This is a genomic window from Geodermatophilus sp. SYSU D01036 (genome assembly GCF_054050435.1).
The window spans coordinates 56,558-111,948 of the sequence record NZ_JBJGZJ010000015.1; the positions used below are offsets into that span (position 1 = coordinate 56,558).

The window sequence follows — 55,391 nt, forward strand, 5'->3', positions numbered from 1 at the left end:
CCCCGGCCGCGCGCTGCCCGCCCTCCCGCCGGTCGACCTCGCGCTGCGCCCGGGCGAGCTGGTCGTGCTCCGCGGCCCCAGCGGCTCGGGCAAGTCCACGCTGCTGGCCGCGCTCACCGGCGCGCTCGACCCGGCCGCGGACGTCGCCGGCACAGTCACCGGCGTCCCCGCCGGCGCAGTCGCGCTGGTGCCGCAGCACCCCCGGACGACGGCGCGCACGGTGGCCGACGAGCTCCGCCGGCACGCCGCCGCCTCGCCGGGCGTGGACGCGGTGGCGGCCGAGGCGTTCGTCGTCGAGGCGCTGCAGCGGGTCGGCGCCGAGGCGCTCGCGGGGCGGGACTGCACCACCCTCTCCCCCGGCGAGCTGCAGCGGGTGGCGGTCGCGCGGGCGCTGGTCCGCGTGCGCCGCGGTGCCCGGCTGCTGCTGCTGGACGAGCCCACCGCGCACCTCGACGAGGCTGCGGCCGCCCGCGTCGCCGCCGTCCTGGCCGGCCTGCGCGGCACGGTCACGGTCCTGCTGGTCACCCACGACCCGGCGCTGGCGGCGCTCGCCGACCGCACGGTGACGCTGCCGGGCCCCGCGGTCCCGGCGCCCCCCGGCGCGAGATCGGCGGTCTCGTGGCGATCGGCGGCTGATGGCCACGAGACCGCCGATCTCGCGGGACCGGAGCCGGCCGCTCCCGCCACCACCACCCCGACGACGGAGCTCGGCTGGCCGCGGCGGGCGCTGCTGCGGGCGGTCGCGGCCGGCACCGCCTCGGCCGGCGCGGGCGTCGCGCTCACCGCGGTGAGCGGCTGGCTGATCGTCCGGGCCGCGGAGATGCCGCCGATCCTCACGCTGATGGTCGCCATCGTCGGCGTGCGCGCCTTCGGCCTCGGCCGCGCGGCGCTGCGCTGGGTCGAGCGGCTCACCGCGCACGACGCCGCCCTGCGGATGGCCGCCGACCTGCGGGTGCGCGTCTGGCGGGCGCTGGCCGCGCAGGGCGTGGCCGCCGACCGGACGCCAGGCAGCGCGCTGGCCCGCGTGGTCGGCGACGTCGGCCTGGTGCAGGACCTGTCGGTGCGGGTGGTGCCGCCCGCGGCGGTCGCCGGCGCCGTCCCGGTGCTCACGCTGGCCGCGCTGGCGCTGCTCTCGCCGGCCGCCGCGGGCGCCGCGGCGCTCGTCCTCGCGCTCACCGCCGCGGGCGTGCTGCTGGTGCACCGGCGGGTCGACGCCGGCGCCGCCCGCACCGAGGGCGCGCTGCGGGTGGCCGCGCTGCGCGACGTCACCACCGCCCTCGACGGCGCGGCCGACCTGCGCGCGCACGGCCTCGCCGCCGCCACCGCCGCCGACCTCGCCGCGGTGGCGGGCCGCCGCTCCGCCGTCGCCGCGGCCGGCGCGCGGGCCGGCGCGCTGGGCACCGGCCTGGTCGTCCTCGGCACCGGGCTGGCCGCCGTCGCCGCCACCGCGGTCGGGGCGGCGTCGGGCCTCGGCGGCCCGGAGGTCGCGGTCCTCGGCCTGGCCCCGCTGGCGCTGGCCGAGCCGCTGGCCGGGCTGGTGTCCGCGCTGCAGCGGCGCGGCGCGCTCGCCGACGCCCGCGCCCGCCTCGACGCGGTCCTCACCGCCCCGGTGCCCGCCGACCCGGCCGACCCGCTGCCCGCCCCCGCGCCGGTGCGCGACCTCGCCGTCACCGATCTCGTCGCCGGCTGGCCCGGCGGCCCGGACGTGCTGCGCGGCCTCACCGCGCGGGCGGCCGCCGACGGCGGCTGGCTGGTGGTCCGCGGCCCGTCCGGCGCCGGCAAGTCGACGTTCCTCGCCGTGCTGCTCGCGGCGCTGCGCCCGCGGGCGGGGCGCTACGCGCTCGGCGGCGCCGACACCGCCCGGCTGACCGGCGCGGCCGTGCGGGCCCGCACCGCCTGGCTGCCGCAGGACGCGCACGTGTTCGCCTCGACGATCCGCGCCAACCTGGCCCTGGCCGCGCCGCGCGGCGGGCTGGCCGGCCCCGGCGGGGAGGCGCGGATGACCGCCGCGCTCACCGCCGCCGGCCTCGGCCCGCTGCTGGCCGGGCTGCCCGACGGGCTGGACACGCCGGTCGGCGCCGGCGGCACCGCGCTGTCCGGCGGCGAGCGGCGGCGGCTGGCCGCGGCCCGGGCGCTGCTGGCCGACCGCGACGTCGTCCTGCTCGACGAGCCGACCGCCCACCTGGACCCGCCGACGGCGGCCGCCCTGGTGCGGGACCTGCGCGCCGCGCTGGCCGGCCGGGTCGTCGTCTGCGTGACCCACGACGACGGCGTCGAGCAGGCCGGGGACACCGTGCTCGACCTGGGCGACCGGCTGGCGCTCACCGCCTGAGGACCGGACCCGACAGCGCACGTCCCGGCGTCACCGGCCCCTCGCGGGGCCCGCCCCGAGCCCGCGAGGGGTGGGGAGGAGGGGGTCCTCCCCCAGGCGGCCGCGGCGCCGGACCAGCGGGGGACGGCGGGCCGGACCCGGCGCACCTCGAAGCCGGGGCTGGCGGGCAGCCGCGGGTCGACGACGAGGGGCACGCCGGCCGGCTCGCCGAGCGAGCGCGGACCGGTGCCGTGCCAGCCGAGCTGCGCGCACAGGCGCTCGTACAGCTCCGGCCGGACGGCGATCTCGCGGGGCGGCGCCGCGCCGGGCGCCCAGGCGACGGCGAGCAGGTCCCCGGCGGCGTCGGACGGGCCGGGGTGCGTGCTCGCGGGGAGGGGGACGACGGTGAGGGTCGTGGTGGCCATGACGAGCCTCCGTGGGCGGTTCCCGTGCTCCGTACAACGCCGGGGGGAACGAGGTCATGCCTACCGCCGGGGTCTGACAGTTCTCCCGTGCTACCCGGTGGCAGCGCCGGGAACCGCGCCGCCGGGGTCAGTTCCCGGCGGACACGTCGACCGGGACCTCCGGCCCCAGCCCGGTCCCCTGCAGCAGCGGCAGGTCGTCGCCCGACCAGAAGCTGCCCGGGTCGTACCAGTTGCGCGGGCGGTCGGCCGGCAGCAGGCCCATGGCCGCGTAGGTGGCGGCCACCAGTTCGGCGCAGAACACCGTCTCGGCCGCGGTGCCCCGGCGCAGCCGGCCGCTGAGCCAGCCGCGGACCAACCCGCGGGTGGTCGGGAACGGCCGGCCGTCGAGGCGGGCGACCGTGCGCAGGACGGCGTCCTCCATCGCGCGGGTCACCCCGCCGTCGTCGGCCGGGCCGACCAGCTGGCGCAGCCAGGCGCGCTGGCCGTACCGCTGCCGCCAGGTGACGACGGCGTCGCGCAGGTCGTGCAGCTGGACGCCGCGCTGGTGCTGCCCGGTCCAGGCGTCGGGCAGCGAGCGGCCGAGCTCGGCGTGCCACAGCAGCGGCGGGAGGTCCTCGAGGACCACCGCCATCCCGACGTGGTTGACCGGCGCGTTGGTCACCGCTCGGATCACCCGGTCGGCCGGCGAGGCGCCGCGGAACACCCAGACGTCGCCGGTGCGGGTCAGCTCGACCGCGTCGTCGAGCGGGAGCGTGCGCGGGCCGGTCACGCGGCTACGGTAGGCGACCGTGCGGTCACCGACGCGGCTCTGGAAGCTCCTCGGCCTGGCCGGGCTGGCCGGCGTCGCGGCCACCGGCGCGGTGCTCGCCCGCGGCGAGCGGCAGCGCCGGGCGTACACGCCCGAGGACGTCCGCGCCCGGCTGCACGAGCGGCACGCGGCCGCCCTCGCCGCCGCGCCGGAGGCGCAGCCGCACGGGGCGGAGCCGCCCGGCCCCGTCGAGGTGCCGGCACGGCGCCGGTGGCTGCGCCTGCCGCTCCGCCGTCGCCGCTGACCCAGGTCACCCCCGCACGGACGGACGGCGACCGCCACACCGGGCCGCGCAGCACCCCCTCCTCCCTCTCCCGCGCCGGGTCGACACTGCTCGCGCCGTCCACGGGGGACCCGTCCTCGGGAGGGAGAGCACCGTGTCCGACCACGCCAACGCCACCCGCATGCGTGAGGGCTACGACGCGTACGCCAAGGGGGACCTCGCCGCCCTGACCGAGCTGATGCGCGAGGACATCCGCTGGCACGAGCCCGGCGACGGCCCCCTGTCCGGTGACCACGAGGGGCCGCAGGCCGTGTTCGCCATGTTCGCCCGGTCCATGGAGCTGACGGAGAACAGCCTGCGGGTCGAGCCGGTGCAGGTGTGCGCCGACGACGAGCACGGCGTCGCCCTGGTCCGGTTCCTGGCCCACCGCGGCGACCGGCACCTGGACACGCTGGTCGCCCAGGTCTTCCGCTTCGGCGGGGACGGCCGGGTGGCCGAGTTCTGGAACGCGCCCACGCAACCGCAGGTCATGGAGGACTTCCTGCGCTGAGCCCGTCGATCCCGTCGATCCTGGAGGAGGCAGTCGTGACCACCGAGCACCCCAACCTCGCCCGCGTGCGGGAGGCCTACGAGGCGTTCGCCAAGGGTGACCTGGCGACGCTGACCGGGCTGTGGCGGGAGGACATCCACTGGCACGAGCCGGTGATCACCCCGCTGGCCGGCGACTACGAGGGACCGCAGGCCGTCTTCGGCATGTTCGCCCGGCTCATGGAACTGACCGGCAACACCTTCCGCGCCGAGCCGGTGCTCCTGTGTGCCGACGCCGCGCACGGCACCGCGCTGGTGCGGTTCACGGCGTCCCGCGGGACCGCGTACCTGGACACGCTGGCCGCCCACGTCGTCCGCTTCGACGCGGACGGGAAGATCGCCGAGTTCTGGCACGCGCCCACCGAGCCGGGGGTCCTGGCCGCCTTCTTCGACGGGCAGGGGGCGTGACCGAGGTGGCGCACCCGAACACCGCCCGCATGTGGGAGGGCTACGAGGCCTTCGCCAAGGGCGACCTGGGCACGCTGACGGAGCTGTGGCGCGAGGACGTCCACTGGCACGAGCAGGGCAACGACCAGGTGGCCGGCGACTACGAGGGGCCGCAGGCCGTCTTCGGCATGTTCGCCCGGCTCGGGGAGCTGACCGAGAACAGTCTGCGGGTCGAGCCGCTGCTCGTCTGTGCGGACGACGAGTACGGCACCGCCCTGGTGCGGGTCACCGCCCACCGCGGCGACCGGCACATGGACACGCTGGGCGCACACGTCGTCCGCTTCGACGGGGACGGGAAGCTGGCCGAGTTCTGGAACGCCCTCACCGAGCCGGACGTCGTCGACGCCTTCTACGACGGGCAGCAGGCGTGACCGACGTGGCGCACCCGAACGTCGCGCGCCTGCACGAGGCGTTCGAGGCGTTCGGCAAGGGCGACCTCGACCGGCTGCAGGAGCTGTGGCGCCCGGACATCCGCTGGCACGAGCCCGGCCAGAACCGGCTCAGCGGCGACTACACCGGCATCGACGAGGTCTTCGAGCTCTTCGGCCGGGTGTTCGTGCTGAGCGAGGGCACCTTCCGCGTCGAGCTGCAGGCTGCCTTCGCCGACGACACCGACGGCGCGGCGATCGTGCGGATCACCGCCTCCCGCGGCGACCGGGACCTCGACGTGCTCGCCGCCGACCTCGTCCGGTTCCAGGACGGGCTGGTCGCCGAGTTCTGGGAGGCGCACACCGACCAGGCCGCGATGGACGCGTTCTTCAGCTGACCCCGCCCGCGGGGAGCACCGGGCCCTCGTCCTTGAGCGCGACACCCGAGGCGCCCAGCTCGCGGGCGGAGGAGAGGAGGGCGGCCACGGTGTCGGCGGCCTGCGCGTAGGACAGCCCGTGCGGCGGGCGGACGTTGGATACGCAGTTGCGCTCGGAGTCCACCCGCCCCGGCCGCGGGTCCCAGGTGAGGTAGACGCCGAGGGAGTCCGCCGACGACAGCCCCGGCCGCTCGCCGATCAGCACCACGACGGCGCGCACGCCGAGGGCCTCCCCCACCGCGTCGCCCAGCGCCACCCGTGCCTGGGTGGCCACGACGAGCGGCGCGACCGACCAGCCGGGCAGCCGCTCGAGCAGCGCGGCGGCCAGTCCCGGCCCGTGCGCCTGCACCGCGCGGGGGCTCAGCCCGTCGGCCAGCACGAGCGCGAGGTCGGCGCCGGTCCGCGGCAGCGCCGTCCCCTCCGCGAGCTGCCGGCCGAGGTCGGGGCGCTGCAGGTAGGTGGCGCGGTCGGGCGCGGCCGAGGCGACGGTCAGGACCTCACCGCCCAGCGCCGCGCGGACCGCGTCGACGTCGAGCGGCGAGTGGACGGCGTCCCGGGCGGCGGCGTGCGCGGCGCGGAACTCCAGCTCGCGGTGCGTGGGCAGGGCGTCCCCGGCCCGCCCGAGCGCCACCCGCGCCCGGGTCGCGGACCGCAGCACCGCCCACGGGTCGGTGGCGGAAATGGCCATTTCTGCCGCCCTGTCGCTCACGACGACGCCGCCGCGAGGAGCGCCCGCGCCGCCGGGGCGTCGGGGGCGAGCTCGCGCACCCGGCCCGCGTCGTCGAGCAGGTCCATCCGGGCCAGCCACGCCTCGAACTCCGGCGCCGGGCGCAGGCCCAGCACCTGCCGGGTCGTGAGGACGTCGGAGAACGACAGCGACTGGTAGTGCAGCATCACGTCGTCCGAGCCCGGGACGGCGATGACGAACGAGCAGCCGGCCGCGCCGAGCAGCAGCACGAGGGAGTCGGTGTCGTCGCCGTCGACCTCGGCGTGGTTCGTGTAGCAGACGTCGACGCCCATCGGCAGGCCGAGCAGCTTGCCGCAGAAGTGGTCCTCCAGCCCGGCGCGCAGCACCTGCTTGCCGTCGTAGAGGTACTCCGGGCCGATGAACCCGACGACGGTGTTCACCAGCAGCGGGCGGAAGTGCCGGGCGACGCCGTACGCGCGGGCCTCCAGCGTCTGCTGGTCCACCGGCCGGCCGCCGACACCGAGGTGCGCGCCGGCCGACAGCGCCGACCCCTGTCCCGTCTCGAAGTAGGTGACGTCGTCCCCGACGGTGCCGCGGCCCAGCGCGAGCGCCCCGGCGCGGGCCTCGGCGAGCAGGTCGAGGGTGACGCCGAAGCCACGGTTGGCCTCCTGGGTGCCGGCGACCGACTGGAACACCAGGTCCACCGGCGCGCCCTGCTCCAGCGCGCGCAGCGTCGTCGTCACGTGGGCGAGCACGCAGGACTGCGTCGGGATCCCGTAGCGGTCGATCACCGCGTCGACCAGCTCCAGCAGCGCCACCGTGCGGGCCGGGGAGTCGGTGGCCGGGTTGATGCCGATGACCGCGTCGCCCGAGCCGTGCAGCAGCCCGTCGACGATCGAGGCGGTGACGCCCACCGGGTCGTCGGTGGGGTGGTTGGGCTGCAGCCGGGAGGCGAGCGTGCCGGGCAGGCCGATGGTGCTGCGCAGCCCGGTCACCACCCGCGTCCGCCGGCCGACGGCGACCAGGTCCGCGTTGCGCATGAGCTTCGACGTCGCCGCCACCATCTCCGGCGTGAGGCCGGGCGCGAGCGCGCTGATCGACGCCTCGTCCCCGGCCGCCGCCCAGGCCAGCAGCCGGTCGCGGAACTCCCCCACCGTCAGCGAGGCGACCGGCGCGAACGCCGCGGCGTCGTGGGTGTCGAGGACCAGCCGGGTGACGTCGTCCTCGTCGTAGCCGACCACCTGCTCGTCGAGGAAGGTGGCCAGCGGCAGGTCGGCGAGCACGGTCTGGGCGGCCACCCGCTCGGCGGCCGACCCGGCCGCGCACCCGGCGAGCACGTCCCCGGAGCGCAGCGGGGTGGCCTTCGCCAGCAGCTCGACGAGCGTCGGGAACTCGTGGGTGTGGCCGCCGAGGGTCGTGCGGCGGACGGTCACGGCGGCTCCCCGGGTCGGCGGCCCGGTCAGCGTGGCCCGGCGCCGCCCGGCGGGTCAACGGGGTGGGACGGAACGGAACACGCCGTTCACGGGATGCCGCGCCAGCGGCCCTTCCGGGCGTTGCCGGCCGGCCGGGACTCGAAGACGTTGCCCTCCGTCGGCTCCGTCCGGTGGTCGTCGGCGAGCGCGAACACGCGCAGCAGCGGGCCGACGAGGGCGTCGTAGACCGCCGGGAACAGCCGGAAGCCGAGGATGACGACGGGGTTGGCGAAGCCGGACTGGACCAGCCGGCGCGGCCGGTCCAGCCGGGCGACGACCGAGCGGGCGACCCGCTCCGGCGAGTAGACCGGGATCGGCGGGCGGCCCTTGAGGCCGATGTAGCTGCCGGCCTGCGAGTAGATGGGGGTGTTCACCCCGCCGGGCGCCACCGCGGAGACGTGGATGCCGGCGACGTCGCGCGTCTCCTGCTGCAGGACGCGGACCAGCCCGAGCTGGCCCCACTTGGCGGTGATGTAGCTGCCCATGAGCGGGGTGGTCACCGAGGCGAGCAGCGAGCTCACGACGACGAGGTGCCCGGCGCCCTGGCGGCGGAACTGCGGGAGCACGACGCGGGCCAGGTTGGCCGTGCCGTGCAGGGCGGTGTCGACGACCCGCTCGTACACGGCCTTCGGCACCTCCTCGATCCGCCCGTAGGCGACCACCTGCGCGGCGTGGACGACGACGTCGAGGCGGCCGGACCGGAATACGGTGCCCTCGACGACGTCGCGCAGCGCGTCCTCGTCGAGCACGTCGGCCGGGCAGACGACGACGTCGGCCGCGCCCTCCGCGCGGACCTCGGTCGCGGTCTCCTCCAGCGCCGCGCGGCCGCGCGCCAGCAGGACCAACGACGCGCCCCGCTGGGCGAACAGGCGGGCGGTGGCGCGGCCGATGCCGCTCGAGGCACCGGTGATCAGCACGGTCTGGGGCATGCGGGGACGACTCCTCGGCTCGGCGGTCCTCCCCGGCTACCCCGGTCGGTTGCCCGCCATGCGATCGAGCACGCCGAGCAGCCAGCCGGGCCCGCGGACGTCGGTGCCCGCGGGCAGCCGGGCGCGCAGGCCGCGGTCGGCGGTCACCGCGAGCACCGCCCGGCCGGCGTCCGTCAGCGCGGCGGCCTCCGCGGCCAGGGCGTCGTCCCCGCTACCGGCCGCGCGCACCAGGCGGACGCCGTCGGGGGCCGGGACCTCCCGCGCGGCGCCCTCGACGACGACCACCACCTCGTCGACCCCGAGCCCGTCGACGTCCTCCGGGAGGGACGCGCCGGCCAGCCGCCGCAGCAGCCGGGCGGTCGCACCGGCGCGGTCGCGCCACCAGCCGTCGGGACGGGCGCCGACGACGTTGGCGGCGTCGACGAGCAGGACGGTCATGTGTCCTCCCTGCGGGTGACCCCGTTCGCGCAGGTCCGGACGGGGGTACCGGGCGGGCCAGCACTCCCCCACGACGAGGAGGTCCGATGGCGAGCACCGACCGTACCCACCACGACCACGACGCGACGGCGACCACCGACGGCGCGCACGCGACCCGCGGCGCCGCCCGCGACGCGATCGACGCGCAGCGCGACCGCTTCGGCGGCATCAAGTGGGGAGCGGCGTTCTTCGGCTGGCTGTCGGCCAACGGGCTGGCCGTCGTCCTCGTCGCGCTGCTGGCCGCCGCCGGCGTGGGGCTCAGCCTCGCCGAGGTCGACGGCGTCGAGGACGTCCCGTCCGACCCGACCAGCGCCCTCGGCGTCGCCGGCGGCATCGCGCTGCTGGTCGTCCTGTTCCTGGCCTACCTCGCCGGTGGCTACGTGGCCGGGCGGATGGCCCGCTTCGACGGCGCCCGGCAGGGGCTGGCGGTGTGGCTGATCGGGCTGCTCGTCGTCGTGCTGCTGGCCGTGGCCGGGGCGGTGCTGGGCGCGCAGTACAACGTGCTGCAGCAGCTGAACCTGCCGCGCATCCCGATCGACGAGGGCACCGCGACCACCGCCGGGATCGTCACGCTGGCGGCGGTCCTGGTCGCCACGCTGGTCGGCGCCCTGCTCGGCGGCAAGCTCGGGACCCGCTACCACCGCCGGGTCGACCGCGCCGGCTTCGGCGTCTGACCGACCGCGGGGCCCCGTCGTCGGCGGGGCCCCGCGGTCGCACCCCGGTCCTACGCTGCGCCGCATGTGCCGCAACATCCGCCCCCTGTCGAACTTCGAGCCGCCGGCCACCGAGGACGAGGTCCGGGCCGCGGCGCTGCAGTACGTCCGCAAGATCAGCGGGTCCACGCACCCGTCCCGGGCCAACGCCGAGGCCTTCGCGCGCGCCGTCGAGGAGGTGGCCGCCGCGTCCACCCGGTTGCTGGAGTCCCTGGTGACGACGGCGCCGCCGAAGGACCGGGAGGTCGAGGCGGCGAAGGCGCGCGCCCGCGCAGCGGTCCGCTACGGGACCTGACGCCCCAGCGGGTCGTGCACGATCCACTTGCACTCCTCGGGCATGGCCTCCGGCGGAGCGGGTAGGGGGCGGACTCCCGACCCCTTCCCCTCGAGGAGAGTCCCGATGGCCCGCAACACCCTGTCCCGCGCCCTGCACGACCTCGGTCTGTCCGCCTGGTTCGGCGGCACGCTGGCCAACGCCGTGGCCCTCAACGCCGCCGCAGCGGACGCCGGCGGGGACGCCGGCCGGGTCGCCAACACCGGCTGGAACCGGTGGACGCCGGTCAACGCGCTGGCCATCGGCGCGCACCTGGTGGGCAGCGTCGGCCAGCTCATCGGCAACCGCGGCCGGGTGGCCCAGCAGGAGGGCGTGGCGGGCATGTCCGCCGTCAAGACCCTGCTCACCGCCGCCGCGCTGGGCGTCACCGCCTACAGCCGCTCGCTGGGCCAGGTCGTCAACAGCCAGGCCAACCCGTCGGCGAAGTCCGGCACCAAGCCGACCAAGCGCACCAAGGCGGAGATCGCCCACGCGCAGCAGCAGCTGGACTCGCTGCAGTGGGTCGTCCCGGCCCTGACCGGCGCGCTGGTCGCCGTCAGCTCCTACGCGGGCGAGCAGCAGCGGCCCGGCGAGGTCGCGAAGGGCGTCGCCCGCCGCTGACCGCGGCCCCGACCCGCCGCAGCACCCGCACCGCCCGCACCGACCCGGAAGGGGACCCGTGTCCCGGACCGACACCCGCACGACGACGTTCTCCGGCAACACCGTGGCCGACCGGTCCCCCGGCGGCCACGGCGCCACGGTCTGCCCCGACTGCACCGACGGCCTCGGCCGGCCCCGGGAGGTCCCCCCGGGCTCGTGGCGCGACCGCATCCGGCAGAACCCGCCGCTGCACCTGGCGTACCGGGTCGCGGTGTTCGTCGCCGGGCTGCTGTTCGTGCTGCTCGGCCTCGCGCTCACGGTGCTGCCCGGGCCGCTCACGATCCCGCCGATCCTGGTCGGGCTGTGGGTGTGGTCGACCGAGTTCGACTGGGCGCGGCGGTTCTTCGCCGCGTTCCGCCGCAAGGCGGTCGCGGCGTGGCAGCACGCCAGACAGCACCCGGTCAGCTCCGCGGTGGTGACCGTCGGCGGGCTCGCGGCCGCGGCGCTGGCGTTCTGGGCGGTCGGCCGCTTCTCCCTGGTCGACCGCGCCACGACCGCGCTCGGCCTCGGCTGACCCCGCCCGTCCCCGGCCGCCGTCCGCACCCCGCGGACGGCGGTCGGCGCGTGTCCGGGACCGTCGCGCGGGCACACCGACCCCCGTGACGGGACCGCACGCCCTGCCCCGCCGGCTGCCCCGGCTGGTCCGGCGCGGGCGCACCCCCGGGCTGCGCACCGGCAAGACCGTGCTCGCCGCGGTGCTGGCGTTCCAGATCGCGACCTGGCTGGACACCAGCAGCTCGCCGGTCCTCGCGCCGCTGACCGCGCTGCTGGTCGTGCAGCTGACGATGTACGAGACGCTGGCGACCGGCTGGGAGCGGATCGCCAGCGTCACCGCCGGCGTCCTGATCGCGGCGCTGTTCGCCTCCGTCGTCGGCCTGTCCTGGTGGAGCCTCGGGCTGGTCGTCGGGCTCTCCCTGGTGGTCGGCCGGCTGCTGCGGCTGGGGCCGCACCTGGCCGAGGTGCCCATCAGCGCGATGCTCGTGCTGGCCGTGGGCGGGGCGGAGAGCGCGGCGCTGGACCGCGTCAACGAGACGCTGATCGGCGCGGCGGTCGGGGTGCTGGTGAACCTGGCGGTCGCCCCGCCGCTCTACGTCCAGCCCGCCGGCGAGGCGATCGCGGAGCTCGCCGAGCGCATGGCCGGGTTCTGCGAGGACCTCGCCGCGGCGCTGCGCGGCCCGTGGTCGCGCCGCCTCACCGACGAGCTGCTGGCCCGCGCCCGCGCGGTGAGCACGGAGGTGGCCCGCGCCGACCGCCGGCTCGCCCGCACCGAGGAGAGCGCCCGCCTCAACCCGCGCGGGCGGGCGGCGCGGGAGGCCCAGCCGCGGCTGCGGAACACGCTGACCGCCCTCGAGCGGGTGCACGTCACTCTGCGCAACGTCGCCCGCGTGCTGCTGGACCGCACCTACTTCCTGCCCGAGGACGACGCCGACCGGGCGTGGTCGCGGCCGGCGCGGGAGGCGCTGGCCGACCTGCTGGGCGCCGTCGCGACCACCCTGCGCGACGTCGCGGCCGTGGCGGTCGGCACCGGGCCGGCCGCCGGCATCGACCCCGCCTGCCTGGAGACACTGCTCGCGCTGCGGGCCCGGCTGGCCGAGGCGCTGCTCGTCGACCCCCGGGCCGACCCCGCCGCCTGGTCGCAGCACGGCGCCCTGCTCGACGCCCTGGACCTGCTGCGCGTGGAGCTGGGCACCGCGCTGCAGCCGCCGACGGCGTCGTGGGCGCCGCCCCCGCTGGCCGCGGCGCAGCGGCGCGCGGTCCGCCGGGCGATGACCTGGCGCCGGCGCCGCTGACCTCAGGGCGCGGTGAGCACCACCGGGCCGTCGTCGGTGACCGCGACGGTGTGCTCCACGTGCGCCGCGCGCCGGCCGTCGGCGGTGACCACCGCCCAGCCGTCCTTCTTGTGCTTGTAGCGGTCGCCGCCGGCCAGCAGCATCGGCTCGATCGCCAGGGTGCTGCCGGCGTGCAGGCGCACCCGGTCCAGGCCGGTGGAGGGCCGGTTGGGCACGAACGGCGGCTCGTGCATCGAGCGGCCGATGCCGTGCCCGCCGTGGTCGGGCAGGTGCGCGTAGCCGTACCGCCGGGCGACGTCGTCGACGGCGCGGGCGACGTCCTGCAGGGTCGCGCCGGGCACCGCGGCGGCGATGCCCGCGGCCAGCGCCTCCTCGGTCGCGGTGACCAGCCGCGCGTCGTCGTCGGAGGCCTGCTCCCCCACCAGCAGCGAGATCGCGGCGTCGCCGTTCCAGCCGTCGACGACGGTGCCGCAGTCGACGCTGAGCAGGTCGCCGTCCTTCAGCCGCTGGCCGCTGGGTCGGCCGTGCACGACGACCTCGTTGGGCGACAGGCACAGCACGCCGTTGTAGGCCGTCGGCGCCCACGCCGGCTTGTAGCCGAGGAACGACGACGTCGCGCCCGCCTCGTACATCGTCGTCCTGGCGAGGTCGTCGAGCTCGCGCAGCCGCACACCGGGGACCGCCGCCGCCCGCACGGCGGCCAGCGTCCGCGCCACCGCGCGCCCGGCCTCGCGCATGGCGTCGAGCTCGTCGGGGGTCCGCGGGGGCAGCACGGTCAGGTCCACGCCCCGACGGTACGAGACGCCCGGCGCACGGCTGGCCGCGCCGCCCGGCCGGTGCCACGGTGACCGCCATGGACTTCCGGAGGGTCAGGCCCGGGCAGTGGCAGCGGGCGGCGCGCGTCGAGATCACCGAGCCCGGCGGGCTCCCGACGGCGCGCGAGGTGCACGAGCGCTGCCACGTCCTGTTCACCGAGGGCTGGTGCTACGTGGAGACCTCCGAGGGCAGCATCGACGTCTACCCCGCCCACCGGGTGCGCGCCGCGCACGACCTGCGCGAGCCCGACCAGCCCGACGAGGCCCCCGCGACGGCGCCCAGCCCGCTGCTCTAGCCGGCGTCCGTCCCCCGCCGGACGTCGCCGGGGTCGGGCGTGCGGAAGACCGTGTCCCGGCCCTCGGCGTCCGTGGGCGACGCGCCGTCCTCCTCGGGGCGGTCGGGCTCCTCGCCGCCGACGCCGAACCCCTCGGCCGGCGGCGGCGCGCCGGCGCCCGGGTCGGCGGCGGCGACCTCGTCGTCCGGGCGGTAGCGGTTCGGTGTCATCGGCTCCCACATCGACATGGCCCTCCCCTACCCCGCGCGGGTCCCTCCCGTCGGCCGTCCGGGTGACCAGCAGGTGATCACCGGGCGTCCGCCGGGTATACGGCCCGGGAACGGCCGGGATCACGGGGATCCACGGGGCGGCCGGTTCCGGAGGGGGCACGCGACGATGGCGACGACGGGCTCTGGTCAGCGGGCACGACGGGACGCCCGGCCGGTCCCCGCGCAGCACGGGATGGACGGCGCGGACGACGGGCGGCGCGAGAGCCGCGCCGAGCGGATCGACCGCGAGCTGATGGAGCTGCTCAACGAGCTGCGCGTGGCGCTGCCCGGGGTGCAGTTCCTCTTCGCCTTCCTGCTCATCGTGCCGTTCCAGCAGGCGACGTCCCGCGCGACCGACTTCCAGCGCGACGTCTACTTCGTGACCCTGGTCGCCGCCGTGGTGGCCACCGCCCTGCTGATCGCCCCGGCCGCGCAGCACCGGGCGCTGTTCCGCCAGCACGACAAGGAGGACCTGCTGCGGCGCAGCAACCGCAACGCCTTCCTCGGCCTGTGCGTGCTCGCGGTCGCGATCGTCTCGGCGGTGGTGCTGGTGGTCGACTTCCTCTTCGCCCTCCCGCAGGCGCTGATCACCGGCGGCGTCGTGGCGCTGCTGCTCGGCTGGCTGTGGATCGGCAGCCCGACCGTCCAGCGCGCCCGCGGCGGCGCCCCCCGCCACTGACGCCGGGGCTCAGCGGCCGAGGGCGGCGCAGACGGCGTCGACGACGTCGGTAAGGACCACCGTGCCCCCCGCCACTCGCACGCTCGCGGCGGGCCCCTGCACGGTGGCCGAAGTGCAGCGGTCGCGCGCCACGTTGCCCGCGAGCTTCGCCGCCCACCAGTCGCGGTTGGCCCTCGGCAGGTGCCCGCACTCCGGACAGCCGTGCCAGAAGCACCCGGTAAGGACCCCGTCCCCCTCACCCCTCGCAAGCTCGGGGCGAGCCTCTGGACGGGGCCGGAGCCGGACGTCGACGCGGTAGCGGACGCCGCTGGCGTGCAGTCGCCGGCGCACCGCCATCTCGGGAGCGGTGTCGCGCCGGCCCTGCCGCCGGAAGCGGGCCGCCACCACCTCCGACGACGGCACGGGTGCGGGCCAGGGACCGGTCGTCGGGTCGGGGGCGGCCACCCGCGCATCCTGACCGCCGGCACCGACGGTCCGGCGGCGCCGCTCCCCTAGGCTGGCGTCCCGTGCAGACGGCGGTGACGACGGACGTACCGCCGCGACCGGCCGGCGGGCCCCTCCGCTGGTCCCCCGTCGAACTGCTCCCGCCGGCGGTGCTCGCGCTGCTGTGCGGCGTCCTGCTGGCCCCCGGGCACGGGCTCTGGTTCGACGAGGCGTTCACGGCCGAGGTCGCCCGCCGCCCGCTGGCGGACATCCTGCGGGCGGTCGTCACCGGCGAGGGGGTGACGGGCTACCTCGCCGACGTCCCGCCCTCCTACAACGCGCCGTACTACCTCGTCGTGCACCTGTGGGTGTCCCTTCCCGGGCCGGGCGGCGACACGTCGCTGCGGGTGCTCTCCGTGCTGGCCACCGCCGGCGGGCTGGCGCTGGTCACCCGGGCGGTGACCCGGCTGGCCGGGCGGGCGACCGGGGTGCTGGCCGGCGTGGTGCCCGCCGCCGCGCCGCTGCTGCTCGAGCAGGCCGTGGAGGCCCGCAGCTACGGGCTGGCCGTCCTGGCCACCGGCGGGGCGCTGCTGGGCCTGACCCGCTGGCTGCAGGACGGGCGCGGGCTGCTGCTGTTCGGTCTCGCCGGCGCCGGCATGGGCCTCATGCACTGGTACGCGGTGACGGTGCTGGCCGCGTTCGTCGTCGCGGCGCTGCTGCTCTGCGGCCGCGCGGCCGTGCGGGTCGCCGTCGTCGGCGCGCTCGCCGCCCTGCCGGCTGTCGGCCTGGTCGGCGTCAACCTGCTCAACGGCACCGGCGCGCGCAACGCCGAGCACCTGCGCGACACCGGCGGCACGCTCGCGGACCTCGCCGTCGAGGCGTGGGCCGGCGGGCGCACGCCGCTGCTGTACCTCACCGTGGGGCTGGCCGTGGTCGGCGCGGTGCGCGGCGCCGGGATGCGGGTGGTCGGCGTCTGCTGGGTGCTGGTGCCGCTGCTGCTCCTGCTGGCCGCCGAGGCGGTGCGGCCGGTCTACCTGCCCCGCTACCTGCTGGCCGGACTGCTCGGTCTGGGCGTGCTCGCCGCGGTCGGCGCCACCGCCCTCCCCCGGGGTGCGCGGGCGCCGGTGGCCGCCGCGCTGGTCGGCCTGTCCCTGGTGGCGAGCGCGCCGCTCGCCACGAGGGAGCCGCGGGAGCGGTCGGACGAGGTCGTCGCGTTCCTGCTGCACGAGCAGCACGCGGGCGAGCCGGTGGTGGCCGCCGACCAGCGCGCTGCGCTCGGGCTCGACCACTTCGTGCGGACGGAGGGCCCGCGGCTGCGTCCCGACGTCGTCCTGCCGCCCGACGACGCCCCCGCCGGCGCCGAGCGCGTCTGGCTGGTCCGGCGCCTGATCGACGGCGAGCCCGTGCCCACCGACGACGACGCGGTCCTCATCGACGCCGGGCTGTCCCTGACCCGGACCGAGGAGTTCCTGGGCGCGAAGACCGACCTGGTCGTCCAGATCTGGGAGCGCTGACCCCGCGCGTCGCCGCCCAGGCGAGCGACCGCAGCGACTGCCGCAGCCGAGCGCGGGCGGTCCACGCCGAGGTGCCCTCCGGCCGGCGATCGCGCGCGATCGGCACGCTGCCCAGCGGTACGCCGGGCAGCGCGGCGGCGAGCACGACGCTGGGCGCCTCGCCGCCCAGCACGGCCGCGACGACGGCGTCGCGCACGGCGGGCCCGAGCGCGAGGAACGCGCCGGCGTCCGGAGGCAGGCCGGTGAGGCGGGCGGCGATCCGCCGGTGCAGCTCGCCGGTCAGCCGGCGCACCGGCGACTCGTAGCGGCCGCGCCGCCCCGCGAAGACCGCGCCGACGTCGCCCCGGGCCAGCCGGTCGAGCAGCGCCGGCACCGCCTCCGGCGGGTCCTGCAGGTCGGCGTCGAGGCACACCCACGCGTCGGCGTCCTCCGCGGCCAGCCCGGTGGCCAGGGCGCGGTGCTGGCCGACGTTGACCTCCAGCGCGGTGACCGCCACCCGCGGGTCGGCCGCCAGCTCCCGGGCGACCGCCAGGCTGCCGTCGGGCGAGGCGTCGACCACCAGCCGCAGCCGCCAGTCCCGCCCGGCCAGCGCCGCGGCCAGCCGCTGCGCCAGCGGCCGCAGGGTCGCCTCGTTGCCGTACACCGGGACGACGACGGCGACGCGGGGCGGGCTCACTCCGCCGCCCACGTCCGCGCGAGCCCCTCCGCCAGGTCCACCGTCGGCGTCCAGCCGAGCAGCTCGCGGGCGGCGCCCGGGTCGCACGCCCAGTCGGCGGTGTCCCAGTGCCGGCCGGGATGGGCGCCCGGCGCGGTCGCGATCGGCCGGCCGGTGACCCGCTCCGCGGTCGCGACGAGTTCCGCGACGTCGGTCTGCACGCCGGTCCCGACGTTCACCACCGCGCCCGGCGGCAGGGTGTCGTCCGTCGCCGCCCGCACGCAGGCCTCGACGACGTCGCCGACCCACACCCAGTCCCGCCGGCTGACCCCGGCCGGCAGCGGCACGGTCCCGCCGGTGCGGGCGGCGGCGAGCACCACCGGCACCAGCCGGGTCGGGTGGTCCCCCGGCCCGTAGACCTGGAACGCGCGCAGCACCGCCGCCCGCACGCCGCGCTCCGCGGCGGCCGCCTGCAGCAGCAGCGAGCCGGCCGCCTTGGTGGCGCCGAAGAAGCCGCGCGGCCGCAGCGGGGCGTCCTCGGTCAACGGCGCCGGGCCGGCCGCGTACTCGGTCGACGAGCCGAGCCGCACGACGGCACGGCAGCGGTCGGGCAGGGCGTCGACCAGCCAGGGACTGGTGTTGACCGCGATCGTCGCGGCCCGCTCGGCCGGCGTCGCCTTGGCCCGCCCGGCCGCCAGGGAGAAGACGACGTCCGGATCGGCGGCCCGGACCGCGGCCGCCGCGGCGACCGGGTCGGCGAGGTCGACGGCGGCGCGGGTCGGTCCGGTGACGTCCCAGCCGTCGGCCCGCAGCCGCGCCACCAGGTGCCGCCCGACGAAGCCGCCGGCGCCGGTGACCAGCGCCCGGCCGCTCACGCGGGCAGCACGACCGGGAGGTCGACCGCGGCGGCCTCCACCGCCGCCACGAATGCCGCCCGCCGCTCGGCCACGGCGAGCCGGTCGGCGGCGGACAGCGCGGCCAGCGCGGCGCGCAGGCGCGGCACCTCGACGAAGGGGTCGCGCCCGGCCATGTCCGCGGTGAACGAGCGCCGCAGGAAGGTGAAGTCGGTGCGCAGCCGCACCAGCTCGGCGGCCAGCAGCACCCCGGGCACGGGGAACCCGCCGCCGGGCAGCGTCAGCCCGCCGACGCCGAAGGGCACGCCGACGGCACCGCGCACGGCCTCGACGGTCCCGTCGACCAGCGGCCGGAATAGCTCCCGCGACCGCCGGTCGATGCGCAGGTCGTTGAGCCCGACGTAGATCCGCGACAGCGGCCGCCGGGCCAGCTCGGCCACCCGGTCGACGGCGTCCTGCGTCTCGACCAGGATGCCCAGCCCGCAGCGGCCGGCGACCAGGTCCAGCGCGCGGTCGACCTCCTCGGCCGTGCGGACCATGGGCAGCAGGACCTCGTCGGCGCCGGCCGCCACCGCGTCGGCCACCTCGCGCGCCGTCCACGGGCCCGCGGCGTTGATCCGGCACAGCAGCCGCCCGTCGGTGGCCGCGCGCATGCGCACGAGGTCCGCGAGGGTGTCGGCGTTGATCTGGGTGCCCTCGCCGGCCTGCCGGCGGTGCTTCCCGCGGCGCTCCCAGTCGACGACGATCCCGGCCGCACCGGCCGCGACGACGTCGCGCCCCCAGGCGGCGTCCACGGTGAAGAGGAACAGGTCCACGCGGTGAGCTTAGGCACACCTAACCCACCGTGGTCACCCAGGGTCAGGCGGGCGCCGGGGCCCGCCCGGCCGGTGCTGACGGCGCGGCCAGGGCCGCCGGGAACGGCACCGCCGGGCCCTGCACGGTGACGGTGACCTCCGCGCCGGGGGGCGGCAGCTCCGCGCCCTCGGTGCGCGCGCTCACCCGCCGGCCCGAGGGCAGCTCCAGCTCGACGCGGGCGTCGTGGCCGTAGAAGTCGACGCCGCGCACCCGGGCGCCCGGACCGGCCGTCAGCCGCAGCTGCTCGGGCCGCAGCATCACCCGGACCGGGCCGTCCGGACAGGACAGGGCCAGCGCCAGCTCACCGAGCTCGGAGGCCACCCGGCCCCCCGCGGCGACGCCGTCGAGCACCACGGCCTCCCCGACGAAGGCGGCCACGTCCAGGTCGCGCGGCTCGCGGTAGAGCGTGCGCGGATCGGCCAGCTGGGCGAGCGTCCCGCCGCGCAGGACCGCCACCTGGTCGGCGGTCGACAGCGCCTCGGCCTGGTCGTGCGTGACCAGCACGGCGGTCGCGCCGGTGGCCCGCAGCGCCTCGACGACGGCCCGGCGGGTGTCCTCCCGCAGCGCGGCGTCGAGGGACGAGAACGGCTCGTCGAGCAGCACCAGCGACGGCTCGGGCGCCAGGGCCCGGGCCAGCGCCACCCGCTGCTGCTGGCCGCCGGAGAGCTGGTGCGGCGCGCGGTCGGCGAGCGCGGCGTCGAGGCCGACGAGGGCGAGCAGCCCGGTGATCCGCGCCCGGTCCCGGCGCAGCCGGCGGGGCAGGCCGAAGGCGACGTTGCCCGCCACGCTCAGGTGCGGGAACAGCCCGCCCTCCTGGGGCACGAACCCGATGCCGCGCCGGCGGGCGGGCACCCCGCGGCCGTCCCCGGCCACCACCCGGCCGCCCAGCTCGACGGTCCCGGCGTCGGGGTCGTCGAAGCCGGCGACGATGCGCAGCAGCGTCGTCTTCCCGCAGCCGGAGGGGCCCAGCAGCGCGGTCGTCGTCCCGGCGGGGACGTGCAGGTCCACCCCGGTGAGCACGGGGGTGCGGCCGTAGGACTTCGCCAGGCCGGTGACGGTCAGCGCGCTCATGTGGTCAGACCTCGTCGGACGTCTCGGGAGAGCAGCACCGTGGCCGGTGCCGAGAGCAGGACCATGACGACGGCGTAGGGCGCGGCGGCGCCGTACTCCAGGGCGCTGCTGGCCGACCAGAACGCCGTCGCGAGGGTCCGGGTGCCGGTCGGGGCGAGCAGCAGGGTGGCGGTGAGCTCGGTGACCACCGCGAGGAACACCAGCGCCGCACCCGCGCCGATCCCCGGGGCCAGCAGCGGGAGGGTCACGCGGGCGAGCCGGGCCGGCGCGGAGGCGCCGAGGGAGGCCGCCACGTCGTCGTGCACCGGCGGCGACTGCTCCACCGCCGCGCGCACCGTGACGATCGCCCGGGGCAGGAAGAGGATCGCGTAGGCGGCCAGCAGCACCGGGACGGTCTGGTAGAGCGCCGGCAGCAGCCGGATGCTCACCGTGACCAGCGCCAGCGCGACGACGATCGCCGGCACGGCGCTGCCCAGGTAGGTGGTGCGCTCGAGCAGGGTGGCCAGCGGCCCGCGGCGGCGCACCGCGAGCCAGCCGGTCGGCAGGGCCAGCGCGGTGGTGACGGCCGCGGCCGCGGTGGCCAGCGCGAGGGTCGTGCCGGTGGTGGTGGCCAGGGCCGCCCAGTCGACCCGCGCCGAGGTGCCGGTGAGGAACCAGGACGCCAGCGCGGCGACGGGGACGACCAGCGAGAGCCCCACGACCGCGGCGAGGGCCAGCAGCGCCGGCCCGGTGAGCAGCCCGAGCCGGACCGCGCGCGGCCGGCGGGCGGCGCCGGCCCCGGTGCGGGCGTAGCCGCGGGCTCCGCGCAGGCGGATCTCGGCCACCAGCAGCACCAGGCACAGCAGCACGAGGACGCCGGCGAGCACGGTGGCGGCCGGCCCGTTGAAGGTGGCGCGGTACTGGTCGTAGACCGCCGTGGTGAAGGTCGGGTAGCGCAGCATCGCCAGGGCACCGAACTCGGCCAGCACGTGCAGGGCGACGAGCAGCGCCCCGCCGAGCACCGCCACCCGCAACTGGGGCAGCTGCACCCGCCGGAACACCGCCCAGCCCGACAGGCCCAGGCCCCGCGCGGTCTCCTCCAGCGCCGGGTCGGTGCCGCGGAGGGCGGCGACCGCGGGCAGGTACACGAACGGGAAGTAGGCCAGCGAGACGACCAGCAGCGCGCCGCCGTACGTGTCCAGCCCGGGCAGCAGGGAGATCCACGCCGAGCTGGTGACGAACGCCGGCAGGGCCAGCGGCGCGACCATCAGCACGTGCCACACCCGGCGGCCGGGCAGGGCGGCGCGCTCCACCAGCCAGGCCGCCCCCACGCCGAGCACGACGCAGACCGCCACCGCGCCGGCGACCAGCCGGAGGGTGTTGCCCAGCAGGTCGGCCACCCGGCGCCGGAACAGCAGCTCCCCTACGCCGCTCCAGCCGACCTCCACGACGGCCACCGCGATGTGCGCCAGGGGCAGCAGCGCCAGCGCCGCCACGGCCGCGGCCAGCGCCACCGTCACCGGCGCGCGCCGGGCCCGGGACGCGCGACGGCCCCGCGACGCCGGAGGGACGGGCGTCGCGGTGCGCGGGCGGGCGGGGGCCGGGGCCCGGGAGGTGCTCAGAGCAGGCCCACCTCCTGCATGAGTTCGGTGACCCGCTCCTGGTCGAGGGAGCCGGGGTCGACCGCGGGCGCGTCGAGGGTGTCCAGCGCCGGGAGCGCCTCGGCGGAGGCGACCCCGGTGCCGACCGCGTACTCCAGGGCGGTGCTCTCGGCCAGCCGCTCCTGCGCCTCCCGCCCGGTCAGCCAGGCGACCAGCCGCTGGGCGTCCTCGGGCTGGTCGGAGGAGGCGAGGACGCCGGCCCCGGAGACGCTGAGGAAGGCGCCCGGGTCCTGCCCGCCGAAGAAGTGCAGCCGCGCGTCGTCGCCCTTGAGGCCGCCCTCGGCCTGGTCGCGGTACCAGTAGTAGTGGTACATGACGCCGGCATCGATCTCGCCCTCGTCGGCGGCCACCATGACGGCGGTGTTGCTCTGGTAGACGCCGGCGTTGCGCTCGAGCCCCTCCAGCCACGCCCGGGTGGCGTCCTCGCCGCGCAGCGCCAGCACCGCGGCGACGATCGCCTGGAAGTCCGCACCGCCGGCCGCGATGCCGATGCGGCCCGCCCACGCCGGGTCGGCCAGGTCCAGGATCGACGCCGGCAGCTGGTCCTCCGGCAGCGCGGTGGGGTCGTACACCAGCACGGTCGAGCGGGCGGCGAAGCCGGTCCAGGTCCCCGACGACGGCCGGAACCGCTCGCCGACCTGGTCGAGCGTGGCCGGGTCCAGCGGGGCGAGCAACCCCTCGCGGTCGAGGACGGCGATCGAGGGGCTGTTCTCGGTGAGGAAGACGTCGGCGGGCGAGGCGTCGCCCTCCTGCACGATCTGGTTGGCCAGCTCCGCGTCGTTGCCGTCGCGGAACTCCACCTCGATGCCGGTCTCCTCGGTGAAGCCCTCGAGCATCGTGCGCACCAGGCTCTCGTGCTGGGCGCTGTACACCGTGAGCGTCTCCGCGTCCGACGCACCGGCGCTCCCGCAGGCGGCCAGGGCGCCGGACAGGCAGACGGCGGTCAGAACGGCGGCGGTCGCCCGCCCGGGCGTGGTCACGGGTCCTCCAGGAGACGTGCACGGCTGATCTCGACAGCCAGGGTAGGCACACCTAACCAGAAGCGCCCACGAGGCCGGGGACCGATGAGTCCGCACCCCCTCCCCGGTCGGAAGCGTCAGACCCGCGCGGGACCGTGCGGGCACCCGACTCGGGAGCAGGGGGTGGGGCACGTGACGGCGTACGTCGGTGATGCGGCGCCGGCCGGTGGGCAGGCGCCCGGGAGCGACGGGGTCCCGGCGATCGAGGCCGTGGGGCTGGTCAAGCGCTTCGGCACCACGACGGCGGTCGCCGGGGTCGACCTGCTGATCCCGCAGGGCGGCGTGCACGGCTTCCTCGGCCCCAACGGGGCCGGCAAGACGACGACGATCCGGATGCTGGCGACCCTGCTCCCGCCCGACGGCGGCACCGCCCGGGTGTTCGGCCACGACGTCGTCACCGACGCCGACGCCGTCCGCGCGCGGGTGAGCCTGACCGGCCAGTTCGCCTCCCTGGACGAGGTGCTCAGCGGCGCGGAGAACCTGCTGCTGCTCGCCCGGCTGCTCGGCTACTCGCGGGCCGCCGCCCGCCAGCGCACCGACCAGCTGCTGTCGGCGTTCGGTCTCACCGAGGCCGCGGGCAAGCAGGTGAAGAACTACTCCGGCGGCATGCGGCGGCGGATCGACATCGCCGCGAGCATCGTCGTCCGGCCGGACCTGATCTTCCTCGACGAGCCGACCACCGGCCTGGACCCGCGCAGCCGCAACCAGGTGTGGGACGTCGTGCGGGCCCTGGTCCGCGGCGGGACGACGGTGCTGCTGACCACCCAGTACCTCGACGAGGCCGACCAGCTCGCCGACCGCATCTCCGTCGTCGACGCCGGCCGCGTCATCGCCGAGGGCACGCCGGGTGAGCTGAAAGCGTCGGTGGGGTCGGGCACGCTGCACGTGCGGGTCGGCGACCCGGCCCGCCGGGGGGCGGCCCGCGAGCTGCTCGAGCGGGTGCTGGCCGTGCCGGTGACCGAGGACGGCGACCCGGCGGCCCTCACCGCCTCCGTGCCCGACGCCGGGCCGGCCGCCCGGGCGCTCACCGAGCTGGAGGCCGCCGGCATCCCGCTGGCCCAGTTCGCCCTCGGGCAGCCGAGCCTCGACGAGGTCTTCCTCGCCCTGACCGGCCGGCCCGCCGAGACCGCCGCTCCGTCCGCCCCCGATCCGGAGGACCTGCGATGACCACCCTCGACAGCCCGCCGGCCGCGACCGCCTCGGCCGAGGTCGCGGCCCCGGACACCGACGCGGTCCTCGCCGCCCTCGGCTCGGGGGAGCGACCGCGGCCGCAGGGCCCGCTGGCGGCGTCGGCGACCTTCGGCCGGCGCACCCTGCTGCGGATCAAGTACGTCCCGGAGCAGCTGTTCGACGTCACCGTCTTCCCGGTGATGCTCACCCTGATCTTCACGTACCTGTTCGGCGGCGCCCTGGCCGGCTCGGTCGACCGCTACCTGCAGTTCTTCCTGCCCGGGATCCTCGTGCAGAGCATCCTCATGATCACGATGTACACCGGGGTGGCGCTCAACACCGACATCGAGAAGGGCGTCTTCGACCGCATCCGCTCGCTGCCGGTCTGGCGGCCCAGCGCGCTGGTCGGCGCGCTGCTCGGCGACGTCGTCCGGTTCACCCTCGCCTCGGCGGTGGTCATCGGCCTGGGCCTCGCGCTCGGGTTCCGGCCGCGGGGCGGGCCGGGTGGGGTGCTCGCGGCCGTGGCGCTGCTGCTGGTGTTCGCCTTCGCCCTCGGCTGGATCTGGACCTACCTCGCGCTGGTCGTGCGCACGCCGAACGCGGTCATGGGCTGGAGCATGCTGGTCATCACGCCGCTGACGTTCGGCAGCAACATCTTCGTCGACCCCGCCACGATGCCCGGCTGGCTGGAGGCCGTGGTCGAGGTCAACCCGGTCAGCCACCTGGTCAGCGCGGTGCGCGGGCTGGTGCACGGCGAGGTCGCCGGCTCCGACGTCGTCCTCGTGCTGGTGTGGGCGGCCGCGCTGGTCGCCGTCCTCGGCCCGCTGACGATGCGCCGCTACCGCACCCGGAACTGACGTCGGCTACAACGGGGAGGTGCCCGCCTCGCAGCCGACCCTCCGCACCGCCCCCTTCGCCGAGCTCACCCCGTTCGAGGTCTACGCCCTCTGCCGGTTGCGGGTCGACGTCTTCGTCGTCGAGCAGGAGTGCCCGTACCCCGAGCTCGACGGCCGGGACACCGAGCCGGCCACGCGGCACCTGTGGTTCGAGGAGGACGGCGAGGTGCTGGCCACCATCCGCGTCCTCGACGACGGCGCGACCCGGGCGATCGGCCGGGTCGCCACCGCCGCCACCGCGCGCGGGCGGGGGCTGGCCGCGCGGCTGATCGAGGCCGGGATCGAGCTGTGCGACGGCGCCCCGATCACGCTGGGCGCCCAGGCGCACCTGCAGGGCTGGTACGAGCGCTTCGGATTCCGGCTCAGCGGGCCCGGCTACGTGGAGGACGGGATCCCGCACGTGCCGATGCGCCGCGAGCCGGCCTGACCGGCGCTCAGGCCGCCGTCGCCGGCCCCAGGTCGGCGGCGCCGAACGCGGCGTCGAACCGGTCGCACCAGATGACGACGCTCGTCCAGCCGGTCGCGTCGACCCCCGCGGGCACGGCGTAGTTCTGGTCGCCGACGTTGCCCTTGAGCGGCCCGAGGTCGACGAACTGCTCGTCGAAGGCGGCCTCCTCGCCGGTGGCCGGGTTCTGCGAGAGGTACACGTACAGCGCCGGGCCGTTGGAGGTCGCGAAGCCCTCCAGCCGGACGACGACCTGCCCGTCGGGGAGCCGCACCACCCGCGCGGTGCCGACGGTCTCGTGCTCCCGGGAGACGAACGTGCCGGTGGCCAGGTCGACCGGCCCGGGCGGCGCCACGGTGATCACCGCTCCCCCGCCCTCGCCGGCCCCCGGGGTCTCCTCCGCGGCCGCCGACGGCAGGCTCTCGTCCACCCGCTCGTCGTAGAAGAGCTTCTGCGGCTGGAACCAGACGAGCGCGACGGCGGCCAGCGCCACCACCACGACCGCCGCCGCCGACCAGATCCAGGTCCTCCGCCGCGTCGACACGGCGGCGGACCCTAGCCGCGGCCCCGCCGCCCGTGGGGCTTCGCGAGCGTGGCTGTCCGGCGGGCGGGTACCGCGCGCCCCATGGCAGACGACAGGACCCCCGGCGGGTTCGCCGGACGGCTCGGGGCGACGGTGCAGGACGCCGGCGACGGCGCCGCGACGCTGGCGTTCGAGGTCCGCGACGAGCACCTGAACCCGGCGGGCACGCTGCACGGCGGCGTCGTGGCGACGCTGGTCGACACGGTCATGGGCCAGGCGGTGCGCACCACCACCGGCGACGGCGAGGTGCCCGCGACCAGCCAGCTCACCGTCACCTACCTGCGCCCGGGGAGACCCGGCCCGCTCGAGGTGCGCGGCCGGGTGCGCACCCGCGGCGAGCACCTGACCATCTGCGAGGCCGACGTCGAGCAGGAGCGCAAGGCGCTGGCGCACGCCGTCGCGACGTTCGCCCTGCTCGAGCGCTGAGAACGCGCGAGCGCCCCGCCGGCCGGGCCGGCGGGGCGCTCGTCGTGTGCGGGTCCGATCAGGCGATCGGCTCGAGGCAGTAGACCGTGCCCTCGTCGCCGGTGCTGCCGTACCAGAGGGCGTCGGTGGCCGAGGCGAAGTCGATGCAGGTGTCGGGGTCGGCGAGGTACTCGCTCTCCGTCTGCTCCTCCTCCTCGATGCCGACCACCCGCAGCTCGGCCGCCGAGTCGTCGCAGTCGACGACGTCGACGTCCGTGCCGCTGGTGCGCTGCACGCAGTCGCCGACCTCGGGGGCGCCGAAGTCGATGAAGCGGAACGCGGCGAGGCCGCCCGCGACGGCGACCGCGGCGACGACGCTGCCGATCTTCCTGCCCTTGCCGGGCCTGCCGGCCGGCGCGGGGCCGCCGAAGGGCCCCGGCTGGCCGGGCTGGCCGGGACCGAACTGCCCCGATGGGCCGGGCTGGCCGAACGCCGGCTGGCCGGGCTGCGGCTGACCGAACGCCGGCTGACCGAACGCCGGCTGACCGGGCCGGCCGTACCCCTGCTGGCCGGGCTGGGGCTGACCCCACGCGCCGGGCTGCCCGGGCTGGCCACCGGCGGGCGGCTGCCAGCTCCCCGGCTGTGGGGCGCCCGGCGGCGGAACGGGCGGGCCGGGCTGCGGGCCCCCTGCCGGCGGCGGGGGGCCGGGCTGTCCCGGGTTCGTCATCACGTGCTCCTCGGTGCTCCGACCGGCGCCGGGGCGGCACGCGGTCCGACGGGCACCTTCACACACGGCGAACGCGCAGGTCAGGAGGACGCGCCGCAGCGTCCCCCGCGCGGGTCAGGTCGGGACCGGGGCCGGGAGGGGGTCGTCGAGCACCACGCTGACGCTCGCCGGGGCGCCGGCCGGGTCGTCCTCGTACACCTCGTCGTCGTCCCCCGTGCCGCACTGGCTGACCAGGAGGATGAAGGCGAACACCAGGGCGATCAGGCCGAGGAAGGTCCCGAGGAGCACCGCCCGGCCGCGCTTGGGCCGCGGCTGCATGCCCCGCCGCGGGTCGTCGGGGTCGGGCGGGCGGGCGGCCTGGGACATGGGCGGACTCCTCGTGCAGGACGGACGGGGCCGCGTGTGCTGCGCCGTCTCTCCCCACACATGCCCAGCCCACCCGCCGGTACGCCTGCGGGGCGCGGCGGCGGGCGGCACGATCGCCGCATGACCACAGCCACGTGGAACGGGACCGTCGTCGCCGAGTCCGACGACATCGTCACCGTCGAGGGCAACGCCTACTTCCCGCGTGAGTCGGTGCGCGCGGACGTGCTGCGCCCGTCGTCGACGCACACCACCTGCCCCTGGAAGGGCCGGGCCTCCTACTTCTCCCTCGAGGTCGACGGGCGGACCAACCCCGACGCGGCCTGGTACTACCCCGAGCCCGAGGACGCGGCGAGGGAGATCACCGGCCGGGTGGCCTTCTGGCGGGGCGTCGAGGTCCGCTGAACGACGAGGGCCCGGCCGCCGCGGCGGCCGGGCCCTCGCGTCGGTCCGTCACGAGCTGGGGCGCCCACCGGCGAGCTCGCGGGCGGAGGCGGCCTCCTCGGGCGCGAGGGCGGCGCTGCGCTCCTGGCGCTCGATGGCCCGGTGGTAGGCCTCCCAGGCCTCGCCCGGGGAGACGCCGAGCGCCGCGGCGATCTGCTCCCAGCTCGCCCCGCCGCGCAGCGCGGCGCGGAAGCCGGTCAGCTGGCTGTCGTGGGCCTTGCGGGCGATGACCTCGCAGAGCGCGAGGATCTCCAGGGACTCCGGCACGTCGAGCGAGGTCTGCTCGCTCAGCAGCGAGGTCCAGTCGTCGTCGTCCCGGTCCCGGACGGTGTTGAGAGTCGTCGCCCCGGAGTCCCGCCGGCTGAGGAAGTCGAGGCGGGTGGCGGCCGTCTGGAGCGAGAACTCCTGCTCCAGGGCCTCGGGAGTGATCTGCATGCTCCCACCTTCCCCGAGGAGGCGGACGGTCGCGACCCGCTGCGACGCGGATCTCCCCCGGTCGGCGGAGGGCCCGCACCCAGGGTGGGTGCGGGCCCTCCGGAGCGTGTCAGCCGGGCGTCACTCGTCCTCGACGCCCACGGCCTCCTTGGCCACCGCGGCCAGCGCCACCTGCGCGGCGCTGATCACGTCCGGCCGGTTCTTGTGCGTCTCCTCGTAGCGGATGAGCACGTTGATCTGGCGCGGGTCGCGCAGGGCCTTGGCGGCCTCGGCGGCGTCCGGGGTCGACAGCGAGTCGAAGCCCTTGACGGGCAGCTCGTCGGCGGAGACGTCGCCGAGCTCCTCACGGGCGGCCCGGGCGGCGTCGGCGGCCTCGCGGTTGCCCTCGCGGTCGGCGACCCGCTCGGCCCGGCGCAGCGCGGCGCTCCGGCCGGCGCCCAGGGTCTCGCGGACGGCGCCGGCCAGGCCGCTCGCCCTGTTCGCGGCCTGCCCGATCTCCTCGCCGACCTTCTGACGCCGCTGCTCGGCGGTGTCGAGCGCCCCGTTCACCCGGTTGGCGACGAAGCGGTACGGCGCGACGACGGCCCGGCTGGCGGCGCCGGCGACCTGCTGGAACGGGGTGGGTCGCAGCGCGGCGGGGCCACCCAGCGCCTCCTCGGCCAGCACGACGCGCAGCCAGTCGACGGTCGCCTCGTGGGCGGTGACCAGGCCCTCGGCGAGCCGCACGACCTCCTCCAGGCCGGCCTTCTGGCCGAGCACCTTGAGGTAGAGGGCGCGGTCGAGCAGCTGGTGCTCGAGGGTGAGGTCCTGCAGCAGCGCCTCCTCGATGGGCGCGGCCTGCTCGAAGGTGGCCTTGAGGAGGGCGGCCAGCCGGCCGAGGGCCGGGGTGACGACGTCGGGCACGCCGCCGAGGTCGCGCAGCACGGCGGTGGTGAGGCGGGTGCGCTCGGCGGCGTTGTCGGCGTTCTGGGTCAGCTCGCGGCGGACGGCGTCGGTCCGGGCCTGCAGCACCCGGGTGCGGGCGATCTGCTCCTCGGTCTGGCTGAGCAGGACGAGCGCGCGGAGCTGGTTGACGATCTTGGCGTTCTCGTTGTCGGTCACGGCGGGGACTCCAACGATCGGGGACGACCTGACGCCCTCTTCCTGCCCCGCCACCGGGTACTGCTAACAACAGCAAGCGGATTGCTAGCAGTGAGGCGGATCACGTCCCCGGCGGCACCCACTCGGCCGAGATGCCGAGTTGCTCCCCGATCGCCCGCATCTCCGCCTCGAACAGCGGCGCGGCGTCGACCAGGGCGAACTTGAGGTGCCCGAACACCTCCATGCAGACCAGCCCGTACAGCCGCACCCAGCAGGAGAGGAAGACGGCCATCACGCCCAGCGGCAGCTCGACCGGGAGCTTCGCGCACCACGCGCGCAGCTGCTCCTGGAAGTCGGGGGCGAGGTCGGCGTCGGCCGGGATCGGGAACGGCCGCTGGAAGTACACGGCCGCCAGGAGGGCGGCGAAGACCCCGCCGAAGCGGCGGCCGGCGACCGCGGCCGGCCCCTCGCCGGTCTCGTCGGGGACGACGCCGTCGGCCGCGGAGCCGAAGAGCAGCCCGAACTCGGCCGGGTGGCCGACCGCCCACGTGCGGAAGGCGCGCGCGGTGACCAGCAGCTGCGCGCCGGGCCGGGGCGGGACGACGGCGTCGCGGGCGGCCTCCAGGTGGTCGCACAGCTCGTCGTAGAGGTCGGCCACCACCTGCTCGACGAGCTCCTCGCGGCTGGCGTAGTAGCGGTACAGCGCCGGCGCGGTCAGCCCGACCTCGCGCGCGATGGCCCGCAGCGCCAGCCCGTCCGGCCCGTGCTCGACCAGCACGCGGCGGGCCGCGCTCCGGATGTCGCGCAGCGTCTCGGCGCGCAGCCGCTCGCGCCTGCTCACCGGCTCCGCCACGGCCGACCACCTCCCGGGGTTGACGTCAGTGAACGGCGTATGCAGAGTTATCGCCGTTCGCTAACAGCGTTCACCCAGCGTACCGGGAGAGGGAGGGGCTGCCGTGTTCGAGGCCCTCGGACGAGTGGTGTACCGACGGCGACGGTGGGTGCTGGCGCTCAGCGCCGTCGCCGTCGTCGTCGCGGGTGTGTGGGGCACGGGCGTCTTCGGCCGGCTGACCAGCGGCGGGTTCGAGGACCCGGGCAGCGAGAGCGCCCGGGCCGCCGAGCTGGCGGTCCGTGAGCTGGGCCGCGACGCCTCCGACGTCGTCGTCCTGTACCGCAGCGACGACCTCACCGTCGACGACCCGGCCTACCGGGAGGCGGTCGCCGCGTCCCTGACCGGGCTCCCCGACGGCGTGGTCGAGCGGGCCACGACCTGGTTCGACACCGGCGCCGCGCCGCTGGTGAGCGAGGACCGCCGGTCCACCTACGCCGTGCTGCAGCTGGCCGGCGACGCCGACGCGCGCACCGACGCCGTCGACGTCGTCGAGCAGGAGCTGTCCGCGCCGGGCCTGGAGACGTCGATCGGCGGCGCGACCACGGTCGAGCGCGACATCGACGAACGGGTCAGCGCCGACATCGCCCGCGCGGAGATGATCTCGCTGCCGGTGCTGGCGGTGCTGCTCGTCGTCGTGTTCGGCAGCCTCGCCGCCGCGAGCCTGCCGCTGGCCATCGGCGTCACCGCGATCCTCGGGGCGTTCACCGCGCTGCGGGTGGTCAGCCTGTTCACCGAGGTGTCGGTGTTCGCGGTCAACATCGTGACGATCCTCGGGCTGGGGCTGGCGATCGACTACGGCCTGTTCGTGGTCAGCCGGTTCCGCGAGGAGGTGCGCCGGCAGGCGACGGTGGAGGACGCGCTGGCCCGCACGATGGCGACGGCGGGCCGCACGGTCGCCGTCTCCGGGATCACCGTGGCGCTGTCGCTGGCCGGGCTGGTGGTGTTCCCGCAGGTGTTCCTCCGCTCGATGGGCTTCGGCGGGGTGAGCGCGGTGCTGGTCGCGATGCTCGCCGCGCTGACCCTGCTGCCCGCGCTCTTGGCGGTGCTCGGCCCGCGGGTGGACGCGCTGGCGGTGCCGGGGCGCCGGCGGGTGCGGGACGCGGAGCCCGGCCGCGGCGCGTGGGAGCGGATCGCCCGCGGCGTCATGCGCCGGCCGGTGCTGGTGACCGTCGCCGTCGTCGGGCTGCTGCTGGTGCTCGCGCTGCCGTTCCTGCGGGTGCAGTTCGGCGCGATCGACGTCCGCGCGCTGCCCGCCGGCACGGAGAGCCGGGTGGTGGCCGAGACGATCGACCGGGACTTCCCGCCCGCGCCGTCGGGCCCGGTGACCGCCGTGGTCACCCTGGCCGACCCGGTCGACTCCCCCGCCGGCGCCGCCGCGCTCGAGGGGTACGTGGCCGACGTCGCCGCGCTGCCGGAGGTGGACGGCGCGACGGTGACCGGCGCGGAGGGGACGACCGCGCGGGTGTCGGTGGCCTACGACGGCGACCCGGTCGACGCCGACGCCCGCGCGCTGGTCGCCGACGTCCGTGACGTACCCGCCCCGCCGGGCGGCGAGGTGCTCGTCGGCGGCGAGAGCGCGGTGATGACCGACCTGCTGGACAGTCTCGGCTCGCTGCTGCCGTGGATGGCGCTGATCGTCGTCTCCACGACGTTCGTGCTGCTGTTCCTGGCCTTCGGGTCGGTGGTGCTGCCGGTCAAGGCGGTGCTGATGAACGTGCTGTCGCTCGGCGCCTCGTTCGGCGCGCTGGTGTGGGTGTTCCAGGACGGCAACCTGTCCGGCGTCCTGGGCTTCACGCCGACCGGGTTCATCGAGGCGACCCAGCCGATCCTCGTGCTGGCCATCGTGTTCGGGCTGTCGATGGACTACGAGGTCTTCCTCATGTCCCGCATCCGCGAGCAGTACGACCTGACCGGCGACAACACCACCGCCGTCGCCACCGGGCTGCAGCGCACCGGCGGGATCATCACCAGCGCGGCGCTGCTGCTGCTCGTGGTGATCGGGGCGTTCTCCACCTCGGGGATCGCCTTCATCAAGATGATCGGCGTCGCGATGGCGATCGCGATCGTGGTGGACGCGACGGTCGTCCGGACACTGCTGGTCCCGGCGACGATGCGGCTGCTGGGCCGGGCCAACTGGTGGGCGCCGGGGCCACTGGGCCGGCTCTACGCCCGCTACGGGATCCGCGACTCCGACGGCGGGACGCCGGACGCCCCGCCGTCGCCGCGGCCGCGGGTGCCCGAGCCGGCCGGGGTCGGCTGAGGTGCGGGTCGCACCGGCTCCGCGGGACCGCCGCGGAGCCGGTGCGGCGCCTCAGCGCGCCGGCGCCGGGGGGACCGGGGGCCGGCGGCGGGTCTCCAGCCGCAGCACCGGCTGGGTCAGCTGCGCCAGCGCGGCGCAGCGGGCGCAGACCGGGCCGGGGTGGGTCTCGGCGGCGCAGGTGTCACACAGCACGCGGGTCTCCTCGCTCGGGAGTCCGTCAGGACTCGAGAGCCAGAAGATGCCACCCACCTGCGACGTCGCGCCCGCCCGTGGGACGGGTGTGACGTCTCGTCAGCGATCCGTCACCGAAGCCGGCGACGACGGCGCGGCGGGACCGCTCCCCCACCCCGGGCGGCGGCGCAGGACGGTGGTCGCGACGGGGCGGGACGCGGGCGCGCAGGCCTGGTCAGGGCCACTGTGCGAGGTGCTCAACGGGACCTCCCGGGACGGTGTCCGCCGAGGATGGCGGCGCCCCGCCCGCGGCGCGAGACCCGGCGCGACGGTGGGACGAGACGTCACACGATCGACCCACCCCGTTCCCCCGTCCGGCACCGTCCGGCCGCCGGGGACGCGCGCATCCGCCGGTAGACCGGTGGCCGGCGAGTGGTCACCGGTCGGGGTCACCGCACCTCGACGACCCCGACGAGCGACCGCTCGTCGCCGGGTGTCGACCTGACGTCGTCTCGGGACGGCCGAGACAGCAGCAGGTCGACGAGCGGCGCGACGTCAGCCGACGAGCAGGTCCAGCAGCCGGTCGAGGTAGGGCACCTGCCCCTTCACCAGCTTGCTGCGCGCCTCGTCGACGCCGAACCAGGCGGCGCGGTCGATCTCCGGGAACTCCTGGAGCCGCCCCGACCGCGGCGGCCACTCGATCGTGAACGTGTTGCTGACGGCGGCGTCCGCGTCGAGGTCGCCCTCGCCGGCCCACACGGTGAGCACCTTGCCGCCGGCCCGCAGCTCGCCCAGCGCCACCAGCGACGCTGCCGGCACCGGGCTGCCGAACTCCTCCTCGAACTCGCGGTGCGCGACCGCGAGCGGGTCCTCGCCGTCGGCGTACTCGCCCTTCGGGAACGACCAGGCGCCGTCGTCCTTCCGCGCCCAGAACGGCCCGCCCATGTGACCGAGCAGCACCTCCACGGAGGGCACGCGCCGGTACAGCAGGACCCCCGCGCTCCGTCTCGGCACCGGCCCAGCCTCGCACGGCGGGCGGCCGGACCCGGTCGACCGGCCGGCGGCGCCCCGCCGGCACCGGCACCGCCCGCCGTCCGCAGCCGTGGCAGAACCGGCCCGGGAGCCGCCTCGTCCCGCGGTGTCAGCGGCAGTCGTCCGGGCCGGTCCCGTGACCGTTGCCCTGGCCGTGGCCGTTGCCGCGTCCCGGACCGTCGTCGCAGGGGGCGGGGACGACGGGGACGGGGACGACGGGGGCGACGGGCGGCGGCGGGGTCGCCGGCACGGCGAGCGTCGGCGCCGCGGTGGGCACCGGCTCCTCCGCGACCGGGGTGGGCTCCGGGCCCGGCGCGGGCTCGGGCGGGGGCTCGGGCGAGGGCGTGGCCGTCCGCCCGGCCGGCGGCGCGCCCGCCGGCGCGGGCCCGGACAGCGGCGGCACCTCGGGCGCCCCACCCCCGCGCACGGCGGGGGCGACCAGCACGGCGAGCCCGGCGACGAGCAGCACCAGGGCCGCGGCGCCGATGCCGAGCCACCGCCGGCGCAGCCTCGCCCGCGCCGCCCGGTGGCGGGACCGGGTGGGCAGCACGTCGGTGTCGTGCTCGCCGGCAGGGTCGACGGCGGGATCGGGCGCGGGGACCGGGTCGAGGCGGGCGGTGTGCATCCCGGCGAACCTACGGAGCGGGCGGGCCGGATCCGTTCCGCGACCCGCGGGCGGCCCGCCCGCCCGTCACACCCGTCCCAGTGGGGGCGGCTCCTCCCGGGAGGGGGCGCCCGGGAGGAGCCGCGGTCTACGGGCGCTGGAGGTGGGCCAGCGCGTCGTCGAGGCCGGTGACGTCGGCGTACTTGGCGTCGAGGTCGGCCAGGTTGTTCTCGTGCACCGCCGCGCTCCGGTCGGCGCACGCCTCCCGGACCACTTGCGGCCGGAACCCGGCGTTGAGCGCGTCCATCGCCGTCGCGCGCACGCACCCCGACGTGGAGACCCCGCCCAGCACCACGGTGTCCACACCGAGGGCGTGCAGCGTGGAGGACAGCGGGGTGCCGAAGAAGCCCGAGGCGTACTGCTTGACCACCACCGGCTCCCCCGGCGACGGCGTCAGCGCGAGCCGGCCCCAGTCGCCGTCCGCGTCCTCGGCGAACGCCGCCAGCGCCGGGACCTTGCGGACGAACAGCCCGCCGTCGGCCAGCCCGGCCGAGTACCGGACCGCCGTCCAGACGACGGGGTGCCCGCCGGCGCGCGCCGCCTCCACCAGCGCCCGTGCCGCCTCGACCGCCGGCCCCGGGTCGGGCAGCGCGAACGGCCCGCCGGGCTCGGTGTAGGCCCGGCACAGGTCGATGACCACCACGGCCGGGCGGGTCCCCCAGCCCACCCGGCCGGAGAACGCCGGGCCGTGCGGCCCGGCCCCGGTCACGTCGCCGACCACACCGGGCGCCGTGGCGCCGGCAGCCCGGTCTCCTCCTCGCACCGGGCCAGCAGCTCCTCGACCGGCGGGCCCATGTCGAAGACCGGCAGCTCGGCGGGGCGGTCGGCGCTCAGCTGGTCGCGCAGGGTCTCGGTGGCCTCGGCGTCCACCTCGCCGCCGTCGCAGACGACGACGCCGTAGCGCCGGGCGCCGTCCTGGGTGACCAGCCCGCGGCGCACCTCCCGCGCCACCAGCTCGGGGTCGCGCTCGAGCGGGTCGCCCCACCCGCCGCCGCCCCAGGTGACGAAGTGCAGGACGTCGCCCGGGGACACCGGCACCCCGTGGCACTTGCTCGGCAGCACCTCGCGGGTGCCGTCGGCCCGGTCGATCCACTTGCGGCCGCGGGCGCCGGGCTCGCCGCCGTTGACGCCCCACGGGTAGGTGAGCCAGCGGTCGTCGTGGATGGCGATCTCGCCGGGCTCCTCGAACACGTAGGCGACGTCGACGCCGTTGCCGCCGCGGTGCAGGCCGGCGCCGCCGGTGTCGGCGACGGTCTCCCACCGCTCGATCCGCAGCGGGTAGTAGGACTCCAGGTACTCGCAGGGGATGTTGACGAAGCTCGGCCACAGCGAGTGGCCGTCCGGGCCGTCGCCGAGCGGCCGGCCGGGGATGCCGCCGAAGCCGATCGAGTAGAGCTGGAACCACTCCCCCTTCCGCTCGCCGCCGGAGTAGTGGCCGGAGTACATGAAGTGCGGCGAGGAGGAGAAGCCGGCGGCGTTGAGCAGCGCCGGGTTCGTCTGCCCGAGCAGCCCGCCGAAGAGGTCGAAGACCCGCCCGATGCCGTGGTTGCGGCCGTTGAGCGCGGCGGGGTGGGCGGGCTTCCAGTAGGACCCGTCCGGGATCGTGACGTCGATCAGCGGGTAGAACCCGTCGTTCCAGAGGATCTGCGGGTCGGCCACCGTGATCATGTAGATCCCGAAGAACATCCGGGTCAGGTTCTCGTTGATGTAGTAGTTGATCGGCCCGGCCGCCTGGGGCGAGGACCCGGTGAAGTCCAGGTGCACCTTCTCGCCGGTGCGGGTCAGCGACAGCTTCAGCTCGTAGGGGCCGTTGCCCACGCCGTCGTCGCAGATGTAGTCGGTGAACGAGAGCGTGCGGCCCTCCTCGAACACCATCTGCAGCAGCACCTTCATCGCGTCGTGGTTGCGCTGCAGGAGTGCGTCGAGCGCCGACAGGTAGGTGGCCGTACCGAACCGGGTGCACATCTCCACCACCCGCCGGCCGGCGGTGCGGCAGGCGGCGACCAGGCCGTTGAGGTCGGCGCGGTTCCAGTCGGGCATGCGGACCTGGTTGAGGATGATCCGCAGCGCGTCCTCGTTGAGCTGCCCGCGGCGGTAGAGCTTGAAGGGCGGGATGACCACGCCCTCCTCGTAGATCGTCCGGGCGTCGGTGGGCATCGACGAGGGCGTCTTGCCGCCGACGTCGGACATGTGGCCGAACATCGACGCCCAGCCCACGACCCGGCCCTCGTGGAAGACCGGCATGACCACCAGCCAGTCGTTGGCGTGGCTGATCGCCGCGCCGCAGGCGTAGGGGTCGCTGGTGAGGAGGACGTCGCCCTCCTCGACGGTGTCGTCGAAGCCCTCGAGGAAGTCGGGGATGGACAGGCCGAACTGGCCGACGACCATCTTCCCGCTCGGGTCGCCGATGAGCGGGAACTCGTCGTGCTGCTCGCGGATGCCGGGCGAGAGCGCGGTGCGGAACAGCACCTCGTCCATCTCGTAGCGGGCGTTGCGCAGCCCGTTCTCGATGAGGTCGAGGGTGACCGGGTCGACGTCGACCCGCTCGACGGTGCCGGTGGCGGTCTCGATGATCCGTGCCATGTCAGCCCTCCACCGGGGTGATGAGCAGGGAGCCCGACGCGTGGACGGTGGCCACGTGCCCGGGCAGGACGAGGGTGGTGCTGTCCATCTCGGTGACGATCGCGGGACCGGTCACGACGTCGCCCGCGCGCAGCCGCGCCCGGTCGTAGACCGACGCCGAGACCCGCTCGCCGCCGACGTGCACCGGGTGCTCGCTCACCAGCGCGCCCTCCGGGTCGCCGTTCCCGGGCTCGAGCCGCACGGGCGCGACGTCGGGCCGCGGGCCGGTGACGGTGGCGCGGGCGTTGACCAGCTCGTGGTCGACGGTGAGCAGGAAGGAGAACAGCCGGTCGTGCTCGGCGTCGAAGGCGCGGCCGAGTTCGGCCAGCGGCTGCCCGCCGTCGAGCCAGGCGGGGTCGACGGTCACCGGGATCTCGAAGCCCTGGCCGTGGTAGCGGACGTCGACCTGGTAGCCGACCGTCTGCTGCTCCCGGGGCAGGCCCTGGGCGGCCAGCCGCTGACCGGCGTCGTCGGCCAGCTCGCGCAGCACCTGCACCAGCTCGTCGTCGCCGAGCTGGGCGAAGCGCCGCAGCACCGTGCGGGCGGACTCGTCGCGCCGGCTGGTGGTGGCGTCACCGAGGGCGCACAGCACCCCGGGCGACGGCGGCACGATGACCGGCCACGCGCCGGTCAACACCCCGAGCGCGTTGGCGTGCAGCGGCCCGGCGCCCCCGAAGGCGACCAGCGCGAAGTCACGGGGGTCGAAGCCCTGCTGCACCGACACCAGCCGCAGCCCGCCGAGCATGTTCTCGTTGACGATGTCGACGATCCCGGCGGCCGCGGCCTCCGGGGAGTCCAGGCCCATCGCCTCGGCGACCTTGCCGACGGCGTCGCGCGCGGCCTGCACGTCGAGGGTGATCTCCCCGCCGGCGAGGGCCGAGGGCAGGTAGCCGAGGACGACGTTGGCGTCGGTGACCGTCGGGTCCACGCCGCCCTTGCCGTAGGCCGCCGGGCCCGGGTCGGCACCGGCGGACTGCGGGCCGACCCGCAGCGCGCGGGTCAGCTCCGGCACGTGCGCGATCGAGCCGCCGCCGGCGCCGACCGTGCGGACGTCGACGCTGGAGGCCCGCACGGTGAGGTCGCCGACCTTCGTCTCGCGGCCGATCCGCGGGGAGAGGTCGCGGACCAGCGCCACGTCGGTCGAGGTGCCGCCCATGTCGAAGGTGATGAGGTCGCGGTGGCCGCACTGCTCGGCCACCCACACCGCGCCGGTCACCCCGCCGGCGGGGCCCGACAGCAGCATGCTGACCGGCGCCTCGACCGCGGCGTCGGCCGACTGCAGGCCGCCGTCGCTGCGCAGGATCGACAGCTCACCGGTCACCCCGCCCTCGCGCAGCCCGTCGGAGAGGTGCCGCACGTACTTCTCCACCTGCGGCTGCACGTAGCCGTTGGCGACGGTGGTGAGCGTGCGCTCGTACTCGCGCAGCTCGGGGAGCACGTCGGAGGACAGCGACACCGGGACGCCGGGCAGCACCTCCGCGGCGATCTCCCGGACCCGCCGCTCGTGGGACGCGTCGGCGAAGGAGTTGACCAGGCTGACGGCGAGGGCCTGCACACCCTGCCGCTGGGTGGCGTGGCCCGCCAGCCTCTCCAGCTGCGCCCGGACGTCGGCCTCGTCGAGGGGGCGCACCTCCGACCCGTCGCTGGCGATCCGCCCCTCGACCTCGACGGTGTCCTCGAGGTCGGCCAGCGGCTCGGGCTTGGGCCAGATGATCCAGCCGGCCAGCCCGCCCGGGACGAAGGAGCGGGCGATCTGCAGGACCTGCCGGAAGCCGCGCGTGGTGACCAGTCCGACGCGGGCGCCCTTGCCCTCGAGGATCGCGTTGGTGGCCACCGTGGTGCCGTGCAGCACCTGTGCCACCTCGCGCATCGAGATGCCCGCGTCGGCGCACACCCTCCCGATGCCGGTGAGGACGCCGACCGCCTGGTCGGCCGGGGTGGAGGCGGTCTTGGCGCGCCACGTGGCGCCGCTGTCCTCGTCCACGAGCAGGACGTCGGTGAAGGTGCCCCCGACGTCGACTCCGAGCCGGTAGCTCATGCGGTCTCCTCGTTCCGGGTCGCGGGATCGGTCGCCTGCAGCCGGGCGGCCCGGACCATCACGGCCCGGGCGTTGGCGATGTGCGAGGTCATGACGGCGCGGGCCCACTCCGGGTCACCCGCGCGCAGGGCGGCGACGATCTCGGCGTGGTGCGCCAGGCTGCGGCGCAGCGACTCCTCGTCGTAGGTGAGGAAGTTGCGCCGCACGATCGGCGGGTGGATGGCGGCGGCCAGCGCGGCGGCCAGGGTGGGGTGCGCGGCCAGCGCGACCAGCCGGTCGTGGAACGCGCGGTTGAGCGGCACCAGGGCGTCGAGGTCCTGGTCCGAGCCGGGGGCGCCGACGGCGAGCATCCGGCGGGCGAGACCGTCGAGCTCGTCGACGTCGGCCGGTCGGGCGTTCGGGACCGCGTGCGCGGTGAGCTGGGGCTCCAGGACCGAGCGCAGGTCGAACACGCCCTCCAGCTCGGCGACGGTCCAGGTGGCCACCCGTGCGCCTCGGTTGGGGACGAGCTCCACCAGCCCCTCGGAGGCCAGCCGCGAGAGCGCCTCGCGCACCGGCGTGCGGCTCACCCCGAGCCGCTCGGCCAGCTCCACCTCGCCGAGGCGCGCGCCGGGAGCGAGGTCGCCGCCCATGATCAGGTCGCGGAGGGTCGCCAGGGCCCGCTCGGCCGACGTCAGAGGGCGTGTCACCGGTCACACCTCCTCGGGGATTGCATGCAAGCTAGGGGCAACCGCCGAGGAGGCACAAGGGCCCCACAGGACCGACCTGCCCCGTTGCTGCGCACGTCGGGGGCGGTGCAGACTCGCGGTGACCCACAGCCGCTGCGCCGGTCGCTGTATGCAACCGGGCGGGAACGGGGACGACACACGAGGAGGCCACCGTGGCGGATCTGCTGAGCGGTGCGCGAGCCCCGCGGGCCCGGCTGCGCGAACTGCTCGCCGGCCCGGGACCCCTGATGGCGCCGGGCGCCTACGACGCGCTGACCGCCCGGCTGGTCGAGCAGGCCGGCTTCGACGCCGTCTACATGACCGGGTTCGGGACGACCGCGGGGCTGCTCGGCCGGCCCGACGTCGGGTTGCTGTCGGGCGCGGAGATGGTCGACAACGCGCGCCGGATCGCCGCCGCCGTCGACCTCCCGGTGATCGCCGACGCCGACACCGGTTACGGCAACGCGATCAACGTCGTCCGCACGGTGCAGCTCTACGAGCAGGCCGGGGTGGCCGGCATCCAGCTCGAGGACCAGGTGATGCCCAAGAAGTGCGGGCACATGAGCGGCAAGGCGCTGATCGGCACCGGGGAGATGGCCGGCAAGATCCGCGCCGCCGCGGCCGCCCGGCGCGACCCGGACCTGGTGCTGATCGCGCGCACCGACGCCGTCGCCGTCACCGGGGTCGACGACGCGCTGGCCCGCGCCCGCGCCTACGCCGGGGCCGGCGCCGACCTGCTCTTCGTCGAGGCGCCGACCAACGAGGCCGACGTCGAGCGGATCGCCGGCGAGCTGGCCGGGGTGGCCCCGCTGGTCTTCAACTGGGCCGAGGGCGGGCGCACGCCGCCGCTGTCGCTGGAGCGCATGGCCGAGCTCGGCTTCGCCCTGGTGATCTACCCGATCGGCACGCTGCTGGCCGCCACCGCCGGCGTCCGCTCGTTGCTGGCGTCGCTGCGGCAGCAGGGCGTCCCGCCGCTGGACGGGCTGCCCACCTTCGGCGAGTTCACCGACCTCGTGGGCCTCCCCGAGGTGCAGGACCTCGAGCAGCGCTTCGCCGGCTGAGGAGCCCCCGGAGACCCCTCCTCGGCAGCCGCGAGCGCCCGCCCGGCAACGTCTCGGCCCTCCCGTCACACCCGCCCCAGACGCTCCACGCGGATGACCGGACCGGTCCGTCCGGACCGGTAGACAGGAGGCCATGAGCACCACGGACACCCGCCCGCATCCGCACGACGGGGTCCGGGCTGCCGTGGCGATCTCCGCCACCAGCACGCCGGTGCTCTCCTACGCCCTCGCGCACAACCGCGTCCCGGTCGTGTCGCGGCTGGCGTTCACCAACCACGGCGCGGCGGTCCGCGGCGCCACCGTGCGCCTGGGCGTCCAGGACGCCGAGGGCCCCATCGGCAGCCCGGTCGAGCTGCTGGTCGACCTCGACGCCGGCACCACCACCGTGCTCAGCGACGTCGGCCTGGTCATGGACCCCGCCGCGATGCTGCAGATCGAGGAGCAGCGGCCCGGCTCGATCGAGATCGACGTCGCCGTCGACGGCGTGGACGTCGCCGGCACCGCCGTGCCGGTGCAGGTGCTCGCCGCCAGCCAGTGGCTGGCCACCCCGGTGCCGCTGGCGCTGGAGATGCTCGCCGCGCACGTCCTGCCCAACCACCCCGCGGTGACCGCGCTGCTGGCCGAGGCCGCCGCGGTGCTCGAGGCGCGCACCGACGACCCGTCGGTGCAGGGCTACCAGGCCGGGCCCGAGCGGGTCGACGAGATCGTCGCCGCGGTCGCCGCCGCCGCGCGCGCCCGAGGCATCCGCTACAGCGAGCCCCCGGCGAGCTGGGCCGACATCGGCCAGAAGGTGCGCACCCCGGGCGACGTCCTCGACGGCCGGGTCGGCACCTGCCTGGACACCGTCGTCGTGCTCGCCGCCGCGCTCGAGGCCGCCGGCGTCCGGCCGCTGCTGTGGGTGGCCGAGGGGCACGCCTTCCTCGGCTACTGGCGGGAGGAGCGCAGCGCGGAGAGCGCGGCCACCACCGACGTCGCGCCGCTGGTGAACCTGGTCGACCTCGGCCTGGTGCGGCTGGTGGAGACGACGCTGCTCACCAGCCGCAGCGCCGAGGACCCCGACGCCGAGCTGCTGCACCGCGCCGCCTACGACTCCTGGCTGCCCGGTGCGCTGGACCGCGTCGTCGGCGTCACCGACGTCCACCGCGCCCGCCGCGACGGCATCCTGCCGCTGCCCGCCCGCACCCGCGGCCCGGACGGCTCGGTGCAGGTCATCGAGTACCGCGCCGCCGAGCACGACCCCGCCGCCCGCCCGGCCGGCCGGCACGCCGCGCCGGTCGCCGGCGGCCGCCCGGGCGTGCCGCCGCGGGTGCAGCAGTGGAAGAACAGCCTGCTCGACCTCAGCCTGCGCAACCGGCTGATCAACTACACCGAGGGCGCCGGCCTGCCGCTGGTCGTCCCCGACGCCTACCTCGCGGGCCTGGCCGACCTGCTCACCGGCGACGACGCCGTCACCCTGCTGCCGGGCGACCGGCTGGCCGCCGTGCACGTCGAGCGCGGCGTGCGCTCGGCCCGCGAGCTGCCGGTCGGCCTGCTCGGCGAGACGCTGGTCGAGCGCCACGCGGTGCACGCCGACGTCACCGAGGGCGGCTACCTGCCCCGGCTGCGCGGGCTGGCGCACCGGGCGCGGACCGTCCGCGAGGAGACCGGCGCCAACAACCTCTACGTCGCCATCGGCAGCCTGGCCTGGGAGCTCGACGGCCGGTCGCTGCGCTCGCCACTGGTGCTGCTGCCGGTGGTCCTCTCCCCCGCCGGCCGCACCGGCGCCTACCGGCTCTCCGCCGACGAGTCCTCCGCCGCCAGCCCCAACTGGTGCCTGCTGGAGAAGCTGCGCCAGGTGCACGGCCTGACGGTCCCGGGGCTGGACGGCGAGGGCGTCGACGTCGACACCGCCCTGACCGCCGTCCGCCAGGCGCTGGCCGACGCCGGGCTGCCGTTCCGCGTCGAGGCCACCGCCGACCTCGCCGTCCTGCAGTTCGCCAAGTACCGGCTGTGGCGCGACCTCGACGAGCACTGGGCCGAGCTCACCGCCAACCCGCTGGTGCACCACCTCGTGCACGCCCCGACCGAGGCGTTCGCCGACCCGGTGCCGGCCGCGGCCGCCGACGTCGACCTCGACGAGCTGGCCGCCCGCTGCCCCGTCCCCGCCGACGCCTCGCAGCTGCGCGCGGTGGCCGAGGGCGTCGCCGGGCGCACGTTCGTGCTGGAGGGCCCGCCCGGCACCGGCAAGTCGCAGACCATCACCAACCTGCTCACCCGCGCGGTCGCCGACGGCAAGCGGGTGCTGTTCGTGGCCGAGAAGCGGGCCGCGCTCGACGTCGTCGCCCGGCGGCTCGAGGCGGTCGGCATGGGCCCGTTCGCCCTCGACCTGCACGACCGGGGCGCCCGCGCCGCGGAGGTCCGCGCCCGGGTGCGCGCGGCGCTGGACCACGCGGTCGCCGTCGACGAGCAGGGCCTGGCCGCCGACGGCGACGACCTGCGCGCCGCCCGCCGCACGCTGGCCCGCTACGCCGACCGGCTGCACGCGCCGAACGCCGCGGGCCTGTCCTACTACTCCGCGCGGACCGCGCAGCTCGCGCTCGGCGGTGACGTCCCGCAGCTGCCGGTGCCGCAGACCTTCGCCGCCGCCGCGCCCGCCGCGACGCTGGCCGAGGTGCGCCGCGCGCTGGCGCTGCTGCCCGACGTCGCCGACCTGGTCCGCCCCTCGCCGCGGCACCCGTGGGCGTTCGTCGACACCGCGCGGGTCGACCTGCGCGCCGCCCAGGCCGCCGCCGCCGAGGTGGACGCCGCCATGCGCGCGCTGCCGGCCGAGGAGCACCTGGCGCGGGCGCTGCGCGAGGTCCGCACCCCCGGCGACCTCGACGACCTCGCCCACCTGCTGTCCGGTCCCGCGGTGGGCCTCGACGTCCTCGACGAGGTGCCCACCGAGCGCTGGACGACCGCGACGGCGGCGGTGCTCGGCGAGGTCGCCGCCTTCACCTCCGCCGTCCACCCCGGGCTGGAGCTCGCGATCCCCGAGGCGCTGGCGCTGCCGCTGGCCGACCTCTACGTCGCCGCCCAGACCGCGCAGGCCGCCCGCTGGTGGGCCCGCCGGCAGGGGCTGCGCGCGGTGCGGGCGCAGCTCGCGCCGGTGCTGCGCCCGGGCGTGACGGTCAAGCTGCGCGACGTCGCCGAGCTCACCGCCTCGCTGTGGCGGCTGCAGACCGCCGCCGCCGGCCTCGCCGCCCGCGCCTCGGTGATCCCCGGGCTCTCGGTGCCGGCCGGCTGGAACCCGCTGCTGGCCCCGACGCTGCTCGACGGGCAGGTCGCCTGGCTGCGCCGCGCCGGCGCGGTCGTCGACAGCGCCCGCGAGTTCGCCGTCGCGCTGCGCCGCCACGTCGTCGCCGGTCCCGGGCCGGACGCCGCCGCGGCCACCGCCGTCCTCCGGCTGCGCGACGGGCTCGACGCGCTGCTGCGCGTCTGCTCCAGCACCCCGGCCGCGCTGGCCGCCTGGTGCGGCGACGACGGCGTGGTGCTGCGCTGGGCGATGACCCGCCCCGAGCGCGGCGTCGAGCACAGCGGGCTGATCTCGCTGCGCCGCTGGGCGGAGTTCCTCGACACCCTGGAGCCGCTGCGCGCCGCCGGGCTGACCGAGGCCCGCGCCGCGCTGGTGTCGGGCCGGCTGCCCGCCGAGGACGCCCCGCGCGCGTTCGAGCACGGCCTGGCCGCCGCGTCGACGGCCGAGCGCCGCGCCGCCACCGGGCTGGACGGCTTCGACGAGGCCGCGCACGGGAAGGCGATCACCCGGTTCACCGCCGCCTCCCGGGCGGTGCGCCGGCACCTGACCGCCGCGCTGCCGGCCGAGGTGCTCGCCGGCCGGGACCTCGGCGACGCCGACGACCGGCTCGGCGCGCTGCAGCGCGAGCTCGGCCGCTCCCGCCGCGGCCCGGGCGTGCGCGCGCTGCTCGCCGAGTACGGCGACCTGGTCACCGCGGTCATGCCGTGCGTGCTGGTCAGCCCCGACTCGGTGGCGCGGTTCTTCCCCGCGAAGGCCGGGCTGTTCGACCTCGTGGTCTTCGACGAGGCCTCGCAGATCCGCGTCGCCGACGCCGTCGGCGCGCTGGGCCGGGCGAGGGCGGCCGTGGTCGTGGGCGACAGCGAGCAGATGCCGCCGACGTCGTTCGCCGAGCCGGTGTCCGTCCTCGACGACGAGCTCGCCGAGCTGCTGGGCACCGCCGTCGAGGACGAGGAGTCGATCCTCTCCGAGTGCGTGCAGGCGCGGGTGCCGCGGCACTGGCTGTCCTGGCACTACCGCAGCCACGACGAGTCGCTGATCGCGTTCAGCAACGCGCACTACTACGACAACCGGCTGTCGTCGTTCCCGGCGCCCACCCACGGGCGGCCCTCGGCCGACGTCGGCGGCCGCGGCATCTCGCTGGTCCGGGTGCAGGGCACCTTCCACCGCGCCGGCGCCGGCCGGCTGCTGCGGACCAACCCGATGGAGGCCAAGGCGGTCGTCGCCGAGGTCCGCCGCCGCTTCGACGCCTCGCCGGACGCGGTGCCGTCGATCGGCGTGGTCACCTTCAACGCCCAGCAGCGGGCCTACATCGAGTCGCTGCTGCGCGACGCCGGCGACGAGCGGCTGGCCGAGGCGCTGGACCGCACCGACGGCGAGGGCCTGTTCGTCAAGAACCTGGAGAACGTGCAGGGCGACGAGCGCGACGTCGTGCTGTTCTCCACCGGCTTCAGCCCCGACGACCGCGGCGTGCTGCCGCTGAACTTCGGCCCGCTCAACCGGGTGGGCGGCGAGCGCCGGCTCAACGTGGCGATCACCCGCGCCCGGCGGCAGGTCGTCGTCTTCTCCTCCTTCGACCCGTCGGCGCTGCGCGCGGAGCAGACCTCGTCGCTGGGCATCAAGCACCTGCGCGCCTACCTCGACCTGGCGGCGCTCGGCACCGACGCGCTGCCCCGCGAGGCCCGGCGGCCGTCCGTGCCCGACCGGCACCGCGAGGAGATCGCCGCGGCGCTGCGCGAGCGGGGGCTGGCGGTGCGCACCGACGTCGGCCTGTCGGAGTTCCGCGTCGACCTGTCCGTGGCCCGGCCCTCCGCGCCGGACAGCCCGGTCGTGGCGGTGCTGCTCGACGGCCCCGAGTGGGCGCGCCGCCGCACCGTCGGCGACCGCGACGGCCTGCCGGTCGAGGTGCTGTCCGGGATGCTCGGCTGGCCCGCGGTCGAGCGGGTGTGGCTGCCCTCGTGGCTGCGCGAGCGCGACGCCGTCCTCGACCGCCTGGTCGCCGCGGTGGCCGCGGTCCCCGAGCCGGCGCCCGCTCCCCCGGCCGCCGCGCTGAGCGTGGTGGACGACGCCCCCGCTCCCGTCGTCGAGCTCCCCGTCGCCGAGCCGGAGCCCGGGCCCGCCGCCGGGCCGGAGCCCGACCCCGAGCCGCGCGGGCTGCCGACGCTGCGCTCGATGGTGTCCGCCGCCGTCACCGCGCTGCCGGTGCCGCGGCACGCGCCGGTCGAGGCCCCGGTGGTCACGACGCCGGTGACCCCGGTGCCGCTGACCGTCGTCCCCGACCCCGTCGAGGAGCCCACGCAGGAGCTGCGCTTCCGCGCGTGGGCGCCCAAGCCCGCGGGCGACCGCAAGGTCCTCGACGGCCTGGCCGACCCGCGCAACGTCCGCCTGGTCAGGCGCGTCCTCACCGCCGGGGTCAGGGCCGAGGGGCCGGTGCACCGCGACCGCCTCGTCCGGCTGACCGCCGGCGCGTTCGGGCTGACCCGGGTGAGCGAGGCCCGCCGCGACGCGCTGCTGGCCCTGCTGCCCGAGGGCTCGCTCGACGGCGACGTCGTCTGGCCCGAGACGCTGGACCGGCAGACCTGGACCACGTTCCGCCGCCAGACCGCCAGCACCGCGCGCCCGCTCGAGCAGGTGCCGGTGCAGGAGGTCGGCAACGCGATGGTCGCGCTGTGCCGCGCGCCCGGCGGGCTGACCCAGGACGAGCTGTTCCTGCGCACCGCCGAGGTGTTCGGCTACCGCCGCCGCACGCCGTCGCTGGCCCCGCTGCTGGCCGGGGCGCTGGCCCGCGTCACCGCCGCCGGCCGCGTCACCGTCGGCGACGACGGCCGCCTCACCGCCTGAGGGCGGCAGAAATGGCCATTTCTGCCGCCGGAGCAGGATGGAGCACCGTGAGCACCGCCGGGACGACCGAGGCGACCGCGATCCGGGACTTCGCCGCCGACGTGCGCGACGCGGTCGGCCGGCTGGCCGGGGTCGCCGAGCGCACGCCGCTGCAGCGCAACGAGCGACTGTCCGCGCTCACCGGCGCCGACGTCCGGCTCAAGCGGGAGGACCTGCAGGTCGGCCGCTCGTACAAGGTCCGCGGCGCCTACAACACGATCAGCCGGCTCGACGACGCCGCCCGCGCCGCCGGGGTCGTCTGCGCCAGCGCGGGCAACCACGGCCAGGGCGTCGCGTACGCCTGCCGGGCGCTCGGCGTGCGCGGCGCGGTCTTCGTCCCCGGCACGACGCCGCGGCAGAAGCGCGCCCGCATCCAGGCCCTCGGCGGCGACACCGTCGAGCTGGTCGTCACCGGCGACACCTACGACGACGCCGCGGCCGCCGCCACGGCACACGCCCGCACGACCGGCGCCACGCTGGTCCCGGCGTTCGACGCCTGGCCGGTCGTCGTCGGGCAGGCGACCGTCGTGGTGGAGGTGCTCGACCAGCTCGGCGGCCGGACACCCGACGTCGTCGTCCTGCCGCTCGGCGGCGGCGGGCTGCTGGCCGGCTGCGGCACCTGGCTGGCGCAGGCCGCCCCCGGCACCCGGCTGGTCGGCGTGGAGCCGGTCGGGGCGGCGAGCATGGCCGCGGCCCTGGCCGCCGGGCGGCCGGTCGAGCTGGCCGAGATCGACACCTTCGTCGACGGCGCGGCGGTCCGGCGGGCCGGCACGGTCACCCACCCGCTGGTGCGCGACTGCGGCGCCGAGCTGGTCGCCGTGCCCGAGGGGCAGGTCTGCACCGAGATGCTCGACCTCTACCAGGTCGACGGGATCATCGCCGAGCCCGCGGGCGCCCTGGCGTCGGCCGCGCTCACCGGCGGCACCGTGCGGGTCGAGCCGGGGCAGACGGTGGTCTGCGTGCTGTCCGGCGGCAACAACGACGTCAGCCGGTACGCCGAGGTCATCGAGCGCTCCCTGGTGCACCAGGGCCTCAAGCACTACTTCCTCGTCGAGTTCCCGCAGGAGCCCGGCGCGCTGCGCCGCTTCCTCGACGACGTCCTCGGCCCCGACGACGACATCGTGCTGTTCGAGTACGTCAAGCGGGACAACCGGGAGACCGGCGCCGCGCTCACCGGCATCGAACTCGGCACCGCCTCCGCACTGCCCGGCCTGCTCGACCGGATCGCCGCCAGCCCGCTGCGCATCCAGCACCTGGCGCCGGACTCCCCGGCCTACCGCTACCTCGTCCGCGGCGGCGCGCCGGGCTAGACCCGGGCCAGCCCCACCACGGTGACGTCGTCGGTGCCCGCCGGGTCCAGCGCCGCGACGACGCCGTCCACGACGTCCTGCGGCTCCCCGGCGATTCCCGCCACCGCCGCGCGCACCGCCTCCATGCCCTCGGGCAGCGGGCGGTCGCGCCGCTCGACCAGGCCGTCGCTGTAGAGGAGCAGCCGGTCGCCGGCGTCCAGCCGCAGCGCCACCTCGGGGTAGTCGGCGTCGTCGAGCAGGCCGAGCGCCGGCCCGCGGCCGTCGGTGACCAGCCGCGCGGCGCCGTCGCGGGCGTGCACGGCGGGCAGGTGGCCGGCGTTGGCCAGCGCCAGCTCCCCGCTGCGCGGGTCCAGCTGGACGACCTGCGCGGTCGCCATCTCCCCCGGCAGCAGCGCGGCGACCAGCCGGTTGAGCTCGGCCAGCGCCGCGGCCGGGCCCTCGTCGCGCAGCAGCGCGGCGCGCAGGGCGTGCCGCAGCTGGGCGGTGACCGAGGCGGCGGTCAGCCCGTGCCCGGCGACGTCGCCGAGCACCACGGCCAGCCGCCCGCTGGGCAGCGGCACCAGGTCGTACCAGTCGCCGCCGACGACGTCGGCCTCGCTCGGCCGGTACCGCGCGCCGAGCGCGACGCCGGGCACCTTGGGCAGCTCCTCGAGCAGCAGGGTGCGCTGCAGCGCGGCCGAGAGCCGGTCGTCCTCGCCGGCGCGGGCGAGCACCGCCTCGCCGAGGTGGGTGGCCAGCGCGCGGGCGGCGACCACCTCGTGCGCGTGCCAGGGCCGGGCGGTGCCGCGCACGGTCTCGGTCCAGCGGGCGAACGACCGGCGCGGGGACAGCCGCCCGTCGGTGACCTTCGACGTCCCCGGGTCGCCGCCCCAGCTGACCTCGCGCGGGGTCTCGGGGCGGAACCAGGCGAGGAAGTCGCCGCGACCGCCGCCGACCTCGACGGCGAGCACGCCGCTGGCGTCGTCGGCGAGGTCGTCGAAGCCGGGCAGCGCGAGGGTGAGCCGGTCGGTGGCGCCGCCGGCCCGCAGCACCGCGGGGACGACGGCGGCGACCCGGTCGGCCGGCGGGGTGCGCCCCAGCAGGTGCAGCCGCCCGTCCAGGCGGACCGCGGCGCCGGCGGCGGGCAGCAGGTCCAGCGCGGTGAGGTCGCCGTCGACGAGCGCGGCCGCGGGGGTGCGCGGCGTGCGGCCGATCGCGGCCACCAGCTCGGCCTCCCGCTGCGCGACGGCGACCACCCGGTCGCGCTCGCCGGCCTCGACGGTGGTGTGCAGCAGCAGCGAGGCGGTGCGGCCGAGGAACTCGGCGGCGGTGCGGTCGGCGTAGGAGGGGCGGTGCGCGCCGCTGTAGCCGTGGCAGGAGATCAGGCCCCAGAGCCTGCCGCGGTCGATGAGTGACACCGACATCGACGCGGTGACGCCCATGTTGGCCAGGTACTCCAGGTGCACCGGCGAGACGCTGCGCAGCATCGCGCCGGACAGGTCCAGCGGCCGCCCCGTCCCGGGGACCAGCGGCGGCTCCAGCGGCACCGGCGTGTAGGTGGCGTCGGGGATCAGCCGCATCCAGTTGGTCGCGTAGAGGGCGCGGGCCTGGGCGGGGATGTCGCCGGCCGGGTAGTGCAGGCCGAGGAAGGGCTCGAGGTCCGCCCGCCGGTCCTCGGCGACCACCTCGCCGTTCCACTCCGCGTCGAAGCGGTAGACCATCACCCGGTCGAAGCCGGTCAGCGCCCGCACCTCGCGGGCCAGCACGGCGGTCAACCCCTCCAGCGACGTCGGCGCGGACAGCCGCTGCAGCACCGTCGGCAGCCGGCGGTGCCAGGCCGCGCCGGCCTGCCCGGCGCCGGCGACCGGCTCCCACTCGGTGACCAGCAGGTCGCCGCTGCGGGAGAGGACCAGGTCCAGCTCGCTGCCGGCCGGCGCCACCCGGAGCGGGTCGGCCTCGGCGAGGTTCCCGCCCAGCGCCGCCCGGAGCCGGTCGAGCTCGGCGGGGGTCAGCAGGTCGGCCAGCGTGCGGCCGGTGGGGTCGGTGCCGAGGACGTCGGCGGCGTTGGCCGAGGCGACGACGGCGAGGTCGGGCTCGGTCACGGCGAGCAGCGCGCCGTGCGGCTGGATCGCGCCGGGGACCGCGATCGGCTCCTCGGCGCAGCGGGCGAGCGCCTCGTCGTCGACCACACGGCGGAGCGGGTCGGGAGCCGGGGACGGGAGGGTCGGGGCGGCGCTCTCGGTCGCGGTCATCGCGGCCGACCCTACGACCCGACCTCCCCGTCGGTCAGGCTCGCCGTCTCGACCACCGGCACCAGGCGGGACAGGTCCAGCAGGTCGATGACCATGCGCACCGGCTGGTTGGCCCGCGGGCAGACGACCTGCAGCGCGGTCCCGGCCGCGGCGGCCTGCTTGGCGGTACGGACCAGCTGCCGGGCGCCGGAGGAGTCCATGAAGACGGTGGCGGTCAGGTCGATGACCAGGGACCGCGGGTGGGTGGCCAGCTCGTCGTCGACGTACGCGGCGAGGAGCGCCACCGTGGCGATGTCGAGTTCACCGCGTACCCTCAGCGCGGGCCGCCCGTTCACCGCCACGCGGTCGACGGCGAACAGCACGATCAGGCTCCCTCGGTACCCGGAACGGACCCGAGGAGCGTACGCGCCGTCACGGGAGGGGGCTCGGCATGGACATCGCGTTCACCGTCCGGCTGCCCGTCGACGTCGACAGCGTGCCCTTCGTCCGCGGCCTGTGCCGGCAGGCGCTCCAGCACCTGCGGATCGAGCAGGCCGTCGTCGAGGAGACGACGCTCGCGCTCACCGAGGCGTGCGCGAACGTCGTCCAGCACGCCGGGGACCACGCCGGGTACCAGGTGTCGGTGGAGATCGACCGGGCGCTGTGCCGGATCACCGTGGTCGACGACGGCACCGGCTTCGACCACGCGGAGGCGGCCGCCCGGCCGGGCCTCGACGGCGAGCGCGGCGCGGGGCTCACGCTCATGCAGGCGCTGGTCGACCGGCTGGACTTCCGCCTCGACCCCGAGGGCCGGCACTGCGTCAGCCTGGAGAAGCGGCTGACCAGCCGCCCGTCGCTGCGCCTGCTCGACCGCGGCTGAGGACGGACCCACCGCTCCTGCGGACGCTCGTGCTCTGCACACACCTGTGCGCAGAGCACGAGCTCGCGCGGGGACCAGGGCCTGTCCTGCGGATCTCGTGCGCCGCCGCCCTGTCCCTGAAGGCGGCCTCAGGGACAGGTCGCCACCCCGGAGGCGACGCAACCGAACAGGCAGCTCATGGCTGGGCCAACCGGGTTGCCCCCACCGGTACACGTCGGGGGCCAGGGCGGCTGGTCGCGAGCTGCTCGGAAGGCCACCATGGCCGAGTCCTGACGACGAGGGCTTGTCAAGGAGGACGACATGACCACCACGGCGCCCGTGCCCGGAGCTCAGATGTCTCAGGAGCGCATGGACGAACTCGTCGACGGCCACTACCGAGCGGAGGAGACCGGCGATCTGGCCGCGCTCGTTGCCGGCTTTCAGCCCGATGCCGAGCACGACGTCGTCGGGCGCCCCGGCCCGACGCTGCACGGTACGACAGAGATCGAGCAGTTCTACCGCGCGCTGTTCGCTGACTTGCAGATCGATCGCTTCGAACCCGTCCGCCGTCGGTACGGCGCCGACCACGTAGTTGACGAGTCCGTCCTGCACGCCACCGCGGTGGGGCACCCATTCGGTATGGACGGGCAGGGCCGACCGGTGCAGACCCGCTTCTTGCACATCTTCGACTTCCGCGATGGCCTGATCAGCCGGGAGAGCGCCTGGATCGATCTTGCCGCGATCCAACAGCAGTTGAGCCCCTAGCCGGTGATGCGGCCGGCACATGTCGTCCTGCCGAGTAGGCGCAGGGCGAGGATCCCGCCGTGTCCGGTGGGCGCAGTGCCAGGGGAGCCTGCAGGTCGCTGCCGTGTCCCTGAGTGGGCCGCTCAGGGACACCGGCAGCAGTCAGGGCGCACATGATCCGCAGGACAGACCCTGGGTGTCCAGCGGGTTGGCCCGGGCGCGGGCGGCGAAGCCGTTCGCGGAGAACCGGCCGGCCAGCGAGTCCGGCTTGCGGCGGGCCTGGTCCTCGAAGCAGGCGACGAACTCGCCGATGAGGCCCAGCCGCGGGTGCTCCGCGAGGACGGCGGCGCGCAGGTCGGCGGGCCAGGCGTCCGGGTCGCGGCCGGAGATGTCGAGGCCGGTGGCCAGCTCCAGCAGGTGCCCCTCGGGGTCGGCGGCGACGTCGACCTCCGGCGCCATGTGCGCGACGACGACCTCCGCGACCCGGCGCCGCCGCGCGGCCGGCCAGCCCGCGCCCGCGGCGAACACCCAGCCGACCGCCCCGCCGGCCTCCTCGAACGGCACGGTCGCGCTGTCGAAGACCGGCTCCAGGCCGAGGTCGTGCACCATCGCCGCGACGAACAGCAGCTCCTCGTCGAAGGCGATGCCGTGCCGGGCGGCGTGGTCGGCGGCCCACAGGTAGGAGCGCAGGCAGTGGTTGACCAGCGCCGGTGAGCTGTACTCCTGCACCACCTCCCGGGCGAGGCGGCAGGCGGCGGTGTCGGGCAGGGCGGGGAGGAGTGCGGTCACGGTCGGCGAGTGTGCCGCCGCCGCGCCCGCCGTCGCGTCCTCCCGCCCGCCCGCCGCGCACCCTGGCAGGTCCGTTGCGGAACCCGGCAGGGACGACGGCGTCAGGACGCCGCGAGTCCCCTGACCCGCTCGATGAGCCCGCCGGCACAGGCGTCGATGAACCCGTCGGGGTCCGGGCCGACGTTCTGCAGGACGAGGTGGTCGAAGCCGGCGTCGACGTAGGGCTGTGCCTGCTGCACGTGCACGTCGAGGTCGGGGCCGACGGAGAACTGCTGCCGGATGTCCTCGGCCTTCACCGTCTGGCTGGCGGCGTCGAAGTTGACCGGGTTGGGCAGCTCGCTCATGACCTTCCAGCCGGTGAGCGCCCAGCGGCTGGTCCGGAGCGCCTCCTCGACGGCGGACTCCTCGTCCTGCGCCCACGCCATCGGCACCTCGGCGTAGAGCGGGCCCTTGCCGCCGGCGTCGCGGAAGGCGGCGACGAGGTCCTCGCGCGGCTCGGTGGCGAACAGCCCGTCGCCGTACTCGGCGGCCAGCTCCGAGGCGTTGTGCCCGCCGCTGGCCACCGCGATGACCGGGAGCTCGTCGGGCAGGTCGAACACCCGGGCGTCCTCGACTTGCAGGTACTTCCCCTCGAAGGTCTGGTAGCCGCCCTGCCAGAGCTGCCGGATGATCTGCAGCGCCTCGCGGAGCATCTCGTGCCGCACGTGCACCGCCGGCCAGCCGGTGCCGACGACGTGCTCGTTGAGCCGCTCCCCCGCGCCGATGCCGAGGGTGAACCGGCCCTCGGCGAGGATCTGCACCGTGGCCGCGGCCTGGGCGATGACCGCCGGGTGGTACCGGATGATCGGGCAGGTCACGCCGGTGACCAGGCCGATCTGCTCGGTCTTCGCGGCCATCGCGCCGAGCATCGACCAGGTGAAGCCGCTGTGCCCCTGGACGTCGAGCCACGGGTGGTAGTGGTCGCTCATCTCGACGAAGTCGAAGCCCGCCTCCTCGGCCCGCACCGTCTGGCGGACGATCTCCTCGGGCGGGAAGGCCTCGGTGGCGAGCTTCAGTCCGACCTGCATCGCGTGCGTCCTCACTGTCGGGTCCAGCGGTCGCACGAGGGCTGCCCGGGGCCCGCGGAACGAAAACGGCACGCCGGGGTCCCGGACCGCCGCTGCCGGCGGCCCGGGAGGCGCCTCCCCCCGGTCAGGCCGGGACGACGTCGAACCGCAGGCCGAGCTGCTGCAGGAGGGTGAGCTGGTCGAAGTAGCCGACCACGCGCGTGATGCCCGCCGGCCCGGTCTCGATCAGGTCGACCCCGGTCAGGTCACACCGGCGCTCGGTGGGCGCCGGCAGGCCCGGCAGCACGCCGCTGTTGGTGCCCTGCAGGCGCCAGCGGACGTACGCCCGGGAGCCCTCGCCGACGACGTCCTCGACGGTCAGCGTCAGGTCGGGGAAGGCCGCGAGGAAGCCGGAGACGAACCCGGCGACCGCGCCCTTGGGCAGGGGCTCCGGCAACGAGGGGTCGGTGTAGACGCCGTCGTCGGCGAAGGTCGCGGCGACGGCGTCCCCGTCGTGGTCCTGCCAGCCGCGCAGGTACCGCTCGGCCAGCTCGGCGGCGCCGAGTGTCGTGGTCATCCCGGTCTCCCCTCGGACGGTGGGCGGGGCACCGCGGCGCGGACGGGGGCCGCCGCGCGCCACGGCGGGGTGGTCGCGCGAGGGTGCCGAGGCTAGTGCCGCGCCGCCCGGAAGCCGAGGGAGTTCCCCGCCGCGGGGTCCCCGGGTAATGCGCTCGCGCTGCGCGAGCCGAGCGCGTTGACTGCCCCGGCCCGAACGGCAGAAATGGCCATTTCTGCCGCCCCCCTGGAGACGGAAAGGACCATGGAGAAGATCAGCGAGAGGCTGCTCAGCTGGGCGTCGATCCTCGAGGACGCGACCCGCGAGCAGGCCGAGCGCACCGCCTCGCTCCCGTTCATCCACCCGCACGTGGCGCTCATGCCCGACGCCCACCTGGGGCTCGGCGCGACCGTCGGCTCGGTCATCCCGACCGACGGCGCGATCATCCCGGCGGCGGTCGGCGTGGACATCGGCTGCGGGATGATGGCCGTGCGCACGCAGTTCACCGGCGAGGACGTCCGCGGCCACAACCTGGCCGTGCTGCACGAGCAGATCTCGCGGGCGATCCCGCTGTCGGCCGGCCGCGCCAACCGGAAGGTGCGGGACACGGCCGCGCCGCGGGTCGAGGAGCTCCGCGGCATGCCGGGCGCCGACCAGGCCGACGGCGTCGTGCGCGACTGGGCGCTGCAGCTGGGCTCGCTCGGCTCGGGCAACCACTTCATCGAGGTGTCCCTCGACGAGGCCGACCGGGTGTGGCTCTTCCTGCACTCGGGCTCGCGCGGCGTCGGCAACAAGCTGGCGTCGAAGCACATCCGGGTGGCGCAGGAGCGGACGCGGGTCCGCGGCGTCGCCGTCCCCGACCGCGACCTCGCCTACCTGGAGGAGGGCGAGCCGGAGTTCGACGCGTACGTCGAGGCACTGCGCTGGGCGCAGCGGTTCGCCGCGCTCAACCGCGAGGAGATGATGGACCGCGTCGCCGACCAGGTGTCGCGGTTCCTCACCGAGGAGGTCCG

Annotated in this window: 57 protein-coding genes (2 of these 57 running past the window's edge); 26 read left to right on the top strand and 31 right to left on the bottom strand. The window is 76.5% G+C overall.

The genetic code is table 11. From position 1 onward, the window contains the following. Positions 1 to 2,332 carry the 3' portion of a thiol reductant ABC exporter subunit CydC gene (gene cydC, locus ACI8AR_RS15610; RefSeq protein WP_457051835.1) on the top strand. 1,058 nt of this gene lie to the left of the window's left edge, so the window shows 2,332 of its 3,390 coding nt (coding positions 1,059–3,390); its start codon lies beyond the left edge, outside the window; the stop codon is at positions 2,330 to 2,332. A gap of 531 nt (positions 2,333 to 2,863) precedes the next feature. Here cydC and ACI8AR_RS15615 read toward each other — a convergent pair. Next, complete coding sequence (locus ACI8AR_RS15615) at positions 2,864 to 3,505, bottom strand: hypothetical protein (protein WP_457051836.1); 642 nt, start codon at positions 3,503 to 3,505, stop codon at positions 2,864 to 2,866. A 19-nt stretch (positions 3,506 to 3,524) separates the two neighbouring features. Here ACI8AR_RS15615 and ACI8AR_RS15620 point away from each other — a divergent pair, with 19 nt between their 5' ends. From ACI8AR_RS15620 to ACI8AR_RS15640, 5 genes are all read left to right on the top strand, one after another. After that, positions 3,525 to 3,788 carry a hypothetical protein gene (locus ACI8AR_RS15620; RefSeq protein WP_457051837.1) on the top strand — a complete coding sequence of 88 codons (264 nt, stop codon included), beginning with the start codon at positions 3,525 to 3,527 and terminating at the stop codon, positions 3,786 to 3,788. 133 nt (positions 3,789 to 3,921) lie between these two features. After that, the gene (locus tag ACI8AR_RS15625) at positions 3,922 to 4,317 is read left to right on the top strand and encodes a nuclear transport factor 2 family protein (RefSeq protein WP_457051838.1); all 396 of its coding nucleotides are present in this window, start codon (positions 3,922 to 3,924) and stop codon (positions 4,315 to 4,317) included. 35 nt (positions 4,318 to 4,352) lie between these two features. Next, entirely contained in the window at positions 4,353 to 4,763 is a 411-nt protein-coding gene (locus tag ACI8AR_RS15630) for a nuclear transport factor 2 family protein (RefSeq protein ID WP_457051839.1), read from the top strand. Next, entirely contained in the window at positions 4,760 to 5,173 is a 414-nt protein-coding gene (locus tag ACI8AR_RS15635; protein ID WP_457051840.1) for a nuclear transport factor 2 family protein, read from the top strand. The genes ACI8AR_RS15630 and ACI8AR_RS15635 overlap by 4 nt, the downstream gene beginning before the upstream one ends. Continuing rightward, positions 5,170 to 5,568: a nuclear transport factor 2 family protein gene (locus ACI8AR_RS15640; RefSeq protein WP_457051841.1), complete on the top strand. Its 399-nt coding sequence runs from the start codon at positions 5,170 to 5,172 to the stop codon at positions 5,566 to 5,568. Before ACI8AR_RS15635 ends, ACI8AR_RS15640 begins: the two co-directional genes overlap by 4 nt. Here the strand turns inward: ACI8AR_RS15640 and eutC are convergent. The 4 genes from eutC to ACI8AR_RS15660 all read right to left on the bottom strand — a co-directional run bounded on the left by eutC (position 5,561) and on the right by ACI8AR_RS15660 (position 9,134). Continuing rightward, positions 5,561 to 6,295, bottom strand: coding sequence for an ethanolamine ammonia-lyase subunit EutC (gene eutC / locus ACI8AR_RS15645; protein WP_457051842.1), 735 nt, complete (start codon positions 6,293 to 6,295; stop codon positions 5,561 to 5,563). The two genes, ACI8AR_RS15640 and eutC, sit on opposite strands and share 8 nt — an antisense overlap. 17 nt (positions 6,296 to 6,312) lie before the next feature. Next, positions 6,313 to 7,728: an ethanolamine ammonia-lyase subunit EutB gene (locus ACI8AR_RS15650; RefSeq protein WP_457051843.1), complete on the bottom strand. Its 1,416-nt coding sequence runs from the start codon at positions 7,726 to 7,728 to the stop codon at positions 6,313 to 6,315. 86 nt (positions 7,729 to 7,814) lie between these two features. Then, positions 7,815 to 8,696 carry an SDR family NAD(P)-dependent oxidoreductase gene (locus tag ACI8AR_RS15655; protein WP_457051844.1) on the bottom strand — a complete coding sequence of 294 codons (882 nt, stop codon included), beginning with the start codon at positions 8,694 to 8,696 and terminating at the stop codon, positions 7,815 to 7,817. Between the two features lie 36 nt (positions 8,697 to 8,732). Beyond that, a complete protein-coding gene (locus ACI8AR_RS15660; protein ID WP_457051845.1) occupies positions 8,733 to 9,134 on the bottom strand; it encodes a hypothetical protein in 402 nt (133 codons plus the stop codon). An 86-nt stretch (positions 9,135 to 9,220) separates the two neighbouring features. On the opposite strand from ACI8AR_RS15660, the gene ACI8AR_RS15665 reads away from it, so the two are divergent. The 5 genes from ACI8AR_RS15665 (at position 9,221) to ACI8AR_RS15685 (ending at position 12,649) form a co-directional block, all read left to right on the top strand. Further along, positions 9,221 to 9,847: a hypothetical protein gene (locus ACI8AR_RS15665; protein ID WP_457051846.1), complete on the top strand. Its 627-nt coding sequence runs from the start codon at positions 9,221 to 9,223 to the stop codon at positions 9,845 to 9,847. A gap of 64 nt (positions 9,848 to 9,911) precedes the next feature. After that, positions 9,912 to 10,181, top strand: coding sequence for a DUF2277 domain-containing protein (locus tag ACI8AR_RS15670; RefSeq protein WP_456938120.1), 270 nt, complete (start codon positions 9,912 to 9,914; stop codon positions 10,179 to 10,181). A 105-nt stretch (positions 10,182 to 10,286) separates the two neighbouring features. After that, positions 10,287 to 10,820, top strand: coding sequence for a hypothetical protein (locus ACI8AR_RS15675; protein WP_457051847.1), 534 nt, complete (start codon positions 10,287 to 10,289; stop codon positions 10,818 to 10,820). Positions 10,821 to 10,878: 58 nt separating this feature from the next. Further along, positions 10,879 to 11,373, top strand: a complete 495-nt coding sequence (locus ACI8AR_RS15680; RefSeq protein ID WP_457051848.1) for a PGPGW domain-containing protein — start codon at positions 10,879 to 10,881, stop codon at positions 11,371 to 11,373. Between the two features lie 85 nt (positions 11,374 to 11,458). Then, a complete protein-coding gene (locus tag ACI8AR_RS15685; RefSeq protein ID WP_457051849.1) occupies positions 11,459 to 12,649 on the top strand; it encodes an FUSC family protein in 1,191 nt (396 codons plus the stop codon). Positions 12,650 to 12,651: 2 nt separating this feature from the next. Here ACI8AR_RS15685 and map read toward each other — a convergent pair whose 3' ends face one another. Then, the gene (gene map, locus ACI8AR_RS15690) at positions 12,652 to 13,434 is read right to left on the bottom strand and encodes a type I methionyl aminopeptidase (protein ID WP_457051850.1); all 783 of its coding nucleotides are present in this window, start codon (positions 13,432 to 13,434) and stop codon (positions 12,652 to 12,654) included. Between the two features lie 68 nt (positions 13,435 to 13,502). Between map and ACI8AR_RS15695 the strand changes: the two genes are divergently transcribed. Further along, positions 13,503 to 13,760, top strand: a complete 258-nt coding sequence (locus ACI8AR_RS15695) for a hypothetical protein (RefSeq protein WP_457051851.1) — start codon at positions 13,503 to 13,505, stop codon at positions 13,758 to 13,760. On the opposite strand, the gene ACI8AR_RS15700 is transcribed toward ACI8AR_RS15695, so the two are convergent. Next, positions 13,757 to 13,969, bottom strand: a complete 213-nt coding sequence (locus ACI8AR_RS15700; protein WP_457051852.1) for a hypothetical protein — start codon at positions 13,967 to 13,969, stop codon at positions 13,757 to 13,759. The two genes, ACI8AR_RS15695 and ACI8AR_RS15700, sit on opposite strands and share 4 nt — an antisense overlap. Positions 13,970 to 14,201: 232 nt before the next feature. On the opposite strand from ACI8AR_RS15700, the gene ACI8AR_RS15705 reads away from it, so the two are divergent. Then, positions 14,202 to 14,687 carry a DUF6328 family protein gene (locus ACI8AR_RS15705; protein ID WP_457051853.1) on the top strand — a complete coding sequence of 162 codons (486 nt, stop codon included), beginning with the start codon at positions 14,202 to 14,204 and terminating at the stop codon, positions 14,685 to 14,687. Positions 14,688 to 15,193: 506 nt separating this feature from the next. Next, positions 15,194 to 16,624 (top strand): hypothetical protein, encoded by a 1,431-nt coding sequence (locus ACI8AR_RS15710; protein WP_457051854.1) that lies wholly within the window; start codon positions 15,194 to 15,196, stop codon positions 16,622 to 16,624. Here ACI8AR_RS15710 and ACI8AR_RS15715 read toward each other — a convergent pair. From ACI8AR_RS15715 to ACI8AR_RS15740, 6 genes are all read right to left on the bottom strand, one after another. Next, positions 16,539 to 17,300 carry a glycosyltransferase gene (locus tag ACI8AR_RS15715; protein WP_457051855.1) on the bottom strand — a complete coding sequence of 254 codons (762 nt, stop codon included), beginning with the start codon at positions 17,298 to 17,300 and terminating at the stop codon, positions 16,539 to 16,541. The genes ACI8AR_RS15710 and ACI8AR_RS15715 overlap by 86 nt on opposite strands. Beyond that, positions 17,297 to 18,154, bottom strand: coding sequence for an NAD-dependent epimerase/dehydratase family protein (locus tag ACI8AR_RS15720; RefSeq protein ID WP_457051856.1), 858 nt, complete (start codon positions 18,152 to 18,154; stop codon positions 17,297 to 17,299). The genes ACI8AR_RS15715 and ACI8AR_RS15720 overlap by 4 nt, the downstream gene beginning before the upstream one ends. Then, the gene (locus tag ACI8AR_RS15725; RefSeq protein ID WP_457051857.1) at positions 18,151 to 18,948 is read right to left on the bottom strand and encodes an aldolase/citrate lyase family protein; all 798 of its coding nucleotides are present in this window, start codon (positions 18,946 to 18,948) and stop codon (positions 18,151 to 18,153) included. The genes ACI8AR_RS15720 and ACI8AR_RS15725 overlap by 4 nt, the downstream gene beginning before the upstream one ends. 43 nt (positions 18,949 to 18,991) lie before the next feature. Further along, the gene (locus tag ACI8AR_RS15730; RefSeq protein WP_457051858.1) at positions 18,992 to 20,059 is read right to left on the bottom strand and encodes an ABC transporter ATP-binding protein; all 1,068 of its coding nucleotides are present in this window, start codon (positions 20,057 to 20,059) and stop codon (positions 18,992 to 18,994) included. After that, the gene (locus ACI8AR_RS15735) at positions 20,056 to 21,558 is read right to left on the bottom strand and encodes an ABC transporter permease (protein WP_457051859.1); all 1,503 of its coding nucleotides are present in this window, start codon (positions 21,556 to 21,558) and stop codon (positions 20,056 to 20,058) included. The genes ACI8AR_RS15730 and ACI8AR_RS15735 overlap by 4 nt, the downstream gene beginning before the upstream one ends. 98 nt (positions 21,559 to 21,656) lie before the next feature. After that, a complete protein-coding gene (locus tag ACI8AR_RS15740) occupies positions 21,657 to 22,679 on the bottom strand; it encodes an iron ABC transporter substrate-binding protein (RefSeq protein WP_457051860.1) in 1,023 nt (340 codons plus the stop codon). 171 nt (positions 22,680 to 22,850) lie between these two features. Here ACI8AR_RS15740 and ACI8AR_RS15745 point away from each other — a divergent pair, with 171 nt between their 5' ends. Genes ACI8AR_RS15745 through ACI8AR_RS15755 form a run of 3 tightly spaced genes read left to right on the top strand, consistent with a single transcriptional unit; the run spans position 22,851 to position 25,211 of the window. Beyond that, positions 22,851 to 23,885: an ATP-binding cassette domain-containing protein gene (locus ACI8AR_RS15745; protein ID WP_457051861.1), complete on the top strand. Its 1,035-nt coding sequence runs from the start codon at positions 22,851 to 22,853 to the stop codon at positions 23,883 to 23,885. Then, a complete protein-coding gene (locus tag ACI8AR_RS15750) occupies positions 23,882 to 24,745 on the top strand; it encodes an ABC transporter permease (RefSeq protein ID WP_457051862.1) in 864 nt (287 codons plus the stop codon). Before ACI8AR_RS15745 ends, ACI8AR_RS15750 begins: the two co-directional genes overlap by 4 nt. 19 nt (positions 24,746 to 24,764) lie before the next feature. After that, entirely contained in the window at positions 24,765 to 25,211 is a 447-nt protein-coding gene (locus ACI8AR_RS15755; protein ID WP_456926911.1) for a GNAT family N-acetyltransferase, read from the top strand. Positions 25,212 to 25,218: 7 nt separating this feature from the next. Here ACI8AR_RS15755 and ACI8AR_RS15760 read toward each other — a convergent pair whose 3' ends face one another. After that, positions 25,219 to 25,773, bottom strand: a complete 555-nt coding sequence (locus ACI8AR_RS15760) for a DM13 domain-containing protein (RefSeq protein WP_457051863.1) — start codon at positions 25,771 to 25,773, stop codon at positions 25,219 to 25,221. Positions 25,774 to 25,854: 81 nt separating this feature from the next. On the opposite strand from ACI8AR_RS15760, the gene ACI8AR_RS15765 reads away from it, so the two are divergent. Then, positions 25,855 to 26,238: a PaaI family thioesterase gene (locus ACI8AR_RS15765; RefSeq protein WP_457051864.1), complete on the top strand. Its 384-nt coding sequence runs from the start codon at positions 25,855 to 25,857 to the stop codon at positions 26,236 to 26,238. Positions 26,239 to 26,296: 58 nt separating this feature from the next. Here ACI8AR_RS15765 and ACI8AR_RS15770 read toward each other — a convergent pair whose 3' ends face one another. Further along, a complete protein-coding gene (locus ACI8AR_RS15770; protein ID WP_457051865.1) occupies positions 26,297 to 26,944 on the bottom strand; it encodes an LppU/SCO3897 family protein in 648 nt (215 codons plus the stop codon). Positions 26,945 to 27,058: 114 nt separating this feature from the next. Further along, on the bottom strand, positions 27,059 to 27,310 hold the full coding sequence (locus ACI8AR_RS15775; RefSeq protein ID WP_457051866.1) for a hypothetical protein: 252 nt from the start codon (positions 27,308 to 27,310) through the stop codon (positions 27,059 to 27,061). Positions 27,311 to 27,430: 120 nt separating this feature from the next. Here ACI8AR_RS15775 and ACI8AR_RS15780 point away from each other — a divergent pair, with 120 nt between their 5' ends. Continuing rightward, positions 27,431 to 27,712: a DUF427 domain-containing protein gene (locus ACI8AR_RS15780; RefSeq protein WP_457051867.1), complete on the top strand. Its 282-nt coding sequence runs from the start codon at positions 27,431 to 27,433 to the stop codon at positions 27,710 to 27,712. 48 nt (positions 27,713 to 27,760) lie between these two features. Here the strand turns inward: ACI8AR_RS15780 and ACI8AR_RS15785 are convergent, their stop codons facing one another. From ACI8AR_RS15785 to ACI8AR_RS15795, 3 genes are all read right to left on the bottom strand, one after another. Next, on the bottom strand, positions 27,761 to 28,186 hold the full coding sequence (locus ACI8AR_RS15785) for a hypothetical protein (RefSeq protein ID WP_457051868.1): 426 nt from the start codon (positions 28,184 to 28,186) through the stop codon (positions 27,761 to 27,763). A 120-nt stretch (positions 28,187 to 28,306) separates the two neighbouring features. After that, positions 28,307 to 29,287: a ferritin-like domain-containing protein gene (locus ACI8AR_RS15790; protein ID WP_457051869.1), complete on the bottom strand. Its 981-nt coding sequence runs from the start codon at positions 29,285 to 29,287 to the stop codon at positions 28,307 to 28,309. Between the two features lie 100 nt (positions 29,288 to 29,387). Beyond that, positions 29,388 to 30,119 (bottom strand): TetR/AcrR family transcriptional regulator, encoded by a 732-nt coding sequence (locus ACI8AR_RS15795; RefSeq protein ID WP_457051870.1) that lies wholly within the window; start codon positions 30,117 to 30,119, stop codon positions 29,388 to 29,390. A gap of 103 nt (positions 30,120 to 30,222) precedes the next feature. On the opposite strand from ACI8AR_RS15795, the gene ACI8AR_RS15800 reads away from it, so the two are divergent. After that, complete coding sequence (locus ACI8AR_RS15800; protein WP_457051871.1) at positions 30,223 to 32,418, top strand: MMPL family transporter; 2,196 nt, start codon at positions 30,223 to 30,225, stop codon at positions 32,416 to 32,418. 51 nt (positions 32,419 to 32,469) lie between these two features. On the opposite strand, the gene ACI8AR_RS15805 is transcribed toward ACI8AR_RS15800, so the two are convergent. From ACI8AR_RS15805 to ACI8AR_RS15835, 7 genes are all read right to left on the bottom strand, one after another. Continuing rightward, the gene (locus tag ACI8AR_RS15805) at positions 32,470 to 32,610 is read right to left on the bottom strand and encodes a hypothetical protein (protein ID WP_387988812.1); all 141 of its coding nucleotides are present in this window, start codon (positions 32,608 to 32,610) and stop codon (positions 32,470 to 32,472) included. A gap of 534 nt (positions 32,611 to 33,144) precedes the next feature. Continuing rightward, entirely contained in the window at positions 33,145 to 33,603 is a 459-nt protein-coding gene (locus ACI8AR_RS15810) for an NUDIX domain-containing protein (RefSeq protein ID WP_457051872.1), read from the bottom strand. 127 nt (positions 33,604 to 33,730) lie between these two features. Beyond that, positions 33,731 to 34,246 (bottom strand): hypothetical protein, encoded by a 516-nt coding sequence (locus tag ACI8AR_RS15815; RefSeq protein ID WP_457051873.1) that lies wholly within the window; start codon positions 34,244 to 34,246, stop codon positions 33,731 to 33,733. Positions 34,247 to 34,373: 127 nt separating this feature from the next. Then, positions 34,374 to 34,994 carry an isochorismatase family protein gene (locus ACI8AR_RS15820; RefSeq protein ID WP_457051874.1) on the bottom strand — a complete coding sequence of 207 codons (621 nt, stop codon included), beginning with the start codon at positions 34,992 to 34,994 and terminating at the stop codon, positions 34,374 to 34,376. Next, on the bottom strand, positions 34,991 to 36,868 hold the full coding sequence (locus ACI8AR_RS15825; RefSeq protein WP_457051875.1) for a hydantoinase B/oxoprolinase family protein: 1,878 nt from the start codon (positions 36,866 to 36,868) through the stop codon (positions 34,991 to 34,993). Before ACI8AR_RS15825 ends, ACI8AR_RS15820 begins: the two co-directional genes overlap by 4 nt. Before the next feature lies 1 nt (position 36,869). Then, the gene (locus tag ACI8AR_RS15830; RefSeq protein WP_457051876.1) at positions 36,870 to 38,945 is read right to left on the bottom strand and encodes a hydantoinase/oxoprolinase family protein; all 2,076 of its coding nucleotides are present in this window, start codon (positions 38,943 to 38,945) and stop codon (positions 36,870 to 36,872) included. Then, positions 38,942 to 39,634: a GntR family transcriptional regulator gene (locus ACI8AR_RS15835; protein ID WP_457051877.1), complete on the bottom strand. Its 693-nt coding sequence runs from the start codon at positions 39,632 to 39,634 to the stop codon at positions 38,942 to 38,944. The genes ACI8AR_RS15830 and ACI8AR_RS15835 overlap by 4 nt, the downstream gene beginning before the upstream one ends. Positions 39,635 to 39,825: 191 nt before the next feature. On the opposite strand from ACI8AR_RS15835, the gene ACI8AR_RS15840 reads away from it, so the two are divergent. The 3 genes from ACI8AR_RS15840 (at position 39,826) to ilvA (ending at position 48,174) form a co-directional block, all read left to right on the top strand. Further along, on the top strand, positions 39,826 to 40,713 hold the full coding sequence (locus ACI8AR_RS15840) for an isocitrate lyase/PEP mutase family protein (protein WP_457051878.1): 888 nt from the start codon (positions 39,826 to 39,828) through the stop codon (positions 40,711 to 40,713). A gap of 133 nt (positions 40,714 to 40,846) precedes the next feature. Next, on the top strand, positions 40,847 to 46,825 hold the full coding sequence (locus ACI8AR_RS15845) for a DUF4011 domain-containing protein (RefSeq protein WP_457051879.1): 5,979 nt from the start codon (positions 40,847 to 40,849) through the stop codon (positions 46,823 to 46,825). Between the two features lie 47 nt (positions 46,826 to 46,872). Beyond that, positions 46,873 to 48,174, top strand: a complete 1,302-nt coding sequence (gene ilvA, locus ACI8AR_RS15850; protein WP_457051880.1) for a threonine ammonia-lyase IlvA — start codon at positions 46,873 to 46,875, stop codon at positions 48,172 to 48,174. Here the strand turns inward: ilvA and ACI8AR_RS15855 are convergent. Together ACI8AR_RS15855 and ACI8AR_RS15860 are read right to left on the bottom strand one after the other, a co-directional pair. Continuing rightward, positions 48,171 to 50,405, bottom strand: a complete 2,235-nt coding sequence (locus tag ACI8AR_RS15855; RefSeq protein WP_457051881.1) for a SpoIIE family protein phosphatase — start codon at positions 50,403 to 50,405, stop codon at positions 48,171 to 48,173. The two genes, ilvA and ACI8AR_RS15855, sit on opposite strands and share 4 nt — an antisense overlap. Before the next feature lie 11 nt (positions 50,406 to 50,416). Then, entirely contained in the window at positions 50,417 to 50,767 is a 351-nt protein-coding gene (locus tag ACI8AR_RS15860; protein WP_457051882.1) for an STAS domain-containing protein, read from the bottom strand. Positions 50,768 to 50,835: 68 nt separating this feature from the next. Between ACI8AR_RS15860 and ACI8AR_RS15865 the strand changes: the two genes are divergently transcribed. Together ACI8AR_RS15865 and ACI8AR_RS15870 are read left to right on the top strand one after the other, a co-directional pair. Beyond that, a complete protein-coding gene (locus ACI8AR_RS15865) occupies positions 50,836 to 51,264 on the top strand; it encodes an ATP-binding protein (RefSeq protein WP_457051883.1) in 429 nt (142 codons plus the stop codon). A 300-nt stretch (positions 51,265 to 51,564) separates the two neighbouring features. Further along, positions 51,565 to 52,008, top strand: a complete 444-nt coding sequence (locus ACI8AR_RS15870; RefSeq protein WP_457051884.1) for a nuclear transport factor 2 family protein — start codon at positions 51,565 to 51,567, stop codon at positions 52,006 to 52,008. A gap of 141 nt (positions 52,009 to 52,149) precedes the next feature. Here the strand turns inward: ACI8AR_RS15870 and ACI8AR_RS15875 are convergent, their stop codons facing one another. The 3 genes from ACI8AR_RS15875 to ACI8AR_RS15885 all read right to left on the bottom strand — a co-directional run bounded on the left by ACI8AR_RS15875 (position 52,150) and on the right by ACI8AR_RS15885 (position 54,399). Continuing rightward, positions 52,150 to 52,776: an HD domain-containing protein gene (locus tag ACI8AR_RS15875; RefSeq protein ID WP_457051885.1), complete on the bottom strand. Its 627-nt coding sequence runs from the start codon at positions 52,774 to 52,776 to the stop codon at positions 52,150 to 52,152. Positions 52,777 to 52,877: 101 nt separating this feature from the next. Next, a complete protein-coding gene (locus ACI8AR_RS15880) occupies positions 52,878 to 53,843 on the bottom strand; it encodes a TIGR03557 family F420-dependent LLM class oxidoreductase (RefSeq protein ID WP_457051886.1) in 966 nt (321 codons plus the stop codon). 124 nt (positions 53,844 to 53,967) lie between these two features. Beyond that, positions 53,968 to 54,399 carry an ester cyclase gene (locus tag ACI8AR_RS15885; protein ID WP_457051887.1) on the bottom strand — a complete coding sequence of 144 codons (432 nt, stop codon included), beginning with the start codon at positions 54,397 to 54,399 and terminating at the stop codon, positions 53,968 to 53,970. A 243-nt stretch (positions 54,400 to 54,642) separates the two neighbouring features. Here ACI8AR_RS15885 and ACI8AR_RS15890 point away from each other — a divergent pair, with 243 nt between their 5' ends. After that, on the top strand, positions 54,643 to 55,391 hold the 5' portion of the coding sequence (locus ACI8AR_RS15890; RefSeq protein ID WP_457051888.1) for an RtcB family protein. It continues 415 nt past the right edge of the window; 749 of the gene's 1,164 nt are visible here — the first part of the coding sequence; the start codon lies at positions 54,643 to 54,645; its stop codon lies beyond the right edge, outside the window.

Bases quoted from the DNA above. Each gene is read 5' to 3' on its own strand.
- eutC (WP_457051842.1), bottom strand. From the start codon at position 6,295: ATGGCCATTTCCGCCACCGACCCGTGGGCGGTGCTGCGGTCCGCGACC.
- ACI8AR_RS15655 (WP_457051844.1), bottom strand. From the start codon at position 8,696: ATGCCCCAGACCGTGCTGATCACCGGTGCCTCGAGCGGCATCGGCCGC.
- ACI8AR_RS15660 (WP_457051845.1), bottom strand. From the start codon at position 9,134: ATGACCGTCCTGCTCGTCGACGCCGCCAACGTCGTCGGCGCCCGTCCC.
- ACI8AR_RS15665 (WP_457051846.1), top strand. From the start codon at position 9,221: ATGGCGAGCACCGACCGTACCCACCACGACCACGACGCGACGGCGACC.
- ACI8AR_RS15670 (WP_456938120.1), top strand. From the start codon at position 9,912: ATGTGCCGCAACATCCGCCCCCTGTCGAACTTCGAGCCGCCGGCCACC.
- ACI8AR_RS15675 (WP_457051847.1), top strand. From the start codon at position 10,287: ATGGCCCGCAACACCCTGTCCCGCGCCCTGCACGACCTCGGTCTGTCC.
- ACI8AR_RS15695 (WP_457051851.1), top strand. From the start codon at position 13,503: ATGGACTTCCGGAGGGTCAGGCCCGGGCAGTGGCAGCGGGCGGCGCGC.
- ACI8AR_RS15700 (WP_457051852.1), bottom strand. From the start codon at position 13,969: ATGACACCGAACCGCTACCGCCCGGACGACGAGGTCGCCGCCGCCGAC.
- ACI8AR_RS15705 (WP_457051853.1), top strand. From the start codon at position 14,202: ATGGACGGCGCGGACGACGGGCGGCGCGAGAGCCGCGCCGAGCGGATC.
- ACI8AR_RS15730 (WP_457051858.1), bottom strand. From the start codon at position 20,059: ATGAGCGCGCTGACCGTCACCGGCCTGGCGAAGTCCTACGGCCGCACC.
- ACI8AR_RS15750 (WP_457051862.1), top strand. From the start codon at position 23,882: ATGACCACCCTCGACAGCCCGCCGGCCGCGACCGCCTCGGCCGAGGTC.
- ACI8AR_RS15765 (WP_457051864.1), top strand. From the start codon at position 25,855: ATGGCAGACGACAGGACCCCCGGCGGGTTCGCCGGACGGCTCGGGGCG.
- ACI8AR_RS15770 (WP_457051865.1), bottom strand. From the start codon at position 26,944: ATGACGAACCCGGGACAGCCCGGCCCCCCGCCGCCGGCAGGGGGCCCG.
- ACI8AR_RS15775 (WP_457051866.1), bottom strand. From the start codon at position 27,310: ATGTCCCAGGCCGCCCGCCCGCCCGACCCCGACGACCCGCGGCGGGGC.
- ACI8AR_RS15780 (WP_457051867.1), top strand. From the start codon at position 27,431: ATGACCACAGCCACGTGGAACGGGACCGTCGTCGCCGAGTCCGACGAC.
- ACI8AR_RS15785 (WP_457051868.1), bottom strand. From the start codon at position 28,186: ATGCAGATCACTCCCGAGGCCCTGGAGCAGGAGTTCTCGCTCCAGACG.
- ACI8AR_RS15815 (WP_457051873.1), bottom strand. From the start codon at position 34,246: ATGCACACCGCCCGCCTCGACCCGGTCCCCGCGCCCGATCCCGCCGTC.
- ACI8AR_RS15825 (WP_457051875.1), bottom strand. From the start codon at position 36,868: ATGGCACGGATCATCGAGACCGCCACCGGCACCGTCGAGCGGGTCGAC.
- ACI8AR_RS15830 (WP_457051876.1), bottom strand. From the start codon at position 38,945: ATGAGCTACCGGCTCGGAGTCGACGTCGGGGGCACCTTCACCGACGTC.
- ACI8AR_RS15845 (WP_457051879.1), top strand. From the start codon at position 40,847: ATGAGCACCACGGACACCCGCCCGCATCCGCACGACGGGGTCCGGGCT.
- ACI8AR_RS15855 (WP_457051881.1), bottom strand. From the start codon at position 50,405: ATGACCGCGACCGAGAGCGCCGCCCCGACCCTCCCGTCCCCGGCTCCC.
- ACI8AR_RS15865 (WP_457051883.1), top strand. From the start codon at position 50,836: ATGGACATCGCGTTCACCGTCCGGCTGCCCGTCGACGTCGACAGCGTG.
- ACI8AR_RS15870 (WP_457051884.1), top strand. From the start codon at position 51,565: ATGACCACCACGGCGCCCGTGCCCGGAGCTCAGATGTCTCAGGAGCGC.
- ACI8AR_RS15880 (WP_457051886.1), bottom strand. From the start codon at position 53,843: ATGCAGGTCGGACTGAAGCTCGCCACCGAGGCCTTCCCGCCCGAGGAG.
- ACI8AR_RS15885 (WP_457051887.1), bottom strand. From the start codon at position 54,399: ATGACCACGACACTCGGCGCCGCCGAGCTGGCCGAGCGGTACCTGCGC.